At 45.2% G+C, this 45,206-nt stretch carries 36 protein-coding genes, 1 pseudogene and 1 CRISPR repeat array; of the genes and pseudogenes, 14 read left to right on the top strand and 23 right to left on the bottom strand.

The window, feature by feature from the left end:
- Nucleotides 1-124: 124 nt before the first annotated feature.
- Nucleotides 125-1,559: direct repeats of the CRISPR family, unit length 36 nt; unit sequence GTCTCCACTCGTTGGAGAACATAATTGATTGGAAAC.
- 215 nt (nt 1,560-1,774) lie between these two features.
- From PN462_RS08115 to PN462_RS08100, 4 genes and pseudogenes are all read left to right on the top strand, one after another.
- The gene (locus PN462_RS08115) at nt 1,775-2,257 is read left to right on the top strand and encodes a hypothetical protein (protein ID WP_272127573.1); all 483 of its coding nucleotides are present in this window, start codon (nt 1,775-1,777) and stop codon (nt 2,255-2,257) included.
- A gap of 135 nt (nt 2,258-2,392) precedes the next feature.
- Nucleotides 2,393-2,677 (top strand): annotated as a pseudogene (locus tag PN462_RS08110) (LysE family transporter); the annotation flags it as partial.
- Nucleotides 2,678-3,127: 450 nt separating this feature from the next.
- Nucleotides 3,128-4,816, top strand: coding sequence for a CTP synthase (locus tag PN462_RS08105; protein WP_272127572.1), 1,689 nt, complete (start codon nt 3,128-3,130; stop codon nt 4,814-4,816).
- Nucleotides 4,817-4,913: 97 nt separating this feature from the next.
- Nucleotides 4,914-5,333 (top strand): hypothetical protein, encoded by a 420-nt coding sequence (locus PN462_RS08100; RefSeq protein WP_272127571.1) that lies wholly within the window; start codon nt 4,914-4,916, stop codon nt 5,331-5,333.
- Between the two features lie 59 nt (nt 5,334-5,392).
- Here the strand turns inward: PN462_RS08100 and hisH are convergent, their stop codons facing one another.
- The 5 genes from hisH to PN462_RS08075 form a co-directional block, all read right to left on the bottom strand.
- The gene (gene hisH / locus PN462_RS08095) at nt 5,393-6,028 is read right to left on the bottom strand and encodes an imidazole glycerol phosphate synthase subunit HisH (protein WP_272127570.1); all 636 of its coding nucleotides are present in this window, start codon (nt 6,026-6,028) and stop codon (nt 5,393-5,395) included.
- 50 nt (nt 6,029-6,078) lie between these two features.
- Entirely contained in the window at nt 6,079-7,410 is a 1,332-nt protein-coding gene (locus PN462_RS08090; protein ID WP_272127569.1) for a polysaccharide biosynthesis/export family protein, read from the bottom strand.
- The gene (locus PN462_RS08085) at nt 7,382-8,134 is read right to left on the bottom strand and encodes a cyanoexosortase B system-associated protein (protein WP_272127568.1); all 753 of its coding nucleotides are present in this window, start codon (nt 8,132-8,134) and stop codon (nt 7,382-7,384) included. The genes PN462_RS08090 and PN462_RS08085 overlap by 29 nt, the downstream gene beginning before the upstream one ends.
- Entirely contained in the window at nt 8,115-9,167 is a 1,053-nt protein-coding gene (gene crtB / locus PN462_RS08080) for a cyanoexosortase B (RefSeq protein ID WP_272127567.1), read from the bottom strand. The genes PN462_RS08085 and crtB overlap by 20 nt, the downstream gene beginning before the upstream one ends.
- Nucleotides 9,168-9,295: 128 nt before the next feature.
- On the bottom strand, nt 9,296-10,444 hold the full coding sequence (locus PN462_RS08075; RefSeq protein ID WP_272127565.1) for a DegT/DnrJ/EryC1/StrS family aminotransferase: 1,149 nt from the start codon (nt 10,442-10,444) through the stop codon (nt 9,296-9,298).
- A gap of 392 nt (nt 10,445-10,836) precedes the next feature.
- On the opposite strand from PN462_RS08075, the gene PN462_RS08070 reads away from it, so the two are divergent.
- Both PN462_RS08070 and PN462_RS08065 read left to right on the top strand, forming a co-directional pair.
- On the top strand, nt 10,837-11,805 hold the full coding sequence (locus PN462_RS08070) for a hypothetical protein (protein ID WP_272127564.1): 969 nt from the start codon (nt 10,837-10,839) through the stop codon (nt 11,803-11,805).
- Between the two features lie 299 nt (nt 11,806-12,104).
- Nucleotides 12,105-14,120, top strand: a complete 2,016-nt coding sequence (locus PN462_RS08065) for a hypothetical protein (protein ID WP_272127563.1) — start codon at nt 12,105-12,107, stop codon at nt 14,118-14,120.
- 156 nt (nt 14,121-14,276) lie between these two features.
- Here PN462_RS08065 and PN462_RS08060 read toward each other — a convergent pair whose 3' ends face one another.
- Nucleotides 14,277-15,404, bottom strand: coding sequence for a WG repeat-containing protein (locus PN462_RS08060; protein WP_272127562.1), 1,128 nt, complete (start codon nt 15,402-15,404; stop codon nt 14,277-14,279).
- 155 nt (nt 15,405-15,559) lie between these two features.
- Here PN462_RS08060 and PN462_RS08055 point away from each other — a divergent pair, with 155 nt between their 5' ends.
- Nucleotides 15,560-16,267: an FHA domain-containing protein gene (locus PN462_RS08055; RefSeq protein ID WP_272127574.1), complete on the top strand. Its 708-nt coding sequence runs from the start codon at nt 15,560-15,562 to the stop codon at nt 16,265-16,267.
- A gap of 65 nt (nt 16,268-16,332) precedes the next feature.
- Here PN462_RS08055 and PN462_RS08050 read toward each other — a convergent pair whose 3' ends face one another.
- The 11 genes from PN462_RS08050 to petH all read right to left on the bottom strand — a co-directional run bounded on the left by PN462_RS08050 (nt 16,333) and on the right by petH (nt 30,471).
- The gene (locus PN462_RS08050) at nt 16,333-17,241 is read right to left on the bottom strand and encodes an NAD-dependent epimerase/dehydratase family protein (RefSeq protein ID WP_272127561.1); all 909 of its coding nucleotides are present in this window, start codon (nt 17,239-17,241) and stop codon (nt 16,333-16,335) included.
- A 12-nt stretch (nt 17,242-17,253) separates the two neighbouring features.
- Nucleotides 17,254-17,796, bottom strand: a complete 543-nt coding sequence (rfbC, locus tag PN462_RS08045) for a dTDP-4-dehydrorhamnose 3,5-epimerase (protein ID WP_272127559.1) — start codon at nt 17,794-17,796, stop codon at nt 17,254-17,256.
- Nucleotides 17,797-17,801: 5 nt separating this feature from the next.
- Nucleotides 17,802-19,031 (bottom strand): class I SAM-dependent methyltransferase, encoded by a 1,230-nt coding sequence (locus PN462_RS08040; RefSeq protein ID WP_272127558.1) that lies wholly within the window; start codon nt 19,029-19,031, stop codon nt 17,802-17,804.
- 77 nt (nt 19,032-19,108) lie between these two features.
- The gene (locus PN462_RS08035) at nt 19,109-20,929 is read right to left on the bottom strand and encodes a glycosyltransferase family 2 protein (protein ID WP_272127556.1); all 1,821 of its coding nucleotides are present in this window, start codon (nt 20,927-20,929) and stop codon (nt 19,109-19,111) included.
- Between the two features lie 82 nt (nt 20,930-21,011).
- A complete protein-coding gene (locus tag PN462_RS08030; protein WP_272127555.1) occupies nt 21,012-21,848 on the bottom strand; it encodes an ABC transporter permease in 837 nt (278 codons plus the stop codon).
- Between the two features lie 52 nt (nt 21,849-21,900).
- A complete protein-coding gene (locus tag PN462_RS08025; protein ID WP_272127554.1) occupies nt 21,901-22,932 on the bottom strand; it encodes a sulfotransferase family protein in 1,032 nt (343 codons plus the stop codon).
- Nucleotides 22,933-22,987: 55 nt separating this feature from the next.
- Nucleotides 22,988-24,382, bottom strand: coding sequence for an ABC transporter ATP-binding protein (locus PN462_RS08020; RefSeq protein ID WP_272127553.1), 1,395 nt, complete (start codon nt 24,380-24,382; stop codon nt 22,988-22,990).
- Nucleotides 24,383-25,292: 910 nt separating this feature from the next.
- Entirely contained in the window at nt 25,293-25,961 is a 669-nt protein-coding gene (locus PN462_RS08015) for a DUF2301 domain-containing membrane protein (RefSeq protein ID WP_272127552.1), read from the bottom strand.
- Nucleotides 25,962-26,201: 240 nt separating this feature from the next.
- Nucleotides 26,202-26,894, bottom strand: coding sequence for a hypothetical protein (locus PN462_RS08010; protein WP_272127551.1), 693 nt, complete (start codon nt 26,892-26,894; stop codon nt 26,202-26,204).
- 167 nt (nt 26,895-27,061) lie between these two features.
- Complete coding sequence (ftsH2, locus tag PN462_RS08005; protein ID WP_272127550.1) at nt 27,062-28,954, bottom strand: ATP-dependent zinc metalloprotease FtsH2; 1,893 nt, start codon at nt 28,952-28,954, stop codon at nt 27,062-27,064.
- Nucleotides 28,955-29,265: 311 nt separating this feature from the next.
- Nucleotides 29,266-30,471, bottom strand: coding sequence for a ferredoxin--NADP reductase (gene petH / locus PN462_RS08000; protein WP_443029102.1), 1,206 nt, complete (start codon nt 30,469-30,471; stop codon nt 29,266-29,268).
- A 1,167-nt stretch (nt 30,472-31,638) separates the two neighbouring features.
- Here petH and PN462_RS07995 point away from each other — a divergent pair.
- Entirely contained in the window at nt 31,639-32,646 is a 1,008-nt protein-coding gene (locus tag PN462_RS07995) for a phosphoribulokinase (RefSeq protein ID WP_272127548.1), read from the top strand.
- A 164-nt stretch (nt 32,647-32,810) separates the two neighbouring features.
- Here the strand turns inward: PN462_RS07995 and PN462_RS07990 are convergent, their stop codons facing one another.
- Nucleotides 32,811-33,257, bottom strand: a complete 447-nt coding sequence (locus tag PN462_RS07990) for a hypothetical protein (protein WP_272127547.1) — start codon at nt 33,255-33,257, stop codon at nt 32,811-32,813.
- Nucleotides 33,258-33,475: 218 nt separating this feature from the next.
- Here PN462_RS07990 and PN462_RS07985 point away from each other — a divergent pair, with 218 nt between their 5' ends.
- From PN462_RS07985 to PN462_RS07975, 3 genes are all read left to right on the top strand, one after another.
- The gene (locus PN462_RS07985; RefSeq protein ID WP_272127545.1) at nt 33,476-33,994 is read left to right on the top strand and encodes a J domain-containing protein; all 519 of its coding nucleotides are present in this window, start codon (nt 33,476-33,478) and stop codon (nt 33,992-33,994) included.
- Between the two features lie 141 nt (nt 33,995-34,135).
- On the top strand, nt 34,136-34,465 hold the full coding sequence (locus tag PN462_RS07980) for an MgPME-cyclase complex family protein (protein ID WP_272127544.1): 330 nt from the start codon (nt 34,136-34,138) through the stop codon (nt 34,463-34,465).
- Between the two features lie 21 nt (nt 34,466-34,486).
- Complete coding sequence (locus tag PN462_RS07975) at nt 34,487-34,993, top strand: hypothetical protein (RefSeq protein ID WP_272127543.1); 507 nt, start codon at nt 34,487-34,489, stop codon at nt 34,991-34,993.
- On the opposite strand, the gene PN462_RS07970 is transcribed toward PN462_RS07975, so the two are convergent.
- The 3 genes from PN462_RS07970 to crtE all read right to left on the bottom strand — a co-directional run bounded on the left by PN462_RS07970 (nt 34,990) and on the right by crtE (nt 37,193).
- Complete coding sequence (locus PN462_RS07970; protein ID WP_272127542.1) at nt 34,990-35,577, bottom strand: Uma2 family endonuclease; 588 nt, start codon at nt 35,575-35,577, stop codon at nt 34,990-34,992. The genes PN462_RS07975 and PN462_RS07970 overlap by 4 nt on opposite strands.
- Nucleotides 35,578-35,773: 196 nt before the next feature.
- Complete coding sequence (locus PN462_RS07965; protein WP_272127541.1) at nt 35,774-36,238, bottom strand: divergent PAP2 family protein; 465 nt, start codon at nt 36,236-36,238, stop codon at nt 35,774-35,776.
- 34 nt (nt 36,239-36,272) lie between these two features.
- Nucleotides 36,273-37,193 carry a geranylgeranyl diphosphate synthase CrtE gene (crtE, locus tag PN462_RS07960; RefSeq protein WP_272127540.1) on the bottom strand — a complete coding sequence of 307 codons (921 nt, stop codon included), beginning with the start codon at nt 37,191-37,193 and terminating at the stop codon, nt 36,273-36,275.
- Nucleotides 37,194-37,386: 193 nt separating this feature from the next.
- Here crtE and PN462_RS07955 point away from each other — a divergent pair, with 193 nt between their 5' ends.
- Complete coding sequence (locus PN462_RS07955; protein ID WP_272127539.1) at nt 37,387-37,539, top strand: hypothetical protein; 153 nt, start codon at nt 37,387-37,389, stop codon at nt 37,537-37,539.
- A gap of 247 nt (nt 37,540-37,786) precedes the next feature.
- Complete coding sequence (locus PN462_RS07950; protein ID WP_443029103.1) at nt 37,787-39,340, top strand: dolichyl-phosphate-mannose--protein mannosyltransferase; 1,554 nt, start codon at nt 37,787-37,789, stop codon at nt 39,338-39,340.
- A gap of 84 nt (nt 39,341-39,424) precedes the next feature.
- On the opposite strand, the gene mnmG is transcribed toward PN462_RS07950, so the two are convergent.
- Nucleotides 39,425-41,344, bottom strand: a complete 1,920-nt coding sequence (gene mnmG / locus PN462_RS07945) for a tRNA uridine-5-carboxymethylaminomethyl(34) synthesis enzyme MnmG (RefSeq protein WP_272127537.1) — start codon at nt 41,342-41,344, stop codon at nt 39,425-39,427.
- Nucleotides 41,345-41,626: 282 nt separating this feature from the next.
- Complete coding sequence (locus PN462_RS07940; protein ID WP_272127535.1) at nt 41,627-42,421, bottom strand: SAM-dependent methyltransferase; 795 nt, start codon at nt 42,419-42,421, stop codon at nt 41,627-41,629.
- A 563-nt stretch (nt 42,422-42,984) separates the two neighbouring features.
- On the opposite strand from PN462_RS07940, the gene cimA reads away from it, so the two are divergent.
- Nucleotides 42,985-44,613 (top strand): citramalate synthase, encoded by a 1,629-nt coding sequence (gene cimA / locus PN462_RS07935; RefSeq protein WP_272127533.1) that lies wholly within the window; start codon nt 42,985-42,987, stop codon nt 44,611-44,613.
- Nucleotides 44,614-45,206: the final 593 nt, after the last annotated feature.

Here is a 45,206-nt window from a genome sequence, read left to right as displayed (position 1 = left end):
CCTTATGAGACAAGGGTTTCAGCGTTTTTTGAGGGGTGATTTGGGGAAGTTTGGGGAGTCTTTTTAGGAGATTGTAAAAAATGGGGTCTAGACATCCCGCTATATCTGGGTTTAAAATTGAAGGGTCTCCACTCGTTGGAGAACATAATTGATTGGAAACAAAAACGCTATATATTCAACGTCGTCAAGACATTCGTTTGTCTCCACTCGTTGGAGAACATAATTGATTGGAAACTGAACCAAGGGGAGACATCCCTCAGCCTGTCTTTTGTTTTTTGTCTCCACTCGTTGGAGAACATAATTGATTGGAAACAATTACTAGGTCTAAAAGAACCATTTTATCTTTTTCCTTGTCTCCACTCGTTGGAGAACATAATTGATTGGAAACTTGGGATTCATTCAAGTCCCCCAACACTTTCTTGAGTCTCCACTCGTTGGAGAACATAATTGATTGGAAACGACAACCTCCACCAAGGGAGGTAAAATCAAATTTAGTCTCCACTCGTTGGAGAACATAATTGATTGGAAACTAATGACAAAATTATGTAGTTGTAGTTGCATATCTTTTTGTCTCCACTCGTTGGAGAACATAATTGATTGGAAACCCTCGATTATATTCCATCGATATAGACACCTTATGTCTCCACTCGTTGGAGAACATAATTGATTGGAAACGATTTATTCCCTTTCTTGTTAACGGGCGTCCTTTAAGTCTCCACTCGTTGGAGAACATAATTGATTGGAAACAAGAACCATAATCTAATCTATCTTCCTTCTTTTTAAGTCTCCACTCGTTGGAGAACATAATTGATTGGAAACCGGACGGCAATATCGAGTAGAGGAGGATGTGGTAAGGTCTCCACTCGTTGGAGAACATAATTGATTGGAAACCCACAGGACAAGTCCTTGATCGCGTCCCATGAGTATCCGTCTCCACTCGTTGGAGAACATAATTGATTGGAAACTGGAAATGCAATATAGAGTACCAGTCCATTGTCCCAGTCTCCACTCGTTGGAGAACATAATTGATTGGAAACCCTCCAAGACTAGGGCTTGGATAGTTTCTAGCTCAGTCTCCACTCGTTGGAGAACATAATTGATTGGAAACGGGAGCTTTCTCAAATGCCGTACTCTCCCCACGGGGTTGGTCTCCACTCGTTGGAGAACATAATTGATTGGAAACCTAATGGCCATCAGATGCAGGTTGTCGCATCTTTTAAAGTCTCCACTCGTTGGAGAACATAATTGATTGGAAACAATGGCTAAGTCTAAAAGAAACATAACTTCCTTTTTTCTTTTGTCTCCACTCGTTGGAGAACATAATTGATTGGAAACAACATTAGTTTCGGCTTTCTCAACTAGCTCATAGAGAGTCTCCACTCGTTGGAGAACATAATTGATTGGAAACGGTAACTCAAAAGTTGAGCGCTCCCTAAAGCCTTTGCGGAGTCTCCACTCGTTGGAGAACATAATTGATTGGAAACAGGGGGAATCAACCATGAAGTCCTTATTGAAAAATGAAAGTCTCCACTCGTTGGAGAACATAATTGATTGAAAACGTAGTTTTCTATACTTTTTTAAGCAGGAGATGTGGGGTATCGCCCTATTAAGTCAAAATTTGATGACAACACAACTTCTGAATGACAACATTTACACTTGTTAGCAACTCATCAGTAAAATTATTTAATCGCTTATCCGTTAATTTGTTTTTATCGGGTATTCTAGAGAGTATCGACTTTTAACTTAAATTAATTTCTTTTAGAGGTACTAGCACATGAAAGAAATCGTTCTTAGCTTTATAGCAAATGCGTTGAATACTGCACATAACGATCTTCAATCTGAGCAAAGCCGATTACAAGGTTTACTCAAATCTATCGTGAGTTTCCCAATTAAGGTTTTAGCGACATTTGTTTTCTCACCCGTTCTACTCTTTCTTGTACTGCTACATTCGGTTCGTCAAGAAGACAATATATCTCGGATTCGTGGCGTAGTAGCACTAATCGGTTTTGGCATTGCTACAATCCTTGCCTACCTAGCTGGAACCTTTTTAGGTTCGGTTGCGGGCGCACTATTCATCGTTACGCACATTGGTATCTTAATGGGTCTGGGATTTCTATTAGGAACAGCAATGAGCATCTATTTTACGGTTGCATTTCAAATCTTGTTATTCAATATGGTTGCAACTTTATTTTTGAAAATGTCTTCTACTGATGTAATCGGGTCGATACTCAGTGAAATCAATGTCAAGGCGACGTAAATGTTGTAGAGACGCGAAATTTCGCGTCTCTAGTCTCCACTCGTTGGAGAACATAATTGATTGGAAACTATACTGTTGCCAAGTAGCTGATAGCTCACTTGCGGTCCCCCTCCCTCGACAGGTGAGCTAGTAGCCAGCTTTCTGACGGGTTTATTAGTAACATTGAGAAATGTCAAAGCTATTTTTTTCTATGCCAGTCTTTTCCCAACCTTTTTAGACCTTTCAACCCTGAGTTATGTGGAGATAATTGGGGGACTTGGAGTGATTATTGTGACGGTAGGAGGAGTGAAGCTCACTTATGTCATACTAGCCCATAAAGTCGCACAAATCGCAGGTCAATTCCCAATGGCCAAACAGGCAAACGTCGCTTCTGGAAGTTTGATGATTGGCTCTGGCACTTATCTCATGGTCAAAAGTTAATTGGTAAGCATTTAGCCATCAGCCATTCGCTTAAAACTAACAGTCCATTGGCGAAACCGCTCCAACGGGAGAAAAAAGCCATAACAAGTAAAAGACTTGCGCGAGACTTGAGACTGTGGACAAAAGCCCCCGATGTTTCCCGTTAACCTTATTGTTAATCTATCTAAACCTGATGATGAAACTATTATTTTACATTATTTTATCCACAATTATTTTATCATTTTCTCTCACTATTTGTTATTACTTTAAAGCAAAATTAAACATTAACTTCAACATTGGAGACAAACATTTTCCTCAAATCTTAGAAAATAGGACTAAAGGAATAATTAAATGTAGATGGTTTGCTAACCCTCATCATTGTGATCATTTTGATCAAAAGGATCGCACCCCTGCCTCCGTCCTGCCAACAGATATGGCACAATAGAACGGATAAAAAGAAACCTTATAGTTATGGCTAAATACGTCTTTGTTACAGGTGGAGTCGTCTCCAGCATTGGGAAAGGAATTGTTGCTGCGAGTTTAGGCCGCTTGCTGAAATCCCGTGATTATTCCGTCTCAATCCTCAAACTCGACCCGTATATCAACGTGGACCCCGGTACAATGAGTCCCTTTCAACACGGAGAAGTCTTTGTCACCGAAGACGGGGCCGAAACCGACTTAGACTTAGGTCATTATGAACGCTTCACCGACACCTCCATGTCTCGGTTAAATAGTGTCACCCAAGGGGGAGTCTTCCAAGCAGTCCTCAATAAAGAACGACGGGGAGATTACCAAGGGGGAACAGTGCAGGTGATCCCCCACATCACCAACGAAATTAAAGCTCGCATTAAACGAGTAGCCAAAAATACCCATTCCGATGTAGTCATTGTAGAAATTGGGGGGACAGTAGGGGATATTGAGTCCCAACCCTTTTTAGAAGCCATTCGCCGTTTTAGAAAAGACGTAGGACGGCATAATGTCCTGTATATGCACGTAACCCTTGTACCTTGGATTGCCTCTGCGGGAGAAATGAAGACCAAACCCACCCAACATTCGGTGAAAGAATTGCGGTCCTTGGGGATACAACCAGATATGTTAATTTGTCGCAGCGATCGCGCGATCGAACATGGCATCAAAGAAAAACTCTCAGAATTCTGTGATGTCCCCGTGGAGTCCGTGATCACCGCCCCCGATGCCAGTAGTATATACGAAGTCCCCTTACTCCTAGAACAAGAAGGACTCGCCACTCAGGCCATCGAATTAATGCAGCTTGAACAACGAATCCCCGACTTAACCAAATGGCAAACCCTAGTCGAACAAATGAAAACCCCCAACAAACAAGTCGAAATCGCCATTGTGGGGAAATATGTTAAATTAACCGATGCTTACCTCTCCGTCATCGAAGCCTTACGACACGCAGCCATCTCCGTCGGAAGCGAAGTCAATCTCCGGTGGGTTCACGCCGAAGACCTGGAAACCGACGGCGCAGACTCCCACCTCAAAGACGTAAGTGGCATTATTGTCCCTGGAGGGTTTGGTGTTCGTGGAGTAGATGGGAAAGTTTTGGCCGTCCAATACGCCAGAGAACAAAAAATTCCCTTCCTGGGCCTCTGCTTAGGAATGCAATGCTCCATCATCGACTGGGCCCGACATATCGCCCAATTAGACGAGGCCCACAGCGCGGAATTTAACGAACAAACCGCCAATCCCGTCATTAACTTACTCCCCGAACAGGAAGATGTGGTGGACTTAGGGGGAACAATGCGTTTAGGCTTGTATCCTTGTCGGATTAGTGCGGATACCCTCGCTCAATCCCTGTATCAACAAGAAGTCGTCTATGAACGACACCGACACCGTTACGAGTTTAATAACGCCTACCGTAACTTATTCATCGAAACCGGCTACAGTATCAGTGGCACATCCCCCGATGGTCGTTTAGTGGAGATGATCGAATATCCCCAGCATCCCTTCTTCATCGCCACCCAATTCCACCCCGAATTTAGTTCCCGGCCCAATAGTCCCCACCCCCTTTTCCAAGGGTTTGTGAAGGCGGCCTTAACGGAAAATACCTCGGAGGTAACACCCCCCTTATCCACAAATTCTTTAGCCGCCAATGCTTATCCCAACGTCTCTGAGCAGTACACTGTAGATATTACGTAGGGCTTGCTAATTTTTAGAGCAAGGGGTTCACTGTCAAGTTACACGACATGACCAAGCCGCGAGGAAACGGGGCTTGCGTTATGGGAGAGGAGGTTTTGTGGCACACTGGGTCAAAATACAATATGAAAGACAAGAATATATTGTTGATCTCGACCAGGTGAGTGCCTTTGCTTGCTCTCCCAACGGGAGGGTAACGTTTTGGTTGCCGGATAGTTCCATCCCCATTATTCTCACCCGACAGGGCAATGGGGATGACTATGATAAGGTGTTAAATTTTGTCCATAGTCTCAAGTCCTCATCGCTGTTAGGGTATTGGATTCATCTCTGTTACGATCGCAGTGAATATTGGGTTGATCTCAACCGTATCAGCAGTTTTTGTTACACTCCCAACAGCAAACTCACGTTTTGGCTTCCCGATGCGTCTATTCCCATTATTTTAACCAAGCAGGGCGACCCAGAGAGTTATAGTAAGTTACGGGATTTTATTATTCGTAAGACGGGCCAGAAGATTCCTTGAAATTATTAATTAGGGTGGGTAATGAGATATATTGGAGTCGCCGCTTACCCCGATCGCGCCTAAGCTAGAACAGGACTGGTGATTTGGGTGACAAAGTTAGACAGGAGTTGTAAACCTGCCGTTGAGGACTTTTCAGGGTGGAATTGAACCGCAACGACATTATCATAGGCAATGGCCGCTGTCACCTCCTGCGTGCCGTGGGTGACAGTGGCGGCCTGGACTTGGGGATCAACGGGATCAACGTAGTAGGAGTGAACAAAATACACATAGGACTGGTTGCCGATTCCCGTCCAGATGGGGTGTTGGGGTTGGGTGTAGTGGAGTGTGTTCCACCCCATGTGGGGAATAGTCATATTCGGCTCTTTGTAGAAGCGTCGCACCTGTCCCGATATTACACCCAGTCCGGTTTCTTGGCCTTCCTCGGACCCTTCAAAGAGAATTTGCAGGCCCAGACAAATCCCCAAAAAGGGTTTGCCACTGGCAATGACAGCTTTAATGGGGGCAATTAAATCCCGCGATCGCAAATGTTGCATGGCCGGATCAAAAGCCCCCACCCCCGGCAACACCACCGCATCCGCCCCTTCAATCTCTTGGGCCGAATCGGTAATTATCGTCTGGGCCCCAGCCTTTTGTAACCCCTTACAAGCCGAGTGCAAGTTGCCCATGTCATAATCAATCACTGCGATCCGTGTCATTGGCCAATTCCCAACACTTACCTTTCTTAATTTAACACTCAAGCGACAACTTATTCCGTCGTTCCCCCTGGTCCAAACAAACTTTCGGCCCCTTGTTGCAACTGTTGGAAAAACAGTAAAAAGCCCAAAACATCCCGAAACGGTCGAGTAAAGATATTCAACGCATAACTCACCTTCGCAATCAAAGAACGTCCCACTACGATGACATCATTATGCTTCAACGGCACATCCTGACTCATATTCCCCATTAAGGCACTTTTCCCATCAATTTGCTGAGTCACAGGCCGGCCCTGTTCGGGATCAAAACGGATCAAGGCAATATTGCGTAAATTCGCCTCATCGGTATTAGGGGCAATTTGGGTCATGGCATCCAAAAAGCTACTGCCATTTTGCAACTGTAACGCACCCAACCCCCCTCCAGCATAATTCAACACCCGCACCGTAATCAATTCCCGCGACACATTGGACTGGGCCGCCAAAAACGTATCATAATCCCCTTCTTCCCCTATCTCTCGCTGGGTCACAATTACCGCATCTCCTCCCTGTAAGGGTAAATCCGGCAACGCTTCCCCTTGTTGTAACGGCCCCAATAAATCCAACTCCTGTTCAATCACCGTCCCATCCACCAGAGTCCGTCGCACCAACACCGATCGCAAATCGGCCTGTTGAGTTGTCCCCCCTCCTGCTAAAATCGCATCCACCGCATCGGCCCCAGGGGGCAACCCATAATACCCTGGTCGCACAATTTCCCCGGCCAAGGTAATCAAGGTGCTGCGTTGGCCCTGTAAAGAGACGATCAATTGGGGGTCTGTGCGTAAAAACCGGGAGGTCAATTCAAAGCGCACTTTCTCTTTGACTTCTGCAAGGGTTAACCCTTGGACATTTAATTGGCCCACCAACGGCACAGTAATATCGCCCTCTAAGTTCACTCGTGTACTCGTTTCAAATTCCGGGAAACGGGGGACGCGGATTATTAAACCATCCCCAATCCCTAAACGGTAGGGCTTAAATTGATTGGAGGGGGTATCCTCAAAGGAGTCCGGGGTATCCCCTAACGGTGGAATGGGGTCAGTGGGGGTAAAAATAAGCTCCTCATCCTCTGGTTTCGGGAAAAACTCATCCACCTCCTCCACTCTATCTTCCCAGTCCCTATCTTCCCAGTCCCTATCTTCCCAGTCCCTATCTTCCCAGTCCCTATCTTCCCAGTCCCAGTCCCCTGGGTTGTCCTCCATGGGGGGAATATCGGGAGTTGGAGGGATTTGACTGTAACTGAGAGAGACCAAAAAGCCCGCGTTACTGTATAACGCTAACGAGAGACTCAACACCATCATTCCCAAGGGACGAGTCTTTAACCTAGGACGATTCAGAGGCAGTAAAGACATTCTTCATCAAGCTGGTTTGAACAAACTTCGCTAATTCTGTGGCTAACGGTTTAGCTTCTTCAAGGGTACTACTGGGGTCAATGGGAATACGCAAACAGACCGCCACCCAAGGAACACGCTCATCCCTCAGTTGCGCTTTTTGATCCCGAATGAACCACTGTAGGGAGGAATGATGCCCCCCGGTATCCCAAGCATACCATTGCACCACCACCACCGTTTGTCGCCTAGCAAAAACCGGGTTTTCCGGGTCACGGGCTAAGAAATACCGTGCTTGGACGGGGGCGGTTTGGTCTTGGGTTTCGACGGTAAATTCTAGGGTTTCACGGGTGTCAATATTCCATTTAAAAAACCCATCAATATCCACCCATTCTACATAGGGTTGGGTTTTCGGACCATTTTGGGGCAAGAGAAACAGTAAAGCGGGCCGTTGGTCGGGATGGGTGAGATTTTGGATTGACCATTGATGGCCGCCAATGCGTCCCACCACTTGATCTGCCGTTTCCCATTCCGGAATGGGAATGCCCTCCTCTCGAATTTGGCGAATTTGGCCTAAGTTATCCACAGGGGGGAGTTTCTGCCAACTCTCCCCAAGGTAACTGGGAATAGCCCCAAGGAGAAAGAGAACCAATAAGACTAGGATCACCACCAGTTTCGCTTTAGCCCCCCGGCCTTTACCGATCAGTTGGCCAAAGGAAAATTTTTTGTTAGTCTCTGTCTGGGTCATGGGTTTGGTCGTGGTTGTGATTGTCCTGAGAATCCTCGGAGGTCTTTTCTGGGGGGGGTTCTGGGGTTTTGCTCTCCGGGGTGGGTTTTGTTCCCCCTCCGAAGATATTTAAGGGCAGCGCAAACATGGCCCCGTAGTCGAGAATGCCTATTCCGTTGCCTGTTTTCCGATATTGATCCACTCGTTCGAGGACATCGAGCCACAGGACAATTAACAGTAACATTCCCAAGGAGATTAAATCACCCCCTGTGCCTTCATGGACAAATTCAAAGGCGGGATCGAAGCCCATGCCGTAGAGATAGGTGAGAATGGTATTGCGGAAGATATTGACGGTGACACTGATGATGATGGCCCCCAAGAAAAGGAAGAGGGTTTTTTTCAGCGATCGCCAGAGTCCCGTCCAATGTAACAGCAGGGCGGCCACATATAAACTGGTAAAGAGCATTTTTAACCCCGCACAGTAGGGGGCTACCTCCACTAACCGTCCCCCCACAGAGAGATAGATTTCCTCTACTACAATATCAGTCATGCCGAAGTAGTACAGGATGAACCCGGCGGTAGTGGCAATGAATTTTTGTAGGGGTAAGGTATAGACGGTGAGGAGATAGGGGACCGCATTGGGGGTGGCAAAAAAGACAAACCCTAACGGAAAGGCGTTGAGTTTTAACCCCGGTCCTCCTTTCAACCAAAGACAAATCCCTGTTAAGACGATGGGAAAGGAGAGATTGACCAATTCTACGGTGTCGGAGAGGTAAAAGGCGACCCCTAACCCCAGTAACACCGCCCCTAGGGGGTGAGAGCGATCTTCAAGGCGTTGCCACTTGTGACGGTTGGTCCAGACAATATAAGCGGCGTAAGGAATGCCGATGAGGCCGTGACTAAAGTATTCATGTTCAATGCTAATGGTTTTATTAATCCAGCCGTCCACCCAATGGAGAAGGAGGGGGACATATAACAGGGCTAGAAATAGGATGATTAAACCATTGAGCCAGTGACGCTCAAGGAATGCTGGAAATTTAGATTGGCTTTGCATAACCCTAGCAGGACGCGGTTTCTTTTTTTATTTATAGTGCTGGTTTCTGAGGAAAAAATGAACCGTTGATCAAAATTTCTGGTCAATGCACCCTATTCTACTGTATCCGCCCTTGGCGCAAGACGCATTTAGGCGCGAAGGGACTGGGCATCAGCGAGAATTTCTTTTAAGGTATCGACTACCCTGGTGACTTGGGCTTCACTGAGTCCAGGATACATGGGGAGGGAGAGGATTTCCCGACAGAGGGCTTCGGCTTGGGGGAAGTCTCCTTCTTGGTAACCGAGGTGATGATAGGCGGGTTGGAGGTGACAGGGGATGGGGTAGTGGATGCCTGTACTAATGCCGCGATCGCTCAATTGTGCTTGAATTTCATCCCGGTTTAATGGGCAAGACGGCTCGATTCGTACAATATACAGGTGGTAAATATGTCCCGTGCCGCTTTGGTTTTCTAGGGGGGTAATTCCGGAGTCGGCTAGGGGGTTGAGGGCTTTGTCGTATTGGGCGGCGGCTTGGTTGCGGGATAAATTCCAGTCTTGCAGGTGGGGGAGTTTGACCTTTAACACTGCCGCTTGTAGGGTGTCTAAACGGCTATTGGTGCCTAATTCCGTATGGACGTATTTTTGGGCTGCCCCGTAGTTACGATAACAGCGTATTTTATGGGCGATGTCTTCGCTGTCGGTGAGGACAATGCCCCCATTACCAAAGGCCCCTAGGTTTTTACTGGGGTAAAAACTATAGGCCGCTGCTTTCCCCACGGCCCCTGCCGTATAACCCTCCCGGTGGGCCAGATGGGCCTGGGCTGCATCTTCAAAAATTGTTAAATGATGGGCTTGGGCAAAGTCCAGTAAGGCTTGGGGCGGGACCATTTGCCCGTAGAGGTGGACAGGGAGAATGGCCTTGGTTTTGGGGGTGATGGCTTGTTGCGCGGCTTCTAGGTCAATGAGGGCGGTTTTGGGGTCGCAATCCACTAAAATGGGGGTAACTCCGCTATGAAGCGCACCAATGACGGTGGCAATGAAAGTGTTAGCGGGGATTAGCACTTCATCCCCAGGACCGAGGCCACAGGCTTGTAGGCCAAGCGCGATCGCATCCGTCCCCGATCCTACCCCGATTCCGTATTGTACCCCGGTCAGTTGGGCAAATTGTTGCTCAAAGTCCCGGACATCTTGCCCCAGAATAAAGTCCCCCCGGGCCACCACATCGAGTAAAGACTGTTTAATCTCGTCGAGAAGCGGTTCATGTTGGAGGGAGAGGTCAACAAAGGGAATATTAGTCATGAATCCTTCAAAATACGGTCGTCTTTCTCCATGCTACTCCCTTCCCTCGGTGAATTTCCCCTAGGGAGACCAGAGCTAAGATTCAGCCAATGTTGAGGGGGTACTGTTATAGTTGAAGTAGAGGGAAAAAAGCCAATGCCTTGTCATTCGGGATGATTCATCCTGAATTCCCTGATCTGGGTCATTTATTTTGGGGTCCTATGGTGAAGTCGAGTCCTTGCTGGGGAGTTGTGGTTAGAGGGATGGCTTACCCTGTAAAAAGAATATTGATCTATCAATAATTGGGGAGTCCTCTGCTTAGACCTAAACCCGAACATCTATCAACCCAAACACCCGTACATATCGTCTTAGCCCTTCTCATCTCAATTTTTGCTCGCTTACGTTAAGCTAATATGTTTTCTCAATTTCTTCCCGTTCAACCGGTCCAAACTCAAACCACAGAACAACCCCCAGCCCCCCCTCTTGTGGTTCAAGCCGCCATTCCGGGGCAAATTTGGATGTACACTACCGCCGCCCTCTTTTTAGCTTTAGTAGGTGGAGGGGTGTATGTGAAATTGAAAATTTATGACAAGTTACAGAAAGAACTGAAGTTAGAAAAATTTAAAGCCCAAGATTTACAAAAACGGCTCAAACTGGCGTTAAAAACCATTCAGAAGATGGAGGCCAACCCGGACTTAATTCACTCGCGGGAGTTTAACTTGGACTATCTCCGCTTGCGGATGGATGAGGAGGTGTTTCACTATGCCATTGTTAATCAAATTAAAATACGGGTCAAACAGTTAATTAGTGTGGCGTTACGTCCTAATACCGCCACTCACCAAGTCGGGGTAGCGGCCACCAGTGGCCGTCAAGTGGATGAAACCTTTGATGTCACCTATGAGACGGAAAACCAAGGGAAACGGGTGAAACGGGTGTTATTCCGCATTCAAATTAAGTTAACCAAATTACCCACTCAGTCCACGTCTTCTACTATTACCCAGATTATTGAATGTATTGAAAAATTCCTCAGTCCCAATGCAGATCATGATACTTGGCAACCGACGATTCAGGGACGAGTAGCGTTGATGGACTGGGACCAAAAGGCGAAACCAACCCCGTTACTGGTGTTAGAACAATCGGGAGATGGTGCCAATGTGAGTTTCCGTGTCAACCCCAACAAACGAGCAGGGGCAACCCCCCAAGAGATGGGGAATAATATGGCCGCCAAACCCGGTAAAACCAGCAAGAGTCGCTCTGGCAGCAGATCCAGTAGTCGGTCTGGAAGCAAGTCTAGCAGTCGGTCTAGTTCCCGCAGTGGCAGCAGCAAGCGTGTTCCTTCGGGTAGTTCTAAACGCAGTGGTTCGAGCAGTCGTAAGCGGTAAGGGGTCATCCATCCGTGACTAATGTTATGATTCTTAAAATATTCTGATCCAATTCTCAAAGAAAAACATTTATCTTATTGTGAGAAAGGATCTTCGCCTCTGGCGACGGGATGACTGGAACTTAGCACTTAAAGGTTTGTGCTAAATGTGCTAGTTTAAAACCAGGAAATCTTGTCACAGCAAGTGGTGTCGTTGAATGAAGAACCTCCAGATTCGTACCGAATCCCTCGCGGGGCGCGAGGGAGGATGTCAAGAGGAAATCTACGGAAATCAACTCCCGCAAAGGACAGAAAGGACAGATGCGTAAAACCCCCAATGAGATGAGCCGTGAGGAGAGAGTCCAGTCAGGCTATACAGGTAATCTTCATCGAGTCCGTACCTCGTCCCATCCCCGCACCTCACCAAACCGCGTGTCTCGTGATGCAAGGGAGGGAGAAAGGCTCACTCAGACTCATTCCCGTTACCCCCCTATTCCCCCGTCGTCTGATCCCAACCCGTCACCGAAACGCCCTTGGTACTGGCGTTGGCAGTTTTGGGCGGCGTTGATTGTGCTGTTTTCGGGGACTTCTGGGTTGATCGCAACGGCATTATTATTGAAACTTCCGGCGGTTCCCAATTGTCCCACCACCCATTGGCCAACAGCGAGTGCGTCGATGCGGTTATATTGCGCTCAGTTGGCGGCCAATAAGCAAACCCAAGGGAATTTGTTACAGGCCATTCAGTTGGTGCAAGATTTGCCGGAGGATCACCCTTTACAGGCCGAGGTGGCTCGGTATTTGGAGGCTTGGGTGTCTGATCTGTTGGCGTTGGGGGAGGAAAAGTTTCAAAATGGGGAGATTAAGGAAGCGATCGCCTTAGCTGAGGAGATTAGCGATCGCTTCGAGAAAGAAAATAATGTCATTGCTCAACAAATCACTGAGTGGCGGAATATTTGGGCGAGGGGAGAGGAAATTGAGGCGCAGATCGCTACCCATATGAAAAAGGGGGATTGGGGGGCGGCCTTTCAAGCGTCGGCTCGTTTAACCCAGTTAGAAAACCGCTATTGGTCCACAACGCGCTATGACCAAATTCATCAACGGTTAACCCTGGCTCGCCAAGAAAGTCGTAAGCTCGATGAGGCTTATGCCCAACTGGAGAAGGGGAATATTGATGACATTCTTCAGGGGATTGAATTGGCCGAACAAATTGCCCCCGAAAGTAATGCCTACCCGGAAGCCCAGGACTTAATCCAAAAGGCAGGCGATCGGATGGTGACGATGGCTCTACGGGAGATGGAGCAAGGGGCGTGGCAAGAGGCCATTTATATTGCTAATCAAATTCCCAATAGTTTGGGCCATACGGAGAAGGTGAAGGATATTAACCAATTGGCCAATGCGGTATCGACGGCTAGTTCTGGATCACAGATTAATCTAGAGGATGCGATCGCCATGGCCCGTAATCTCGATCCCAGTCGCCCCCTCTATCATAATGCCCAAAAATTAATTGTCCGGTGGCAATCAGAACTCCAAGGGGCGGCTCGGTTGGCCCGGGCGGCTCGATATGCGCGAGAAGGGACGATTCAGGGGCTAAATGCGGCCATTGCCCAAGCCAAGATGGTATCTTCCTCTAACCCCCGTTACCCCCAAGCCAGAGAACAAATTCAAGACTGGACAAGACAATTACAAACCCTTGAAGATCGTCCCTATTTAGAGCGAGCTACCCGTTTGGCCCGTAATGGCGATGTGTCGGGGTATCAGCAAGCAGTCCGCCAAGCCAATCAAATTGATCCTAACCGCCCCCTCTATCAAGAAGCCCAACGGCGGATTCAACAATGGGAGGGGAATATTCAGGAGAATCAAGATCAGCCTAGGTTAGATCGGGCGATCGCTTTGGCTAATAATGGTAACTACCAAGAAGCCTTGGCTGAAGCTGGCCAAATTGATTCTAATAGCCCGGTGTATCGACAAGCGCAAAACCGGATGTCCCAGTGGCAAGCGGAATTAGATGCCCGACAAGCTCTGACTCAGGCGTATCAAACCGCCGATTCCGGCAACCCCCAAGCCCTCCGATCAGCCATTATTTCTGCCCGACAAATTGCCGATAATACCCAAATTGTCCCCCAACGAGACGAGGCCATCCGTCAATGGAGTTATCAAATCCTCCAACAAGCTCAAGGCCGGGCGCAATTTAGTATTCGAGAGGCCATTACCATTGCCCAAGCTATCCCTCCCAATACCCCCGCTTATAATGCGGCACAACAACAAATTACGGCTTGGGAAAAAATGTTACCTGTAGCCCCCAATGAGTCCCAAACTTCCTTCCCAGAGCAATTCTAGCTCCCCTCTGACAGTTAAGGCCAACCCATCACGGACATGGGGAAGAAACCTGTCGGGAGAAACCGGGTTTCTGTGTTCAATGAACCTGTTTAGTCAAAAAGCTGGATAGAAACCCGGTTTCTAATCTCTTTTAATTATCTATTATCCATTAAAAAATCACCGACTCAGCGGCCAAACAAACTCCCCCACCGAATTAATATACCCAATCTGACGATCAATTTCGACCTGAGCTAACCCATCTTGAAACGCCTTTGCACCATCAAACTGAGGCGGAATAATCATTTCACCAGAGGAATTAATAAACCCCACCTGCTGTCCGACTTTCACCTGAGCAAACCCTTCCGAAAAGTCCCAAGCGGCCTCAAATTGCGGCACAATAACCACCTCTCCCGTCGTATCCACATAACCCCATTTTCCCTCTAATTGTACCGCCGCCAGTCCTTGAGAAAAATCACTCCCCTGCTCAAACTGAGGAGAGATCACCCTTTCCCCTTGAGCATTAATATAGCCTACCTTTTCCCCTTCTTTCACCACTGCTAATCCCTCCGAGAAGTCTCCCCCCCAAGTAAACTGGGGAGGAATAACCACCTCTCCTGCGGTATTGATATACCCCCACTTTTCCCCCTTCTGCACCGCCGCTAAACCTTCCTGAAAGGGTAAAATACGCTCAAACTGGGGAGATATGACCCATTCTCCAACGCGGTTAGTTAATCCCCATTGTCCCCCCTCCTGCACCGGGACAGTCCCCTCTGTGGTAAAATCCCCAGCATCTTGGTATTGGGGGGGAATCTCCATTTCCCCCAACTTGTTAATAAACCCCCATTTCCCCTCTACCTGCACTGCGGCCAACCGTTGGGAAAAATCCCGCACTGCCGCAAACTGTAAAGGAATAGCAATTTTTCCCCAACGGTTGACAAATCCCCATTTTTGTGCATAGTTTACCTGTGCTAAACCGTCATGAAACTCCCCAATATGCTCAAACCGGGGTTCAAGGATAATTTCCCCCCGACGGTTAATGAGTCCTCCTTTCCCGTCCACAGAAATAACGGCCACTCCATCGGAAAATCGCCTTGCTCCCCATGTAAAGGTAAATTGAGGAGGAATTCTAATCGTTCCTGTGGGGTCTATATAGCCTAACTGACCTTCTTTTACAATGGGGAATAAGGGAGGAACGGGAGTGGTGTCCACCTGCGCGGTGACTTGCGGTGAAAGGGAGAAACTCTCGTAGGAAATGAGACTAAGGGTGAGAACTGTCAAGGGGAGGAGCAATCTGGGGTAGAGCATGATGTTACAATTCAATGAACTTAGGGGAAGATGACTTCCTAAGACGTTCATTGTATTCAATTTTCTGGGAATTAGTCTGATATTGTTCCTGTCCTCTATTCCTCTCTTAGTATTAGTTTGATGTGCGACCCATAAAATAAGTGGAATTCAAAGTGATGGAACTGCAAGAAAAACTCGGTTTATATCAGGTGTTTGTTAAGTTATATCAACATAATCAGGGGTTATTGAATGAAATTCTACAACTGGAGCAGTCCCCGGATTTTACCTTTAATCGAGTTCCCTATCGTTATAAGTATATTCTGGGGGTGATTGAACACCAAAATATTTATTTAATTACTAATTTATTGTCTCAAGGGACTGGGAAGCTCTTTCAAGGTCAGAATATTTGGACAATTGGCCGGGGACAAAAAGTTTCTATTTCCCTGCAAGATCACTATTTGTCTCGTTATCATGCTGCTTTGCAGTATGTCCGCGAACAGGGGTTTTATTTGTACGATTTGGAGAGTAAGAATGGGACTTATGTGAATCAAGAGCCGATGCGCGATCGCATTTTATTACAAGACGGCGATCGGGTGCGCATGGGGAGTGTTATTTTCTCTTTTTTCCTCTGTCATTGGGAATACCAAGCTAGTCAAGAAGTCCCCAGAGAGATTCTAGCCAAGCTAGAACAGCCCCTTCTCCCCATTTCCGGAGAAGCCGTCGATGACCCCCCAGAACGAACTACTGACCTCTTTTTACCTGATCAACAAGTTGAAGCTCCCCTCGCCTCCAGCGAATCCGTAGAGTTATCCCCAACCTTACGAGCCGCCATTCTAGATCGTTTTTTTAACCGCGATCGGTCTTCGTCTCAGGAGGAGGATTAATCTTGAATCTACTAAAGACAACTCAATCCTATGTTAATCAAACTAAGCACATTTTTTTCTTAGGGCTATTGCTGCAATTGTCTCCACCAATTGATAGTTAAATCTAAACCTTCAAGTAAAGAAGTTTTTGGACGAAAATTGACTTCTTCAATTAAACGTTTTGTATTAGCTACAAGAAGAGGAGACTCATTAGGACGAGATGCAATAGCTCCTAATTGTATTAATGATTTACTCCCTAGTAAATCACCAATTTTCTCTACTACTTCTTTGATTGCAATAGGCTGTCCAGAACCAATATTGACTGACCCCTGTACCTCACTATCCAGCAAAGCAACAAAGGCATCAGCAACATCTTCAACATATAAGAAATCTCGGATTTGATTCCCGTGAGTACAATAGGCAAACTCACCGTTTAATAATGAGTTAATAGTAGAAGGAATTAATTTTTGTTGAGGTTCATGAGGGCCATATAAGAAAAAAATACGTCCCCAAGCAAGACTAATATTTTTTTCTTTACAATACTGTTCTAGAATGACTCGAAGACTATTTTTACAAGTGCCATAAAGTGTATTAGGTAACTGAGGTGTAAGATACTCGGAACAATATCCATAAGACCAGTCATATTCTGCACAAGTACCCGCACATACAATCCTTTGACCTCCAGACTTTACAAAGTTTTGTACTAAATTAATACTGACTTGAACCCAGTTGAGGTTCTCAGAAGATGACCAGTATTTTTGGGGTACAGTATACCAAGCAAAATGCAACAAGTGCGAAAAAGAAAAACTTTGGAAAAGTTGAATTTGCTGTTGAACGTTTTGTAGATCGCAATAATGAAGAGTTACTTCAGAAGGAAACTGCTGACCAGTCTTGTTTCGAGTGACTACATGAACATCATAGCCTTTGTCTAGCAATTTACGTAATGTATAATGTCCTACAAAACCACTTCCTCCAGTGACTAACACGGTTTTCATAGTAGAAAGAATTTAATAAAGATTTTCAGGTATAAAATTAGGATAACTATTATCTTTGGATGAAATGCAGGTTACAGGCAGTGGCCAGACTATAGAAAAAGCATTATCATTCCAACGCACTCCCGATGCGTATTCAGGAGCATAACGTTCACCCATTTGGTAAAATACTTGACTATTATCTTCTAAAGTTTGAAAACCATGAGCAAAACCATCCGGAATGTAAATACTTCGATAACTTCTAGAATCTAGCTCCATTCCAAACCATTGACAATATGTAGGTGAATTGTAGCGTAAATCGATAATCACATCATATATAGAACCTTGATCACAACGAACTAATTTAGGTTCTGGTTTTGGTTTTCTTTGAAAGTGCATTCCTCGAACTGTTCCTTTTTTTAAATTAAAGGAAATATTACATTGTACTATGCAGGGATTTAAACCATTTTGTTCAAATTCATCCCAACAATAGCTACGAGCGAAAAAACCTCGCTCATCTTTTTTAAAGTCTAGATCAACAATATAAGCACCTTTTAAGGGAATCTCTTGAAAAAGCATTGCAATTAATAAACTTTAATTTCAGGAATAGGTACAACAAACTTTCCTCCCCAGTCTCGAATATAAGAAATTTGCTGCATAATTTCTTGTGTTAAATTCCAAGGCAGAATCATAACATAATCAGGTTTAACTGCTTTAATTTGATCCGGATGCTTAATAAGAATATGAGTTCCGGGTAAGTACAATCCTTGTTTATAAGGACTACGATCTACAGTAAAGTCGATGAAATCAGATCGAATTCCGCAGTAGTTCAAAAGAGTATTTCCTTTGGCTGGAGCACCATAAGCAACAATTGACTTCCCTTCGCGTTTTACTTGAATTAAAAATTCTAATATTGAGCGTTTCGTTTCTTTGACTTGTTCTTGAAAAAAATGATAAGATTTCAAGTCTTGAATTTTATACTTTTCTTCTACTTTCTTTAAATTTTCAAAACGAGTAGTTTTGTGTTTTGTATTATCTTCAATATGACTAGCATAAATCCTCAAAGAACCACCATGAGTGGATAATTGTTCTACATCAAAAATTTTGAGTTGATGATGTAAAAAGATGGTTTCTACTGTAGTTAATGAAAAATAAGAAAAATGCTCATGGTAAATTGTATCAAACTGATTTTTTTGCATTAAGTTCAGTAAATGAGGAAATTCAATAGTAATAACTCCTGTAGATTTTAAAATTACTTTCATTCCCTTGATAAAATCATTTAAATCAGGAACATGAGCCATTACATTATTCGCGATCAGAAGATCAGCTTTATAGCCATCTTTTTCTAAGTCTTTTGCTATTTTTTCACCAAAAAATTTAACTATTGTAGGTATACCTTTATCTGTTGCAATCTGAGCTACATTAGCGGCTGGCTCTACTCCTAAAACTTCAATATTTTTTTTCTTAAAATATTGTAATAAATAACCATCATTACTAGCAAGTTCAATCACCTGACTCTGAGAATCTAAATTTAATTGCTTAATCGCTTGTTCTACATACTCTTGACAATGCTTCAACCAACTATCCGAGAAGGAAGAAAAGTAGGCGTAATTACTAAAAATTTCTTCCGGACTTTCTAATTCATCAAGTTGAACTAAATAACAGTTGTTGCAGACATAAGCCCGCAAAGGGTAAAATTTTTCCGCACCTTGAATGTCTTCTGGTTTTAAATACGCATTTGCTAGTGGCGACATTCCTAAATCCGCGAAAACTTCTTCTAGCTTGGTTTTACAAAATCTACATTGTCCAGTCATTGATTTTAATTACTCCTAACTTTCTTAATTTGTGATAAAAATAAAAAAGACTAAACTCCTTCTTTCCATAAATTTGCTCATGTCTTCAAATCAATAGAGAAATAGGCATCATTTGATAAGTTAACATTATAATAAGGATCTCCTCCAAGAGATTGAAAATATTGTCCCCATCGTTGATTGAGTTTATTCCATTCCTCTGGAGCTACGCTTTTTTCCTTACTGACTGATTCATAATGATATAATTTTGCATAAGGTGTAACTATGTTTCGATAACCAGCCTTATGAGCATTTAAGCATAAATTTACGTCGTTATAGTGTAACGGAAATTCTTCATCAAACCCTCCTAACTCTATATATAAGCTACGACGCATCATTAAACAAGCACCTGTAACAGCGAAATAGTTACGGTTAACCATATTAGACAAGAAATAACCCGGGTGGTTGGCATCCAATCCATAAAAAACATGACCCGGATTACCTCCTAATATAGCAACTCCGGAATGTTGTATGGTGTGATTTGGGAATAATAGTTTTGCTCCTACAGCACCAATTTCTTCTTGTTGAGCAAATTCGAGCATTGATTCAATCCAATCTGGTGTAATAACTTCTGTATCATCATTCAGCAGAATGACAAACTCACCTTGAGCATGCTGTACTCCTAAATTAATTCTCATGGAAAGGTTGAAAGGTTTATCACAACGAACTAATTTAACATTAGAGGCAGTTATTTTTTCTAGAGTAGCATCAGGAACGTTATAACCATCAACCACAACAAATTCAAAGTTTTTATATGTACTTTTTTGATTAATACTATTAATACAATTTTCTAAAAGCTGTAAATATCCTTTAGGAGTTTCTATTGTTTTTCCTGCACTTGGAATAACAATACTGACTAAATTGTTAGGGTCAAATTTTCGTCTAACTCGAAAAAATCCAGGAAAAGAGCTATCTTCTAAAAAACCTGGATATGTACTACGTTGAATCATGGCTTCTAGAGATTTTCGAGCTGATTGATAAGCCCAAGGTTTTGCTTTTTCACCTGATGCTGCCGAAGAAGGGATAGTTCTCCAGTGATATAAAACACGAGGAATATGATAAATTTTTGAGGTATTTTCTACTACTCTCAGAACAAGGTCATAATCTTGCGCTCCATCATATTCACTACGAAAACCACCAATTAAATCGATTAACTGTTTTCTATATACACCTAAATGACAGGTGTACATACAAGCATGAAAATAGTCGGGAGACCAATCTGGTTTAAAGAAGGGATCAGTCCTAATCCCTTGAATATTTATTTTATCTTCATCACTGTAAATAAAATCAGCATCAGGATGCTCGTTGATTAATTTAGCATTGTGATATAAAGCGTCAATTGTGATTTCATCATCATGATCTAGAAGAGCAATATAATCTCCTGTTGCAATTGCTAGTGCTGAGTTGCTAGCAGCAGATATATTACCATTGGTTTCTCGAAAAACTATTTTAATACGAGAATCTATTTGACTATAATGTTCCAACAGTGGACGAATATGAGGTGAAGGTGAAGCGTCATCAGCAATACAGAGTTCCCAATGGGGATATATCTGATTTTTAACTGAGTCTATAGCTTTTTTTAACAATTGAGTTTCCACATTATATACAGGCATAATAATGGAAAATTTAGGGAGATTATGCCAACTTTCAATGTCTTGCCGATAGACTTCAAGATCAGATTCCTTCAAAGAGTTTTTCTCTAGCCATATTTGGTATTTTTGGTGATTGTCAAGGTTAATGGTGTCTGTTTTGAAGCGAGACAGAAAGCGTTGATAAAGAAAAACGGTAGCTCCGTATACTCCCTGTTCTTTGACAACAGATTTGAGCTTTTGAAGTTTGTGGGGTAGGTTATTTCCGTTCATTTAAAGATTTTTACTTCAGTGTTTCTTACTATTGTTTCATTGAAGACTCTAAGAATCCGGAGACAATATTATATTGTCTAATCTATAACACATCAGCAAAGGCGGGACGTAAACGCTGATAAACCCATAGTCCTAAAGAAAACACTAGGCATGATATCACAAAAGTAATCCCCCATTCTTGCCAATGGTTGATTTCACCGACTAAAACAATGTCTCGATAGATCTGCGCGATCGCAGCTATAGGATTCAAGCGCAACACCCAATCTCGAAACTGGACTGGAATAACCTCAGCAGGATACACAATGGGGGTTAAGTAAAACCAAAGATTCAGCAAAACCCCCAAGGTTTGGGGAATATCTCGCAGAAACACTGTGAGGGCTGCGGTTAAGTATCCTAATCCTGCAGTAAATAAGACTTGTATTATCCAGACTAGAGGAAGTAAAGCTAAAGTTACAGGAAGAGTTTTGGAGGACATTGCTACTAATATAATTAAAGCCGCTAACCCAAAAGCACTTTCTATTAAGCTAGATAAGACTGGAACAAGAGGTAATAGTGAAAGAGGAAACACCACTTTTTTTACTAGATTCGTTTGTGCAATAACAGAAGTAGCTGCTTGGGTTAACCCTGTAATAAAGGCAATCCAAGGTAAAAGACCTGCAAATAGCCATAATCCAAAGGTAATATCAGTATTGCTGGACACCCCCTTTAAGTCTAGTTTTACTTGTAAGATGATGGAGAAAACATAAGTATAGATCAGTAGCTGAGAAAGTTGATTGAGGAGAGGCCAAAGATTGCCAAAAACTGAACCTTTATATCTAGCTTCTAAATCTCGTCGCACGAGTGATCGCAATAAACTAAACTGCGATCGCCAGTGTTGAGTGACTAGAAAATTGGGTTTTTCTAGATTTTTCTGATCCATTAGCTTTTTGAAAACTTTGACCAATTGCTTTTTCCTCAAAAATTAATCTTGTTCATGTCTTATTTTTTTGGTTTCCTTGAAAAAAAACGGAGAAAAAACTTAATTTTTTCTTTAAGAAAAACCACAGTTCTCTAAGCTGCCAAAATTTACTGCTCTCCATCCCTCTAATTATAGCTTGACATTGCAATAATTCACTATGTAATTGTGCCTGAGTTTCCTGCAATTGTGCTTGAGTTTCCTGCAATTGTGTTTGACTATTTTTGTAAGCGTATTCTATCCTTCTTTTATCTGACCAATCTTGTAACACCCATTTTTTGTAGAGTGATATATCACCAGTTTCAACTAATGAAGAAGATTCATTTTTAGTCAACACCTCAATGTTTTCTCCTATCTCTTTTTCGAGTGTACAATACAGGTCAAAAACTTCTGGAAAATAAAGCTTTACTAAAGTGGGACGATGAGTATTTTTAACTGAACGATTCAGTAAAGAACTTTCATATACATTCTCTTTTAATTCAAGCTGAAGATTAAAATGTTGATTAATTTTTGAGATCAAGTTATTTGGGTTTTGGATTATTTTATCGAGTTTTAATAACAAACTTTTTTTAGAATTCTTTCTAAAAAAGTTTAATATAATTCTATTATAATTATACCAAGTGTGAATAGCAAAGTTAGGATTTTTGATAAAAGTTATATCTCCTCTACGATATAACGAATCAACAACTTCCCAAGGAGAACGATAGATGAACAAAAATTTTGCATCTGGTATTAAACTTTCCCAAAAATCTAAAAACAGCGTAGTTCTAGGGTCTTTCCATCCCCAAATCGGTGGAACATTGTACTTTTCAATTAATGCTTTAGCATCTGCAACAAACTGTTCAGGAACTATAATTTTATTTTCAGTAGTCCATCCATCCGGACTTAACCCGATTGAAAACAATACATTTCGATGAAATTCATAAAAATCTATGTTCTCAAAATGTCCCTTTACATTGCCATGCTTAATCTCTAAAAAATTTGTACCTAAATTAACACCAGAATTTTGTAAAAGAGACGCTGTTAACGAAGTACCAGAACGGTGCATTCCCGTTATTATTAGCTTATTTGTTATTAGTTGATTTTCTCCCATCTTAAAAAAATTACACTTCTATAAATTGATTCAGTTGAGTAATATTTTGTTCAACTTGAAAATCTACAATCCCTGTTTCTAAGAGACTATCTTCTGGTTGTATTCTAAACATGGCAGCATCTAAACACCGATCTAAAAATGTTTCACCTTCTCCTATAGAACCCGTTACACCTGCATTGAGAAAATAGACATTAGGTTGTAAGGACGAACGGAATTTAAAGGCTACCTGAATTACTTGGTCAGGATAAACCACATCTATCGCATGATCTAAATCATGAGAAACTGCTCCTCCTAATTCTAAGCCAGTTAAGGTTTTGAGCATCATTCCGAAACGTACATTATAAACCTGTTTAGAGAATTTGACTTGATATTTATAAATGTACGTTTGACCACGGCGAATTACATTAACTTTTCTATTTTGTAATGTGGTTAAGTGAGGGTTTTCGATTTTTGCTCCATTGGATTCATAGTTAGATGTCGTTTTAGGAATGAGAGTCGGATCATAAAAGTCTTGGGAATAGTCAATAGTCTCTTGAGTTCCATTGTTTTCTTCAAGGGTCAATGTTGTAGAACGGGTTTTCCCATTCTGGTTAACTTTACCCTTCAAGGAGCTAACTTTACCATTTCTCTTGGCGGATAAGAGTTCATTACAAATGGCTTGTTGTCGATGGAGGGGGGCGTAAATTAACCTTTGATATTGGGACACGACTTCTTTGGGTGAACCGGATAAAATTAAGTTGCCTTGATTGAGTAAGATGGCATGATTACATAACTCTACAACTAAAGGTGCAGCGTGGGAAACAAAAAAGATTGTTCCTCCTCTTTCTTGAATGGCTCTCAGTTTACCGAAGCATTGACGCTGGAAGGCTTCGTCACCGACGGCTAAAGCTTCATCAACAACGAGAATATCCGGTTCTACGTTGATGGCGACGGCGAAGGCTAATCGGACGAACATCCCGCTAGAATAGGTTTTCACGGGTTGGTCGATAAAGCTGCCAATGTCGGCAAATTTGGCAATATCGTCAAATTTAGCTTCAATCTCCTGCCGAGTCAATCCCAAGAGGCGACCATTGAAAAAAACGTTCTGCCGACCTGTAAATTCTGGGTTGAAGCCGCTTCCCAGTTCTAGGAGTGCGGATACTCGGCCATTCACTTGAACTGTTCCAGAGGTGGCGGTGAGTGTTCCGGCGATAATTTGCAGTAAGGTGCTTTTTCCTGAGCCATTCCGTCCCACGACTCCTACGGTTTGACCTCGGAGGACTTCTAGGTCAATATTTTGTAAAGCCCAGAAAAGCTCGGCGCGGCTTTTTCCAGGAAATAATAGCTCTTTGAGGCGATCAACAGGGCGATGATAGCGTTTAAAGCATTTGGAGATATTTTTTAAGGAAATGACAACTTCACTCATTCATCTAGTTTAGTGGGTCGGCTCACGGCTGAGGAATAGCTCTATTTTAGAGTTGTGAGGAATGTGTCGCTCAATCGGGGTTAGGGGCGACTATTATCTGAGACCGATTCTAAAATACATTAGTTTCGCAAAATTTTCCTCGAGTTCAGAATGGAGTCGTTGGTTTTTAGGTGTGACCTGACCCCTAGGGTGATGAGTGAGTCTGTGAGTGAGGTTGAGGGGTGTCCCCAGATGGGGGCTTTGTAGCCGGAGTGCTTCGTGTACTCCTTAGATAGAGGATGACATTAGTGGGGGTGAATGTAAAGAGGTTGGGGAGATTTTCGGGAGATTTGGAGGGGAGGAGGGGAAGTATAAGCCTTGGGTTTAAACCCAAGGCTAAGAGCTTAAACCCGTTAAAAACGGGTTGAGTGACCAAAAAGACTATTAAACACTCCCAAGATGCTGGCTTAGAGCTTACTAGGAACGGATGAATCATATTGAATGCTTATATTAAATATGGTTAATTATTAACATAACCGAACTATAGGGGCAACTCATGAATTGGCCCTATGCCAAAAATCTGCAATCGTAAGCATTCAGCTATCAGTTGTCAGCCGCGACTCTTAAAACACTTACCTCGCTCGTTGGTTGGTCGAAAAGACTAGGACTCAGTGCCATAAAGTTCCTACTCTAATTAGGGTCTGCTGAAAAAGTGTTCATTTGCTGGTGAGGTAAGGGAACAGGGAACAGGGAACAGGGAAATTTAAGAATGGGCTTTTTTTTCCGAGATTTTTCCCCAATTGAGAGCAAAATTTGACCTTTTTGGCTTTTCAAAATCCTCACGGGCCCTGATTAGGCGAGAATTTTAGAGTTATTCAGCAAGCCCTAATTAATACAAAAATATTTAATTTGAACTCAAGGCAAACGGAGATTATCCTGTAATCTTGCCACCTTGTTTTAAATGCTCAAACACAGATTTATCACCAATATCATCCGGAATGGGTTGAAAGAGTTTACGCAGCGCGAAAATTAAAAATAAGGCACTCCATCCCCCTAAAACCATCCGTTCCACTTCCAAGGGTAAAATATTTACTAAATGCCCTACCAAAAGCATTGGCACAAGGGGAGTTAAAATTTTTGTTTCGAGACGATTAAAACAAAAGGCTTCTTTAAAGAAAATTCCGGTTAACGCAGCAAATAGAAAGCCCACCCCAAACAACGTTAAAGGATTATTGTACACATAAAGTGCGAAGGGTTGAGGACTAGCATAGGCGAAAACTAGAGAGGTTACTATCCCAACTAACCAAAAAATTTGTAGGAGACGATGAAGGGGAATGAGATAAATGTGAATAGTGAGTAAACTCACCCCTAGTCCTACACAAAAGAGGGTATAACAAACGTTAATCCCAGATAAAATTGATTCATTGGCCCCTTGCCAAAGCAGAAGCATTGTGCCTAGAGCAAAACTTAATGCTGCGATCGCCATTCCACCTCGATAGATTTTCACTTCTTGGCGATCGCTCTCTGTAATCGTAAATTCACCGAATTGTCCTTGATAGACAGGAGCGTCCGGTTGATTGCTCGGAGAAGTTGTCACCATAATCTTTTTACTGGGTCTAATGTATCTGGAGTTATTTCCCTATTTTATCTAAAATATCTCAATATTTACTACAAAGCCAGACGACCCCCCTTTGTAAGCTCTCTTTTATATGTAGCTTAATTATCCGTATTTTCTATGATGACTCTAGATGCGCTAATGCTTGTTGATAAAGGGTTTCAGCCTTTTGTCTTTTATTTTTAGCCTGATCTTCAGCCTTGATAGACTTTTAATGTAAATTTGTTAGCACCACACCCGCAGCATCTCATTCCCTCCCCGTTGAAACTCATAGGCCACAGGTTGAATAGTCCACTGATACTGCTGTTGTGTTAACCAGTCTAGAATGGGATCAAGATGGCGCGATCGCTCCCCCGTAAAATTCTCAACTAACGGGAAAATACGAACCTCTTGAGCAACCCGACCTAGTTCAACAATTGCCTTTTGATGGAAATCGAAATCAAACTGTTCAGAATAAGTAAACAATAAATGAGCGCATAACGCCAAATCAAACGTAGCATCAGAAAACGGTAACTCCGGCAGACTCGAAGTCATATAACGACCCTCCGCCAACCCTTGAGGCAGATCAGCCAAAAACTGCCGCATCGCTGCCAGTCGCACCTCTCCCAACTGTTCTGGGGTTTCCACCTCCTGCCAGACGAAACGCTCAAAATTCCGCTTTAACCCCTCTAAAATCACCGGATAAGTGGCTTTAATGCGACCGTCTAGGTCATCCACCGTAAACTGATAAATGGGATCACAAGACACCACAGACCGACCCAAGCGAGTCATTTCCCCATTGAAACTCGACGGCCCCCCCGCACAGTCCAAGATTTTCCCTTGAAACTCTGACTCACCCAAATTAAACATTTCACAGTAGTTCTGCAACGACCGTCCCCACGGCACTACATTTTCTAACTTAAACGGAACTTGGCTCATTTTCTTTTGTTATTTGTTCTTGGTTTTTTGTTCTTCTCCATCTTCCCCATCTCCCCCATCTCCTCCATCTCCTCCATCTCCCCCATCTCCGTTCAACCCCAACCCCCACACAAAAAACAAGGGGATAAACCCCTTGCTTATAGATTAGGCAGTTGAACCTAAGTTAATTAGTCTTTCAACTGGGGAACATAACTTTCTTTTTCCGGAATATCCGTGTATTCCGCCACAATTTGCCGGAATTCTTCCCCATCAATGGTTTCTTTCTCAATGAGGAGTTCCACCAAACGGTCTACCACAACCCGGTTTTCCCGAATCAGCTTCCGCGCCAACTGATGACCGTGTTCAGCAATGATGCGAACCTGTTCGTCAATTTTGGTGGCAATTTCATCGGAATACTCAGAACGGTTCATTAAGCCATTGCCTAAGAACACTTCTCCGGTTTGGTCTTCTAAGGAAATGGGGCCTAAATCACTCATCCCCAAGCGTGTCACCATTTGCCGGGCCATAGCGGTGACTTGTTGCAAGTCTCCTCCTGCTCCGGTGGTGACTTCGGCATGACCAAAGACTTCTTCTTCTGCGGCCCGGCCTCCCATTGCTCCGGCAATGCGGGCAATAAGCTGCGATCGCGTGGTTAAGCCCTGTTCTTCATCCGGCGTAAACCACGTTAACCCCCGTGCTTGGCCCCGTGGGATCAGCGTCACTTTCTGTACCGGATCATGCTCTTTAACCAAAGTCCCCACCAAAGCGTGTCCTACTTCGTGATAGGCAATGAGACGTTTCGTCTTACTATCCACCAAGGGAGTCCCTTCCATCCCGGCCACAACCCGGTCAACCGCATCATCAATTTCAGCCATTGTCACCGCTTCTTTCCGTCGCCGGGCGGTTAGAATGGCTGCTTCGTTGAGGAGGTTGGCTAAGTCCGCACCGCTAAAACCAGGAGTCCGACGGGCGATCGCCTCTAACGAAACCCCCATGTCGATTTTCTTGTTACGAGCGTGAACTTCTAAAATCTTCAGACGACCTTTGAGATCAGGCGCATCCACCATCACCTGTCGGTCAAACCGTCCAGGCCGTAACAACGCCATATCCAACACATCGGGACGGTTGGTGGCCGCAATGATAATAATTCCGGTATTCCCTTCAAAACCGTCCATTTCGGTCAGTAACTGGTTGAGGGTTTGTTCCCGTTCATCATTACCCCCGCCAATACCTGCACCCCGTTGGCGACCTACAGCGTCGATCTCATCAATAAAGATTAAACAGGGAGCATTTTCTTTGGCTTTCTTAAACAAGTCACGGACACGGGACGCACCCACCCCAACAAACATTTCCACGAATTCAGACCCGGAAATGCTGAAGAACGGTACACCCGCTTCACCCGCGATCGCTTTTGCTAATAAAGTTTTACCCGTTCCGGGTTGTCCGACCAGTAAAGCCCCTTTAGGAATCCGCGCACCTACCGCCGTAAAGCGTTCAGGCTGTTTCAGGAACGTCACCACCTCTTGGAGTTCCCCTTTCGCTTCATCAATTCCAGCGACATCATCAAACATCACCCCAGTTTTCGCTTCCATCTGGAAACGAGCCTTGGATTTGCCGAAATTCATCGCTTGTCCGGGGCCACCCGGCATATTGCTGGAGCGACGGAACAAGAAAAACAGTGAACCGATCAACAACAGAGGAAAGATTAAATTGCCCAAAAAGCCCCAAATCGCCCCATCATTCCGGACGGGATGGGATTCAATCGTTACGCCTTCTTTCCGTAACTTGGTAATTAATTCAGGGGAATTCGCCGGAAGATCAACCCGTAGCGTTTGCATCCGACCATCCAATTGAGGGTCAATGGCTTTAACAATGGCAGTGCGGCCTCCCTCATACAGGTCAACACTACTAATGCGATGTTCTTCTAAATAGTCCAGAAAACGACCATAGGTCATGCGGGTGTTAGCCGCATTGTTGCCTAGGTCGCCATTCCCTGACGAAAACGCCCCTTGCCAAAGAAAAAAGCCAATGACTAGGGCGGGTAAGGTCCAGAGTAAAATAACTCGCCAAGATAATTTCATATCAAAAATTTCTCTCTAATCCAGTGGGTGATGCAATTTCAGCCGCCGCTTGGGGACTAGGGGGAATCTTATAAAAAGCGAATGAATGTGTTTAAGCAAACTTTCTCCTTACAGAATCAGGACTGAAATTGCAAAGCTATCTTAACTAAATTTAACGTAATTCTCAGTTTTCCGGCAAGATTCCGTGAACAAAGAACAAAGAACCAACAAAAAACACACCTGTTTTGAGTTCAGCAGGAAAGCCAAAGCCAAAACAGGTGCATTTCAGGGCGAGAGAGGGAAAAATCCCCCTAGTCGCCATTTTGTTGAATTTAGTACACTTCCACGTGCCAGCGGCCTTCTTTCTTCATAGATTTCCGGAAGTCTTCCCAGTTCATTCCCCGTTGCGCGGCTTCCTGGGTGAAAGTCTCGCTGATGGGGGGTTCCATGCCTTTTAACCCACACATATAGGTGTGGGTATTGGGTTTCTGCATTAATTCAAATAACTCGTCGGCATTTTCGCTCACCCGGTTTTGTACATACATTTTGCCGCCGTCGGCGTTTTTCTGTTCCCGACTGATGGCATAGGTGAGACGGAAATGATCCGGGTTTTCGGCGGCCAGTTTTTCCAGTTCCTCTTGGTACAAGATATTGGCACTATAGGGAATCCCAAAGATGAGCCACGCTTGACCTTTAAATTTGTAGTCTTCGTGGTGTTCTTTGAACATCCGCCAGAGGAAAGCTCGGAAGGGCGCGATCCCTGTTCCAGTGGCTAACATGATCACCGTGGCATTTTCATCATCGGGGAGGAGCATTTCTTTCCCGACCGGCCCAGTAATGGCGACATCATCCCCTTCATTCACGTTACAGAGGAAACTGGAGCAAACCCCGTAAACGGTTTCTCCGGTTTCTGGGTGGTCATAGACTAATTCCCGAACACAGAGAGACACGGTGTTATCATCGCCGCGATCGCCATGACGAGTCGAAGCAATGGAGTACAGGCGCAGTTTATGGGGTTTACCCCGTTCATCTTCCCCAGGAGGAATAATGCCGATACTTTGTCCTTCAAGATAGCGAAGATCGGTATTTCCCACGTCAAAGGTGAGGTGACGAACTCTACCCGAGCCGCCTTCGCGCACCAATTCTGTGTTTTCTACACATTTCCCTGTACAGGGCTTTTTCGGCTTATAGATATTAACGGGAATATCTTTTTTCTTTTTCTCAGTCTTCCCTTGGGTCGTGGGTTTGTTGTCAGCTGCTTTTGACTTAGACCCATTCCCTGCTGCGGTTGCCATTTCCCCTTGGGTTTCCCCGTTTAGGGGTTTAATACTCAAAATTTTTCCCCCTAACCGAGTAATTCGCCGCATTTCTTCGTTCATGCGGTTGTAGGGAACAGTAATAAAGACACTACCACTGCGGCGAACGGGGTATTTTAGTGAGTCGGTTTGTTCATTTTGGCGCAGACCGGCCACTTCATAAACAAACATTCGGCTTCCGAACTCTGTGTTCTGGGTAGAAGAAGCACTATATCCGTACATTGTGATACAAAATCTCCCAACTTATGATTCTGTTAAGCATACTTCATGGTGCGAGTAACAGGGTTCACCGCCTTTCCTCTCACTACTTTTCGCCTCACGTCGCAAGGTCAAAAAGCAGCGACTCTCAAAGCAGTGACTGTTATGGCACTATTATTCAGCCTATCATTGCAAGGTTTCTCAAATCACCAATATTCTCAAATCACCAATAAACATTGGTCTAACCTTGGCCAAAATTATAGCCAGAATCGAACCAAATGGGCCATAGACCCTGAATGACAACGCTGAAATGACCCAATCAGAATCTTGCCCAGATCACAGCATCTCCCTGTTTTATGCCCCAGTATGCCTTACAGCGCGGGGCTTCTAGCGGAATCAGCTCAAGGCGAGTTTGAGCCAATCTTCCTGGAGTCAATCTTCCTGGAGTCAATCTTCCTAGAGTCAATCTTCCTAGAGTCAATCTTCCTAGAGTCAATCTTCTTAGAGTCAATGGTTTAGGAAGTTTGTGAGGGAGCGAAAGCCGTTCGGCGACTTGAGACCTATCCTAGAGATTTTTGGGGTAAAATTGTGTAGCTCTTGTATCTTTTTTAGGATTTCTTTAACAAAAAGGCCCATGCTAATTTAGCATATTTACTACATCGAACAGTACCGAAGGGCATTCGGGAACTGAGGTTCAACGCCTAAACGACTGGGGACAGTTCCGCCTCTGGCTAACTGTTGCGAGAGCAGAGTGAAGTTAAGTGGTCTGGATGAACCAGTAATTCCTCAGCGTGAGCTTGGGGAAATTCTCCCTTTACCAAAAGCCAACTTCTTGGGGATTCCCCCTTGGTCAGGAGGATAATTTTTGATTTGATGGGAGAGTATGTCCATAAGGTAGGCCATCTTTGTCCCTATTCTGCCTTGTAGGGGAATTTCCGTTCTGCTAGAATCCTTTTTATGTTCTAGTATTAAATACCTAAAGAGACTCTTAGGAGACTCTTAGGAGACACTTAGGAGTCTGTCTTTCAAGGAATCCTCTAATTGTAAAGGGGGGCTAGGGCGAGACGGTCGATAGATAAACCCAACTGAAAAGAAAGCGTTTATCTATTTTTTCAGCAAGCCTCTAGGTTGTCAGATGTTAGTCGGCTTAATAAAGATAGCAAGTTTAGTTTTGTATTTAAGAGGGAAGGTATGATCCAGCAATCAGATCGTGTAATTCTTATTGGAGTAGCAGGAGACTCAGGTTGTGGTAAATCAACATTTTTACGCCGTCTAGCCGATTTATTTGGCGAAGAATTTATGACGGTGATTTGTTTAGATGACTATCATAGTCTTGATCGTAAAGGCAGAAAAGCGGCAGGGGTAACAGCACTAAACCCGAAAGCGAATAACTTTGACTTGATGTATGAGCAAGTCAAGGCCATCAAAGAAGGCAATGCGATCGATAAACCCATTTATAATCACGAAACCGGGGAACTCGACCCACCGGAACGGATTGAACCCAATAAAGTGATTGTGATTGAAGGATTACACCCTCTCTACGATGAGCGTGTGCGGGAATTAATTGATTTTGGGGTTTATCTCGATATCAGTGACGAAGTGAAAATTAACTGGAAAATCCAGCGTGACATGGCTGAACGGGGTCATACTTACGAGGATATTCTCGCTTCGATTAATGCCAGGAAGCCAGACTTCAAAGCCTATATTGAACCTCAAAAAGAGTTTGCGGATGTGGTTCTCCAAGTCCTTCCCACTCAACTCATTGAGGATAAAGAAAGTAAATATCTGCGCGTGCGCTTAATTCAGAAAGATGGTGTAGAACACTTTGATCCCGTTTATCTGTTTGATGAAGGGTCCACGATTGACTGGCGGCCTTGTGGTCGGAAGTTAACTTGTAGCTATCCAGGTCTGAAAATGTTCTACGGCCCTGATAGCTATATGGGTCATGAGGTGTCGATGTTAGAACTGGATGGTCGCTTTGATAACATCGAGGAAATGATTTATGTGGAAAGTCATTTAAGTAATACGGGGACTCGCTATTACGGAGAAATGACCGAATTACTGCTGAAACATAAAGACTATCCGGGGTCAAATAACGGGACGGGTTTATTCCAAGTTCTCGTGGGTTTGAAAATGCGCGAAACTTACGAAGCCATCACCGGAACAGGCAAGTCTCAAAAAGTGGCGGCTAAAGTGTAGCAGTAGAAGGAAGTTGCTTCGCATTCAAGGGATATTGGGTGCGAAGTCTTCTGATGCGGAATACGGATTGCCCTCACCCCCTAACCCCCTCTCCCAACCTTGGGAGAGGGGGAACAACAGTCTATTATGAGTGTCAGATATTCGGATGCGTCCTTTTCGCTTGTTTATTCGCTGGGGGGGTCGATTTTTTCTTGAATGGCCGCCGCTAACCGTCTAGGTTGATCTGTACCGATGCGGAATTGTTTCCCGGAGGTGAAGGTGAGTTCTACGGCATCTAACCCGGAGACGTTGAACATCCACCCTTTGGGAGTGAGGCGAATGCCCCATCCGTAATACCAAGGGTTACGGACGGTGGTGACTGCGGTGATGTCGGAGAGGGAAAAAGATTTACGAATTAAGCCAATGCCAAAGCGACATTGAAGGGTATTGCCGTTAATTTCTACGGTTAATGTGCCGAATAGGGTTAACAGCACGACTAAAAAGATAATGGTGGCGGCTGGAATAATCCAGTATCCGTTGTCACTGTTGAGCCAGACTACAATCATGATGCCAATAATGATCGCCACGAGAACAAAAATGATTGTGCCAATTTGCGTGTGTTGATAGGCCATGGTTTCACCCCACGGGAGAATGATGTTGATGTTTTTTCAAGGTTCGTTGAATTTTTTGAACAACGGTTGAGCGCAGTCCCCATCTAAAACCACAAGATAGTGAAACTCTTTTTCAGGATACAATACTAGCTTGGGCGTGATTTTGCGGTCTAGCGGGAGAAGGGCGTATTGTGGGAGAGTTGGGATAATGAAACCAATTCGACAGGGTAAAAAGAGTGATGAATCTGGTGGATTGTTATCAAATTTTAGGGTTGCCTGTGGGGGCAGAGTTGGGGCAAGTTAAGGCTTCTTATCGCCAGTTGGCTCGACAGTATCATCCTGATGTGAATCCTCAAAAGGGGGGACCGGGGGAGGCGAAGTTTATTGAGATTACGGAGGCGTATCAAGTTTTATTACGGGCTTTGAGTCCGTCTGGGGCTTCTGTGAGTCCTCTGCCGTTAACGGTTCAGGAACAGGGGTTAAAACGGCAGACGTATGAGCAGTTACAGGGGTTGTTAAAGGCGCGTCGGTTTGCTCGCGCGATCGCGCTGGTGGAGGGGTTGGCGATTCGCTTGCCCCAGGATGCGGAGGTGCGACAATGGCAAGCGATCGCCTACCATTGTTGGGGTCGTCATTTGCTCACCCAACGACAATGGCAAAAAGCCCGTCTCTATTTGCATAAGGCGAAACGGATTGACCCCTATAATCGCTCTTTGGTGGCGGAGGTGGAAAAAGCCTTAAATCAGCTTGAGCGATGACCCATTGGAGCAACACCCCGATTACGGTAGAATAGGATTTTGGAGCGAATTTACTGGGGCGAACCCTAACGACCCATAGTTCCCCCACCCTGAACATAACAGTTTAGTTAGTTTGACCCAGAAAAGCGGTTTAAGAGTACAATGCCTACTTATCACTACGTTCTCGCTAGTCAAAAGTTTTTACTTGAAGAAGAACCCCTTGAGGAGGTTTTACAGGAAAGAACCCGGTATTATCAGGAACACAATAAGGAGATGGATTTTTGGTTGGTGAAACAGCCGGCTTTTTTGGAAGCTCCGGAAATGGCGGAGGCGAAGGCGAAATGTCCTCAACCTTCGGTGGCCATTGTTTCCACTAATTCCCAGTTTATTGACTGGCTCAAGTTGCGTTTAGAATATGTCCTCCAAGGGAGGTTTTCTGCGCCGTCTGAGACGATTCCTGATCCCTTGGCTTCTATGGAAACGGTGTCTTAAATGATCAGGAAACAGTGACTTATGAAAGAGTGGCGGTTATTGCTCAAGGTGGGACTCTTGGCTATGCTGGGCGGAGGGGAACTCCTGTGTCTCTTGGGGGGAGGGGAGAGTTATGCCCAGTCTTCTTTCTGGACGGGGAGGACGGGGGAGGCGGCGATTCTCGCGCAATTCCCTTCCCCCTCTCTAGACAGTCAAGCTATTCCGAGCAAAAAGCCTCAGCAACTCCCCCCAGTCACTGCTACCCCTGAAGGGATAAGTTATAACCCCCAGCCCCTCAGCCGGGGTTATGCGGTTTTAGTGAATTATTTTAATAATCCCCAAATCGCCCAACAGGTAGAAACTACGATAGATCAAGAGGTAGGATTGGTGGTGTACTTTGGCCGGCCTTATCTGTTAGCCACTTATACGGACAATGTAGAAACAGCCAGTGGAATTTTACAGGAATTGAGCGATCGCGGCTTTTCGGCCATGATGGTCAATAGTGAACGGGTAATTCTCTTAACCCCCCAAGTCCAACTTTCTGATTAAATCTCCCCTTGTAACAATTGGGTGACAGTGAGGGGAAAATCCGGATACGTTGGGGAAATAATCCGTGCTTCTCCTGTAAAGACAGCTTCGTCATACCATCCCTCAGAAAGGGTAAACACCGTCACTTTTTCCTCTAAGGGATCAATCACCCAATATTCAGGAATATCTAAAACACTATATTCGGAGCGTTTAGCGCGATAATCAATACTTTGGGAGGACGGACTCACCACTTCCACCACCAAAACCGGAGGACTGTCTCCTAAACGAATGACCGCTTCTTGGTTTTGTAAGGTTCTCCATTGCTCTTTGGGGAGGACTAAAACATCGGGAATGCGGACTGTCTCCCATTTTTCCCCTCTCGGAGATTGTACCCCAACGACACTCTGCAATGCTGTCCACTGATGTCCCGTGCGATCGCTTTCTTGGTCGAACATCTGTACGAGTCGTTTTCCTAGTTCCCCATGTCGTCCTGTTCCTAACCCCATTGGAATTAATTCCCCATTGACTAATTCATAACAGGTATCAGTCTCATCACTATAATTGAGATAATCCGTTAAACTCAATCGCTTTGTTGTTACTCCCATAGAACCTCTGAGCGAAAAGCAAAATTATCCACTATCAATTATCCACTCAGCTGTCACACATTTAAATTGGGATACCGTAGCGACCAAGACTTGTCCTGAACGGAGTTGAAGGATGGTCTCACTACAGGATTTCTAGAATTCTGGATATTTTGATTTAGATAATGAACAGCTGATCAATTATCCATTATTATATTAATTATCCCCCTCTCACCATCATCCCTGCTAAAATCGAGGTACTAATCCCCAACGCTAACCCCATTAATACCTGAAAGGGAGTGTGGCCTAATAACTCTTTTAACCGTTCCTCATCAAATTCTTTCCCCTCTTGAAACATCTCATCAAGAATTTGATTGAGGATGCGAGCTTGTTTCCCTACTGCTTGACGGACTCCGGCGGCATCATACATGACAATAACCGCAAAAAGGCAAGCGATCGCAAACTCGGTACTCGACCATCCCTTCACCTGTCCCACTCCCGTGGCCAACGCAGCAACCAGCGCAGAATGCGCACTCGGCATCCCCCCGGTACTAAACAACATTTTGATATTCACCGAGCCATGTTGAACAAATCCAATCACCAATTTCATGGCTTGGGCGAGCAGACAGGCTATGATGGCAACCAAGAGTATTTGATTGCTGAAGATTTCGCCAAAATCGTGCATGGTCGGTTGTTTCTCTTGTAGGTGTAACGTTACTTTAATTCTTACGGGCCGTAATATATTGAGCTAATGCTTTGAGGGGAATAGCCTTGTCGCCATAGTGATCGAGGGAGGCGATCGCTTCTGCAATCAACTGATCCGCCTCCTGTTTCGACTTTTCCAATCCCCACAAACTCGGATACGTCACCTTTTGGGCTTGTAAATCCTTTCCAGCCGTTTTCCCTAACTCCTCTTGAGTGGCCGTAATATCGAGAATGTCATCAATAATCTGGAACGCCAAACCAATATTTTGTGCGTATTTCGCCAACCGTTGTAGATCGTCCTCTGTTGCTCCCGCTAAAATCGCCCCACACACCACACAGGCTTCTAATAACGCGCCTGTTTTATGAGTATGAATATAGTGGAGGGTTTCGACTGTCGTATCCGTCTTTCCTTCTGATTCCAAATCCACCACTTGGCCGCCCACCACACCAGCCGGACCAAAGGCTCGCGCTAGGACACCAATCACTCGTAAGACTTGTTGGGGGAGAACATTTTCAGTTTGAGTGGCGATCCATTCAAACGCATAGGTGAGGAGGGCATCCCCGGCTAAAACCGCCATATCCTCCCCATAAACCTTATGATTGGTCAATTTACCGCGACGGTAGTCGTCATTATCCATGGCGGGTAAATCATCATGGATCAGCGACATGGTGTGAACCATCTCCAACGCACAGGCTGTAGGCATGGCCATGGCTGCTGTCCCCCCGATTAACTCACAGGTGGCTAAACAGAGAATGGGACGCAAGCGTTTGCCGCCTGCCAGTAGAGAATAGCGCATTGCCTCATAAATCGTGGCAGGCTCTGCTAGGGGGACTGCGGCCTCTAGGGCCGCTTCTACCTCTCCTTTCTGTTGGTTGAGGTAGGTTTTGAGATCAAAGGTTTGGGGATGAGCAAGTTGTTCGTCCGTTGTGACCATGCCCTGCTTGAACTAATGGATTTGCTCTCATTATTCTACAGGGATTTGGTCACGGGATTAGGGTTTCTCCCTAAGTTTCCCCCCTAAGAGACAAGATGAAGCGGGTGATACCCAGGGGGAGATGAGACTAAAATTGCGATTTTGCCAAGAAAATTTTAGAATAGTTAATATAAGTTAACAATCCATTAAATTCATGATTTTAGCAACTGTATTACTGTTGAGTTTGGCAGCGATCGCGCTTTACTGGGAATTGGGTACAGAAGATCAAACAGAACTCGACACTGTGGCCATTCCCGTAGAAGTGCGCACTGATGAGGAGATAGCTTTTCACTCCCGTCGTCGTTAAACCCTTGTTTGCCATTCTCCACCAGAGCAGATCATCTAGGGTTGATCTGCTCTCTTTATTTTATGGGGTCAAATGTCTTGACAAATAAAATAAAATGTTTGATGAGGAAGGGTGACAGGCGATCGCGCGTCTCTCTCCCCACGCTACAACCCACACCCCATCAAAATTCTGGGGAGTTTCTCCCGCATTAAGGATCAACACCTGCTAACGTAAAAGATAAAGCAAGACCTTGCGATCCCCAGAGGAGATCACCTTGGATAGACAACCCATTGGCCTGACCATTCCTTGGTTTAAACTCGCATTAGCGGGGATTTTTATCCTTTCCCTGGTATTGCGGTTTTGGCGACTGGGGCAATTTAACACCCTGGTCTTTGATGAAGTCTATTATCCCGTCTTCGCCAATCGTTACTTAATTGGTGAACCCGTGTATAATGCCCATCCTCCCCTCAGTCAATTAATCATCGCCGTAGGAATGTGGATCGGATCCCACTTACCCTTTGGCCAAGACACCGCCAACGCTTTAACCGGATCACTGCGAACCACCTTTAGTTATCGGTGGTTCAATGCCTTAACTGGATCCTTTATTCCCGTAGTGGTGGGACTGCTGGCCTATCAGCTTACCTCACGGCGGAGTTATGGCGCGATCGCTGCCTTCCTCATGGCCTTAGACGGATTATTCCTCGTCGAATCCCGCTACGGGTTAAATAACATCTACCTCGTCTTCTTCGGCCTCCTAGGACACCTCTGCCTCTTACTGGCCCTACGTCATCCCCGTTGGAGTCCCCCTCCCCCCCGGCATTTCCGCGACTATCGCCAAGGGAAATTTCGCCTAATTCGCATCATCAGCGATCGCGTAACCGCCTACTTCCGAGACCCCCCACCCCTACAACGCCGGCATAAACTCACCCTCGCCGGAATCTTCCTCGGTTTGGCCGCCGCCATCAAATGGAATGGCCTAGGCTTTTTACTCGGCATTTATCTCCTCTGGATCATCGCCTGGATACTACGTCTGAGTTACAACAATCGCCCCCTCACCCCCTCCAAACCCCAATCCAACCCCCTCCCCAACCTCACCCAACTCAACCCCCTCCATCTATTCAGCTACTTTGCCCTAATTCCCAGTCTCACCTATGCTGCCACCTGGGTCCCTCATCTCATCATGAACCCCAACCCCGGATTCTGGCAGATGCAGCAAGAAATCCTCACCTTTCACCAACGCATCGGCAGTGGGTCAGCAGTCCATCCCTATTGTTCCCCTTGGTATAGTTGGTTAATCATGGGGCGGCCCGTAGCCTATTTTTATCACACCGCCCGCAACCCTCAAGAGATGATCCCCGCCTATCCCCCCTTACCTAGTGGGGCCGGGAAAATCATTTATGATGTTCATGCCATGGGGAATCCCCTGCTGTGGTGGTTATCCACCGTCGCCATTATTTTATTTGCCCTCTTAATCCTACAACGCTTCCTATCGGGCAACAGTCGAACCCTCTTATTTACCCCAGCCACCGGCCTCAGCCTCTATTTAGTCTGCAATTATGCCGCCAATCTTCTCCCCTGGATACCCGTCACACGCTGTTTATTTCTCTATCACTACATGGCCGCCTTAGTCTTCGCCATTCTGGCCATTGCTTGGATTCTCGACGTTTGGTTACAGAGTTCCTATTATGTGTATCGTCAGGGGGCCATCGCCATTCTCCTCGCCATTCTCCTCGCCTTTCTCTTTTGGTTGCCCCTCTATATCGGCCTCCCCCTCTCCCCCCAAGGCTATCAAATGCGAATGTGGTTTTCCTCTTGGATATAAAATATTAATGGAGGAGATAGGGAAGATGAGGGTAATGGGAGAGAACTAATTACCAATTACCAATTATCAATCACCAATTATCAATTATCCATTAACCCCCACCATCTCTTTCTTCCGGTTTTGTACCTCCAAATAAATCAACAACGCATTAATATCCGCAGGGTTAACCCCTCCAATTCTCGATGCTTGGCCAATGGTTAACGGACGCACCTTCGCTAACTTCTCCCGTGACTCCATAGACAACGTATCAATAGCCATATAATCTAAATCTTCCGGTAACTGGCGATTAGCGTGTTTGCTAATTTGGTCAATCTGATTTTGTTGGCGTTGAATATAACCGGAATATTTAATATCAATTTCCGCGCCTTCTTTCTCTGCCTTATTTAATTCCGGATTATCTAAGCCATAATGTTCTAAACTACCATAATGAAACCCAGACCGCCGCAACAAGTCCGCCAAAGTAATTGACCCCTTAATGCGCTGTTGCGTGTCGGCAAAAATGCGTTTGCCCAGTTCATCGTGTTCTTTCACACGGGTATTCTGTAACCGTTCTTTTTCTGCCGCAATGTTACGATATTTGCTTTGGAATAACGCCCAGCGACGGTCATCAATTAAGCCAATTTCTCGACCCAACGGGGTTAACCGTTGGTCAGCATTATCAGACCGTAACAGGAGACGATATTCGGAACGAGAAGTCAGCATCCGATAGGGTTCGCGCAAGTCTTTTGTACACAGATCATCAATTAATGTCCCCAGATAACTTTGTTCACGGGGGAACACCAACATCTCTTGGCCGCGCACAAAACGAACCGCATTAATGCCCGCTACAATGCCTTGGGCAGCAGCTTCCTCATATCCCGTTGTTCCATTCAACTGGCCGGCGGCAAATAACCCTTCGATATATTTCGTCATCAAGGTGGGATAACATTGAGTTGCCGGGAGATAGTCATATTCCACTGCATAAGCAGGCCGCAACATAACACAGTTTTCCATCCCCGGTAACGTCCGCAGCATGGCTAATTGTAGATTCTCCGGTAGTCCCGTCGAGAACCCTTGAATGTACAATTCGGGAATGTCTCGCCCTTCCGGTTCAATAAAAATTTGGTGGGAGTCCTTATGGGCAAAACGGACAATTTTATCCTCAATGCTGGGACAATACCGGGGCCCTTTGGCATCAATAAACCCGCCATATACCGGAGAGAGGTGTAAATTATCTTGAATGAGTTGGTGGGTTTCGGGGGTGGTGCGGGTGAGGTAACAGTTCATTTGCTCTTGTTCCACCCACGCTTCGGGATCAAAACTAAACCAGCGCAATTCCTCATCTGGGGGTTGCACTTCCATTTTGCTGTAGTCCACAGACCGCTTGTCCACGCGGGCCGGTGTTCCGGTTTTCAAGCGTCCGGTTTCAAACCCTAACTGGTTTAAGGTGTCTGTGAGGCCAATGGCGGCAAATTCTCCGGCCCGGCCTGCGGGCATGGATTTATTCCCCACCCAGATACAACCGCCTAAAAACGTGCCTGTGGTGATAATGACGGCTTTGGCGGCAAAGTTGGCCCCAAAGTAGGTTTGCACCCCTAAAACCTCGTCATTTCTGCCCAGAACGAGGTCTGTGGCCATGCCTTCGCGGATGACTAAGTTTTCTTGGTTTTCCACCACATTTTTCATCACCCGGCTATATTCCCGTTTATCGGTTTGGGCCCGTAAGGCCCAGACGGCGGGACCCCGTGAGGAGTTGAGGACGCGCTTTTGTAGGTAGGTGCGATCGGCCATTTTACCAATTTCCCCGCCGAGGGCATCCACTTCATGGGCCAGTTGGGATTTGGCGGGGCCGCCGACTGCGGGGTTGCAGGGTTGCCAGGCAATTTTATCGAGGTTGAGGGTAAGCATGAGTGTCCGACACCCCAACCGCGCCCCGGCAAGGGCGGCTTCGCAACCGGAGTGACCTGCACCGATGACGATAATGTCGAATTCGTCTTGGAATTCAATGGGGGTTTGTGGTGTCATTTTTTTATTGGTTGTTGGTTGTTGGTTGTTTGCTCTTTGTTATGGGTTGTTTATTCTTTGTTCTCCCGAAACTCCCAATTACTCTCGGTGAAACTCAATCAAAATGGGCTGAAAGCCTTGTGCTAATTAGTTTCTGACCTTCTTTTTCGGCTCAGTTTTTACTTCCTCCTTCCTTCTGCCATCTTCCTTCTGCCCTCTGCCCTCTGCCCTCTGCCCTCTGCCTTCGGATGCTGTTAATTATCAATTATTCACTATCCATTATCCACTATCCACTATCCACTATCAACTATCTTTGGTTGCATGAATAATGAAGGTGCGGGCTGTGTCGGGGATGTCTCTGTCGAGTGGGGGGGGTTTGCAACGGCCAAAACTCGCGCCGTCGTCGCCGGGTTGAAAGACTTGGGTGGTCCATCCGTAGTCGGAGAGGACGACTTCGGGGATATCTACACCGGAGCGAAAATAGACTCGATAGGGATCATTATCAATTACGGCTTTCCGGTTGACTAAATCTAGACCAATGTGACTCCCTGGGGCTGTCATGCGACTGACGGTTTGTAGGAGGGTGTGGGCATCGGCTTCGTTGAGATACATGAGAAGTCCTTCTAAGAGCCAGATGGAGGCTTGGCTGCTGTCGTATCCGGCGGCGAATAACCGGGGAGTCCAGAGTTTGGTTAAATCGGCTGCGATCGCGTGCCGTTCACATTTGGGCATCACGTTGGCTAATTCTACGTTTTTATACTCTAGAATCTCTGCGTAGTCTAATTCGTAGAGTTGTAAGTCACGGGGAAGGGCTAAACGAAACGCTCTTGTATCCATTCCCGCGGCCAAAATCACCACTTGCTTGATAGGAGGGGCGTGTTTGAGTAATAAGTCATCAAACATCCGGGTGCGAATGACCACAAAATTTTGATCTTGGGGAGTCACTTGTTTATCTAAGAGACTCATAGCCTCCTTCCCGGCCAGTTGGGCCGCAAAGGGATCGCTAAAAATGCGATCGCGACGCTCCGTTTCTTGGGCGCGAATGGCTGCCATCAAATAGGCAGAATAAGAAACAAATTGTTCAGGAGAACGAATCATGATGCCCACCTAAAAACGAGTTATGGTCTCTTTTCCCGACAAACGACTGTACTTTCCCATAAATCATAGGTCTGACAAAACACGGACTCAAGACAGGGCCCACGCACCTCGCCAATCACCGACGGAGTTGACCAAAGACGATATATCTAAGATTACGGGTCTTTTCTCATAAATTTCAACCCTTTCTAGGGTAATCCATCTCCTAGGACCTGTCGCCAAGTCCCTGTCCTTTAATCAAGACGCTCGGTTCGAGTGAGACTCCGCTTAAATTTAACATGATCAAGTCCCCACTGTGCTTGATAAAGGTTTCCTTGGGAAGGAATTTGCCCAAGACCCACGGCTGATAAAGTAACTCAAGGACAGACATATCGAGGAGTCAAACGCTAGGATCAGACTGGCCATAATAACACAAGGCGAAAAACTGTAATTTCTTCTGCAATAGCGGTGAAGCTCACAGGTTAAGATAAAACTTTATCTGGATTGAGCCGCATCTCGGCCTCTTTCTCCTCACTCCTCCCAGTAGAGGGACTTTTGACCATTGACCCAGAGGACTAAATTCAATTATGAATACTACTAAACAAATTTGGCTCTACGATACAACCCTACGGGATGGCGCACAACGGGAAGGCATCTCCCTCTCCCTCGAAGATAAATTAAAAATTGTTCGCCAACTGGATGAAATGGGCATTCCCTTTATTGAAGGAGGATGGCCAGGGGCCAATCCCAAAGATGTCCAGTTTTTCTGGCAACTCCAAGAAACTCCCCTGAAAAACTCCCAAGTCGTGGCCTTCTGTTCCACCCGTCGCCCCAACAAAGTCGCGGCAGAGGATTCCATGCTACAAGCCATTCTCGCCGCCAAAACCCATTGGGTGACAATTTTCGGCAAGTCTTGGGATATGCACGTCACAGAAGGGCTTAAAACCACCTTAGAGGAAAATTTGGCCATGATCCGGGATACGATTCAGTTTCTGCGATCGCAAGGCCGTAGAGTCATTTATGATGCTGAACATTGGTTTGATGGCTATAAACAAAACCCGGACTACGCCCTACAAACCCTAAAAGCCGCTTGGGAAGCCGGGGCTGAATGGTTAGTCTTTTGTGACACCAATGGGGGAACATTGCCCCACGAAATTACCCAAATTGTCCAAGCGGTTTATACTGCCTTTCCCGACTTAAAAACCCAAGCCGATGCCCCCCAACTGGGGATTCACACCCATAATGATGCCGGGACCGCCGTGGCCAATGCCCTTGCTTCAGTCCAAGAAGGAGTCACCATGGTACAAGGCACAATGAATGGCTATGGAGAACGCTGCGGCAACGCCAACCTCTGCACCCTCATCCCCAACTTACAACTCAAATTAGGACTACACTGTCTAGCCGATGAGCAACTGCAAAAACTCAGTCGCACCAGTCGTTTCATCAGCGAAATTGCCAACTTAGCCCCCGATGATCACGCCCCCTTCGTCGGACGCTCCGCCTTTGCCCACAAGGGAGGGATTCACGTTTCTGCCGTCCAACGCAACCCTCTCACCTATGAACATATTGAACCGGAAACGATTGGCAATCAACGGCGCATTGTTGTATCCGATCAATCTGGGTTAAGTAATGTCATCTCCAAAGCCAAAAGTTTCGGCATTGATCTCAACTCCAAAGATGAAACCTGCCGGACCATTTTACAAAACCTCAAAGACTTAGAAAATCAGGGCTATCAATTTGAGGCTGCCGAAGCCAGTTTTGAACTCTTAATGCGAACCGCGTTAGGCCAACGTCAGCAACTCTTTACCCTCAAAGGCTTCCAAGTCCATTGTGATGTCCCCCAAGGGGTGGATTATTCCATCAGTAATGCCCTCGCAACCATTAAAGTGGCCGTCAATGGGGAAGAAATGCTAGAAGTAGCCGAAGGGAATGGCCCTGTATCTGCCCTCGACTCGGCATTACGCAAAGCCCTTGTTAAGTTTTACCCCGAAATTGCCCATTTTTACCTAACCGACTACAAAGTACGAATTTTAGATAGTAATTCCGGGACTGCGGCCAAAACACGGGTTTTAGTCGAATCTAGCAATGGGGAACAACGCTGGACTACTGTAGGCGTTTCCACGAATATCATTGATGCTTCCTATCATGCAGTGGTTGAGGGAATTGAATATGGGTTAATCTTTAAAACCCCCCAAAAACCTGTCACGGTAGGGTAGATTGATTGTGGGTTGTTAGTGGGATGGTGCGTTACCAAAAAATGTTGGGTCTAAAGCCTCGCCCTTTTAGGGCGACTTTTACCCGTTTAATTCACGCTCTAATAATTGATGCTATAGTATTTTAATTATTGGTTAGGCAAGGTAGGGTGCGTTAGCGGAGCGTAACGCACCATTTAGGCAAGGTAGCAAGGTAGGGTGCGTTAGCGGAGCGTAACGCACCATTTAGGCAAGGTAGCAAGGTAGGGTGCGTTAGCGGAGCGTAACGCACCATTTAGGCAAGGTAGGGTGCGTTAGCGGAGCGTAACGCACCATTTGGGCTGGCTTCAAAGCATTTTTGACCACAGAGCGGATTAATAATTTTTTGTATTTCTTGGGGGTTAAAAGTGTTTGATTTTTGTATAGTAGCAATAATATAATAAAATCAAACCTTGACTGCGTAAACGTTTTAGATTTATTCAATGACCCCCACCTACTTCGTGAGGTGGGGGAGTGGGGAGAGATAACCTTCCCGTAGCTGCGAATAGCTCTCCAGGGGTATTGCGGATTAACACTACTGGTCGTTTCTCTAGACCGGATTAGCTGTAAGGGGGCGG

The sequence above is a fragment of the Spirulina sp. CS-785/01 genome, assembly GCF_028330525.1.
GTDB lineage: Bacteria > Cyanobacteriota > Cyanobacteriia > Cyanobacteriales > Spirulinaceae > JAQMSD01.
Note: the sequence above shows the minus strand (reverse complement) of the source record. Positions and strands in the feature narration are given on the sequence as shown.

Excerpts from the sequence above, each read along its gene's own strand:
- PN462_RS07955 (WP_272127539.1), top strand. The coding sequence starts at position 37,387 with ATGATTTTAGCAACTGTATTACTGTTGAGTTTGGCAGCGATCGCGCTT.
- ftsH2 (WP_272127550.1), bottom strand. The coding sequence starts at position 28,954 with ATGAAATTATCTTGGCGAGTTATTTTACTCTGGACCTTACCCGCCCTA.
- mnmG (WP_272127537.1), bottom strand. The coding sequence starts at position 41,344 with ATGACACCACAAACCCCCATTGAATTCCAAGACGAATTCGACATTATC.
- PN462_RS08075 (WP_272127565.1), bottom strand. The coding sequence starts at position 10,444 with ATGACTAATATTCCCTTTGTTGACCTCTCCCTCCAACATGAACCGCTT.
- PN462_RS08055 (WP_272127574.1), top strand. The coding sequence starts at position 15,560 with ATGGAACTGCAAGAAAAACTCGGTTTATATCAGGTGTTTGTTAAGTTA.
- PN462_RS07995 (WP_272127548.1), top strand. The coding sequence starts at position 31,639 with ATGATCCAGCAATCAGATCGTGTAATTCTTATTGGAGTAGCAGGAGAC.
- PN462_RS08105 (WP_272127572.1), top strand. The coding sequence starts at position 3,128 with ATGGCTAAATACGTCTTTGTTACAGGTGGAGTCGTCTCCAGCATTGGG.
- crtE (WP_272127540.1), bottom strand. The coding sequence starts at position 37,193 with ATGGTCACAACGGACGAACAACTTGCTCATCCCCAAACCTTTGATCTC.
- PN462_RS08035 (WP_272127556.1), bottom strand. The coding sequence starts at position 20,929 with ATGAACGGAAATAACCTACCCCACAAACTTCAAAAGCTCAAATCTGTT.
- PN462_RS08010 (WP_272127551.1), bottom strand. The coding sequence starts at position 26,894 with ATGAGCCAAGTTCCGTTTAAGTTAGAAAATGTAGTGCCGTGGGGACGG.
- PN462_RS07965 (WP_272127541.1), bottom strand. The coding sequence starts at position 36,238 with ATGCACGATTTTGGCGAAATCTTCAGCAATCAAATACTCTTGGTTGCC.
- PN462_RS08090 (WP_272127569.1), bottom strand. The coding sequence starts at position 7,410 with ATGTCTTTACTGCCTCTGAATCGTCCTAGGTTAAAGACTCGTCCCTTG.
- PN462_RS08085 (WP_272127568.1), bottom strand. The coding sequence starts at position 8,134 with ATGACCCAGACAGAGACTAACAAAAAATTTTCCTTTGGCCAACTGATC.
- PN462_RS07990 (WP_272127547.1), bottom strand. The coding sequence starts at position 33,257 with ATGGCCTATCAACACACGCAAATTGGCACAATCATTTTTGTTCTCGTG.
- PN462_RS08115 (WP_272127573.1), top strand. The coding sequence starts at position 1,775 with ATGAAAGAAATCGTTCTTAGCTTTATAGCAAATGCGTTGAATACTGCA.
- PN462_RS07975 (WP_272127543.1), top strand. The coding sequence starts at position 34,487 with ATGAAAGAGTGGCGGTTATTGCTCAAGGTGGGACTCTTGGCTATGCTG.
- PN462_RS08020 (WP_272127553.1), bottom strand. The coding sequence starts at position 24,382 with ATGAGTGAAGTTGTCATTTCCTTAAAAAATATCTCCAAATGCTTTAAA.
- PN462_RS08060 (WP_272127562.1), bottom strand. The coding sequence starts at position 15,404 with ATGCTCTACCCCAGATTGCTCCTCCCCTTGACAGTTCTCACCCTTAGT.
- PN462_RS08040 (WP_272127558.1), bottom strand. The coding sequence starts at position 19,031 with ATGACTGGACAATGTAGATTTTGTAAAACCAAGCTAGAAGAAGTTTTC.
- PN462_RS08015 (WP_272127552.1), bottom strand. The coding sequence starts at position 25,961 with ATGGTGACAACTTCTCCGAGCAATCAACCGGACGCTCCTGTCTATCAA.
- PN462_RS07985 (WP_272127545.1), top strand. The coding sequence starts at position 33,476 with ATGAATCTGGTGGATTGTTATCAAATTTTAGGGTTGCCTGTGGGGGCA.
- PN462_RS07940 (WP_272127535.1), bottom strand. The coding sequence starts at position 42,421 with ATGATTCGTTCTCCTGAACAATTTGTTTCTTATTCTGCCTATTTGATG.
- petH (WP_443029102.1), bottom strand. The coding sequence starts at position 30,471 with ATGTACGGATATAGTGCTTCTTCTACCCAGAACACAGAGTTCGGAAGC.
- PN462_RS08070 (WP_272127564.1), top strand. The coding sequence starts at position 10,837 with ATGTTTTCTCAATTTCTTCCCGTTCAACCGGTCCAAACTCAAACCACA.
- cimA (WP_272127533.1), top strand. The coding sequence starts at position 42,985 with ATGAATACTACTAAACAAATTTGGCTCTACGATACAACCCTACGGGAT.
- hisH (WP_272127570.1), bottom strand. The coding sequence starts at position 6,028 with ATGACACGGATCGCAGTGATTGATTATGACATGGGCAACTTGCACTCG.
- PN462_RS07970 (WP_272127542.1), bottom strand. The coding sequence starts at position 35,577 with ATGGGAGTAACAACAAAGCGATTGAGTTTAACGGATTATCTCAATTAT.
- PN462_RS08025 (WP_272127554.1), bottom strand. The coding sequence starts at position 22,932 with ATGCACCGTTCTGGTACTTCGTTAACAGCGTCTCTTTTACAAAATTCT.
- PN462_RS08065 (WP_272127563.1), top strand. The coding sequence starts at position 12,105 with ATGCGTAAAACCCCCAATGAGATGAGCCGTGAGGAGAGAGTCCAGTCA.
- PN462_RS08030 (WP_272127555.1), bottom strand. The coding sequence starts at position 21,848 with ATGGATCAGAAAAATCTAGAAAAACCCAATTTTCTAGTCACTCAACAC.
- crtB (WP_272127567.1), bottom strand. The coding sequence starts at position 9,167 with ATGCAAAGCCAATCTAAATTTCCAGCATTCCTTGAGCGTCACTGGCTC.
- PN462_RS07980 (WP_272127544.1), top strand. The coding sequence starts at position 34,136 with ATGCCTACTTATCACTACGTTCTCGCTAGTCAAAAGTTTTTACTTGAA.
- rfbC (WP_272127559.1), bottom strand. The coding sequence starts at position 17,796 with ATGCTTTTTCAAGAGATTCCCTTAAAAGGTGCTTATATTGTTGATCTA.
- PN462_RS08050 (WP_272127561.1), bottom strand. The coding sequence starts at position 17,241 with ATGAAAACCGTGTTAGTCACTGGAGGAAGTGGTTTTGTAGGACATTAT.